Here is a 55554-nt window from a genome sequence, read left to right on the forward strand (position 1 = left end):
GTGCCGAGGCTGACGAGGCCGGGGTAGGGGGCGGCCGTGTCGACGTCCTCGTACCGCTCGGTGTCGCTCCTGGCCAGCAGCCAGAACGTCTGGTCCTGCCCGAGCTGCCAGGGCGCCGGCGGCTTGCCGGCCGGCTGCGCGAGCTGGAGGTGCAGGTCGCCGTTGCTCAGCCAGGCCGCGTACACGGTCGGCAGCGGCCTGGACTCGGCGGCCAGCGACGCGGCGAGCCCGCGCAGCGACAGGTCCAGCAGGCGTACGCCCTCGGGGTCGGCGCCCACGAGCAGCGCGTCCTGCACGTCCAGGGCGTCACCGGTCGGCGTGGGCGGTTCCATGCCGCGCCGGCCGCCGACGGCTCCGATCGCGGACTGCCACAGGGCCTGCCGGCGCCGGTGCCCGAGGGCGCCGAGGAGGCCGGCGGCGAGGAGGGGGGCGCCGAGGAGGGCCTCGGGCAGACCGAAGGGACGGCCGGACTCGGCGGCCGGGGCGGCGGCGTGCTGCTCGGGCCGCTCCTGGTGCGTCGCGGGCCGGTCGGCGGCGGGCGGCTGCTCGGGCACGGACACGTGGGAGGAACCGGCGTCCTGCTGTCCGCCGCCCTGCTGTCCGCCGCCCTGCGCCCGGTCCCCGGTCCCGGCGTACTCGTTGATCTGCTGCTGCACGTCGGGCGAGACGTCCGGCGCCTCGTCGGGCAGCTCGACCAGTTCGCCGCCGACCGCGTCGCCGGGCATCTCCATGATCCAGCCGGGCCGGATCAGGCTGGCCTCGGACAGCCGCGAACCGTCGGGCTGCACACGGTCCTTGTTGAGCTCGAAGATCTCCTTGTACCGGCGTCCGTCGCCCAGGTGCCGTTCGGCGACCTCCCAGAGGGAGTCGTGGTGGCGCCCCTCGGGCGGCTGGATCCGGTAGTACTTCGTGTCGCCCCGCTCGGCCGCGCTGCCGTCGTCGGCCTGCGCGGCGACGTTCGACGCCTGCTCGGCGAGGGCGGCGGCGGTGTGCGCCGCCTGCTCCTGCTGCTGGGCGAACAGCCCCGGCGTCTGCTGGGCGGCGGCGACGGTGCCCGACCGGTTCCCCTCCAGGCTCTGCCCGAGCTGGGACAGGCCCGGGGTGAAACTGGCCGCGGTGGCGCCGACGAGCAGCAGCGCGGCGACGAGTTGCCGGGCCAGCAGCTGGCTCGGCCCTGCGCCGGGCACCCGGCCCGGGACGCCGACGCCGGACAGCGCGGCCTTCACCTCGACGAGCACGCAGGCGGTGAACTGGGCCCAGGCCAGCCAGACGACGAAGGCGAGGATGTCGAGGAAGGTCCCGACGGTGATCTCCTGCTCCAGCCAGGCCAGGCTCGGCGCCTCGCTCGGCAGCGGCCACCCGACCTGTGACGCGAGCGCGAACGGCACACCGACGAGGAGTCCGACGAGGGCGACCAGGGCGAGGAACGCCTTCACGACGTCCCCGAACGTACGCCGCCGCACCCGCACGGGCTGCGGGGTCCGGTTCCTCGGACCCGGCGGGTTCGCCGATGAGCTTCCCGTCGAGCTTGGAGTACGGCGTCGCGGCATGGCGGGTGTCCTGAGGTCGTGTGAGCGGGGAGCCGGGTACGGAGTCCGGTGAGCCTACAGAGATCCGTAGAACCTCATCAGATCCCATGAGAGCCAATGAGATCTTATGGACAACGACTGACACCGCAGAAGGCCGAAATCCCCCAAGACCCCCACGCCCGCACCCGATTTCCCACCCTGTGCCCGCTAAGCCGGACCTGCCGCCCGACCCGCTACGACGCCGATGCGGGGCCTTCGCAGGATCTTCACGGCGTTCCCCCTGCGTGCGACGGCGTGATCAACGCGCTACGCCGCGGCCAGGTCGCACCACACGTACTTGCCGCGATTGCCCTCCCTGGCCGACGGCTGCCAGCCCCATAGGTCGGCGCAGGCGCGGACAAGGCCCAGACCGCGTCCCCCCTCGGCGTCGGTCAGCGCGTCCAGCGACGCCGGCGGGTCCGGCGGCGCGGGGTCCGCGTCCCACGCGCCGATCCGTAACACCCCCGCCGCCCAGCCCACCCGCAGGGCCGCGGGTCCTTTCGTATGGAGCACGGCATTGGCGACCAGTTCCGTGGCGAGCAACTCGGCGGTGTCGCAGAGCCGGATCAGGCCGTGCATGGTGAGGATCACCCGAAGGGTCCGGCGGCAGACGGTGACGGATCGGGGGTCGTGCGGGATGTGGAGGGTGTACTCCCAGGGGGCGGTGTCGATGTCGCACTCGGACATGGGTGAACTCCTCACGAGGCAGGGGGAATGGGCGGGCGGTGGCAGTGCCGCAGCCGTCGTGGCAGGACGGAGTGGTGCGCTTCCGGAATCCCGGCGTATCGCAGCGTGTGCGTCGCGTCACCGACGGTAGGGCACAAAATTGTGCCGCCGCAACGCATTGGAATAGTCTGCCGCCCGAACGAGTAGCTGCCGCAATGGCAGTTGGGGTGAGGAGGACGCGATGACGCGCAGGCAGCAGCCCACCGCTCGCCAAGTTCGTCTGGGCGCCGAACTGCGCAAACTGCGCGAGGCCGCCGGGCTCAAGGCACGGGAGGCAGCCACCCTGCTCGGTACGGACTCGGCCCAGATGAGTCAGATCGAGTCTGGTTTCGCGGGCGTGAGCGAGGCACGCGTGCGGCAACTCGCCGCCCACTATGCGTGCACCGATCCCGATTTGATCACCGCCCTGGCGGTCATGGCGACGGATCGAACCCGTGGATGGTGGGAGGAGTACCGAGGCCAACTGCCGACACCGTTCCTGGACATCGCCGAGCTGGAGCACCACGCCACGCACCGCCTCGACGTCGAGATGCTGAACATCCCCGGCCTGCTCCAGACCGAGCAGTACGCTCGCGGCGTCTTCTCGTACCGCGTGCCCGAACTCCCGCACCCGGACCTCGAACTACGCGTCCAGCATCGGCTGCGTCGGAAGTCCGCAATCCAGGGCCCCGCCCCGATCCCGTACGAAGCGGTGATCCACGAGGCCGCACTGCGTATCCGCGTCGGCGGCCGGGCCGCAGCACACGATCAGCTCACGCACATCCTGGAACTTTCCGAGGCCGACCACATCACCGTGCGCGTGATCCCCTTCCACCTCGACGACTTCGCCGGAGCCTGGTGCGCCCTGATGTACGCGGGCGGCGGAGTACCGAAGCTGGACACCGCCGTCCGGGACGCGCCCCACGGCACGGCCCTCATCGACTCCGAGGCGCAACTCGGTGCGTTTCGAACGCTTTTCCGTAAGGTGGAGGCTGCGTCACTCGATGCAAAGCCGTCGCGTGACTTCATCCACCGCTTGACCAGGGAGCTGTGAGGCGCACCATGACAACCACCCCCGCCATATGGCGAACGTCCTCCTATTCCGGTGGTGGAGACGGAAACAACTGCGTCGAAGTCGCCCAACTCCCCACCCGCACAGCCGTCCGCGACTCCAAACGCCCCACCCACGGCACCCTCACCTTCCCCACCGAAACCTTCACCGCGTTCCTCGGTAGCCTCAAGGCCGACGCTCGATAGGAACGTACGTACGGGGGTACCGCGTGTCCCACAGGCCGACGGACTGGCATGTGCTCGACCTGGACAGGGATCCGACCCCCGGTGATCCGCAGCGTGTCCGCAGACTCGCCGGGGTTCTGCACGACTTCGCCGACGACGTGGCCGACGCGCTGCGCGATCTCAAAGGGCTGGCGAAGGAGGACGAGATCCTCTCCTGGGCCGGCAAGACGGCCGCCGTGTTCGCCGAGGAGTTCGCGGACGCGCCCAAGAAGCTGCGGAAGCTGAAGAAGTCCTACGACCTCGCGGGCGACGCTCTCGCCTCGTTCTGGCCGGACCTCCAGGACGCACAGGAGAAGGCGGACCGGGCCCTGCGCGACGGCCGGAAAGCGCGTGAGGAACTGACCACCGCGCAGTCCGCGCTGTCGGCAGCCGCTGACGGGGTGCGGACGGCGACGGAGAAGGCCGACTCCTATGATCCGGCGAGGAACGGTGGCAAGGGCGTCCCCGTACCGGACGAGGCCGAGGTCCGCCGCGCCACCCGCAACGCCCAGCACGCCGAGGCCCGCCGGGCGGCGGCCCAGAGGAACGTCGAGAGCGCGCAGAACGCCTTGGAGGCGGCCAGGAAACTCGCCGCGCAGGCAAGGTCCGTGCGCGAGGAGGCGGCCCGCCGCACGGTCACGAAGCTCCAGGAGGCCTCCGACGCCGGCATCCCCAACCGGCACTGGTGGGAGGAGGTGGGCGACTGGGTCACCGACCACTGGGACGAGATCGTCATGGTCTGCAAATGGGTCGTGACCATCGTCGGCATCATCGTGCTGATCGTCGGCGGCCCGCTGGGCTGGCTCGTCTTCGCGGCGGCGCTGGTCGTCCTCGCCGACACGATACGAAAAGTGCTGAAGGGCCAGGCGGGTTGGGGAGATCTCCTCTGGGCGGCGCTCGACTGCATACCCGCGACCAAGGGGATCACGAGCCTCGCCAAACTGGGAATGCTGTGGAAAGCGGGCGGCCTCAAGGCCCTCGGCGCCGGATTCATGGGCGGGATCGGCGGCGGCCTGAAGAACATGGCGAACAGTGTCCGGTCCCTGCAGAACGTCCGTTTCTCCACTTTCAGCATGATGGGGAAGAGCGGCTGGTGGAAAGCCGACTCGCTGCGTGTCGGACCGCCCGGCAGAGCCTTCGATGACGCACTCCCCTCGGACATTCCGATCTATCACAAGGACGGCGCCACGGCGATCGGCTACGACCCTGCGACCCTCAGGAACTTCGATGTCGCGCAGCGGCTGCCCGGATATCAGGACGTCATCATTCACGGCACGAGAGACGGTCGAATGGTCGCCGGCGAGGCCAACCGTGCAGGCGCGAGGGCGGGTGGCCACGACATCAATCCCAACCATGTCCTTGATACAATAAACCGGATTCCGGGATACAACGGCGAGCCCATCAGAATGCTTACCTGTCATTCAGGGGCCGCTCAGCCTCACGTGATCCAGGAGATGGCCAACTCTCTGGGAGTACCGGTCAAGGCGCCGACCGACGCGGTGGGTGTCCCCAGCTTCGGAGAAGGCCCCTTCACGCCCCACATCAAGGACGGTGGCGTCTGGCTCACCTTCCTGCCCATGGTCTGAAACGGCCCACTGAAGGAGTGTCGATGATTCGTCCGGCGGGGTTCTTCTCCGAGCTTTCTCCGGGATGGGGGCTACCGGTCGACGGCTCGATCCGGGATGCCGTCGGCGCACCGCGCGAACCCGATGAGGACAGCATCGTGGCATATCTGAGAAAGGGCACGGGAATCTGGAGCGAGATGGGCGCCGAGCCCGATGTCCTGAATCCCGAGGGCCCCACTCTGACAGGTGCCGGTTCGCTGTACACGGACGGGGAATGGATCTGGCGAGAAGATCTCGCCCATTATGTCACCAAGTATCACGTGGCCCTGCCTGCCGATTTCCTCGCGCACGTCCGTGCGCTGAATCATGTGGCCCCTGAAGTACCCGAGCGCAGACTGATCGAAATCGCATCAGAGGACCTCGGCATCAAAATGAACTAGCCAGACGGAGTTTACGGCCTTGTTGCACAGTTTCTCACTGGCGGTACCGGAATCCTGGTGGGAGTTCGATATCCGCCCGGAAACCCGGGACTCCGCCGTCCGGGACATCGTCGACGGTCGCGTGCGGGACGTCCCCGAACTCGCCCCCTACCGCTCCGACCTGACCGCCATGCTCCGCAGGATGGCCAAGGAGGCCCACGACTCCGGCGCCGTCCACCTCGCCTGCATGGCCGAGAACTTCGACGGCGTACCCCTGTCCGCGACCGTCACCGTCTCCGTCCTCGGTACCCGCAACCGGCAGGGCGCCGCCCTCTCCACCGACCCCCGGGCCATCGCGGACAGCCTCCGGACGATCACACCCCGCCGGGAGGGCGACGCATGGCGGAAGGTCGACACGCTCGACCTCCCCGACGTCGGCCCGGCCGCCCGCACCTTCGGCGTCGAGGACATCCCCGTCGCGCGGGGCGACACACGCACCGTGCGCATGGTGCTGACCCAGACGTACATCCCCGTCCCCGGTGCCACCGACCAGGTCGTCCTCGTCTCCGGAGCCAGTCCCGTACTGGACCTGGCCGACGCGTTCCACGACATCTTCGACGCCGTGACGAGCACGTTCCGCTTCATCTGACTTCCAGGGGGACCCGGACATGGGCAAAGGCAAGAGCGACCTCGCGCTCCCGCTCAGCGAGCTGGAGGGCTACGGCGGCCGGCTGCGCTCCATCAAGACGCGGCTCGATCACACCAAGAGGCTCTTCGAGAGCTACCGCGACGACATCGCGCACGGCAGCGTCAACAACGCCCTCGACGACTTCGAGTCGAACTGGGAGGACGGGCGGGAGGACATCACGCAGCAGCTCGACGCCCTCGCCGAGATGTCCGACGCCGTCGTCCATGAGTTCCGCAAACTCGACGTGGACCTCGCCAAACAGGCCCGCGAGGGAGTGCGGACGGAGGAGAAGAAGGGCGGCGGCACCTGACACCGCCCGGCGGCCGGGTCAGCCGACCTGGTTCTCCGCCACCGCCTGTCCGCGGACGGTCACGTCACCGCCGTAGAACATCCCGGTGAACACCGGCGAGTACGTCAGCTGGATCTCGACCTCCACCTGATCGCCGTCGGCCGCCACACAGTGGCTCGCCGCGATGTCGGCGCCGGTCATGTCCATCTCGCGGGCGAAGTTCTTCACCCGGGCGTCGCAGTTCTCGTAGTTGATCGGCGCCGGGCCGCCCTCGTCGTCGTAGAGGGCTTCGAGGTCGATGTCCTGGGCCGCGTACCGGGCGGCCTGCTCCGCGATGTCGGCCGCCCGCTCCCGCTTGGAGATGGACAGGCCGCCGTCGATGACGAACGCGGACAGCGACAGGAAGACCAGGGCGAAGATGATGACCGCGCCGGCACCGGAGCCGCGGTCGCTCAGGGCCGCCCGGCGGCAGGCCCACCAGGCGCGTACGACGTCCTTCACGCCGACCTCCGGAACGGGTCCAGCGGCGAGCTGAAGCTGGCCGACAGCGTCGTGGGGATGTCCAGGCCCAGCATCGCCAGCCCGCGCACCTCGCAGCTCACCTCGACCGTGAAGATGGTGTCGGGCGCGAAACCGGCACTGGTCTGCCGGACCGACACGGGGCCCGCGCAGATGTCCGCCAGGTTCGCCTCCGCCGCCTTGCGGGCTTCGGCCATCGCCGTCGCGTGGTCCTTCTGGATGGAGCCCGCGCGGGCCGCGTCCCGGGCCGCGCCGTCGATCGCGCCCCGCCCGTCGACCAGCTGCCCGAAGGCGACCAGGACGAGGATGAACAGGATCATCACCGGGGCGAGGATCACCACCTCGACCGTCGACAGACCCCGGTCCTCGCGGTCGCGCATCCGGGACCGGGCACCGGAACGGAGACGTGCCAGGGCACGGGCCATGGTCAGTTGCCCTCCTCCGGCACGAACCTCTCCACCGGTCCCACCGACTGCGCGTGGACCGTCAGATCCAGCCCCGGGAACACCGCCGGAACCCGGGCCGTGATCTCCACACCCACCGTGTTCGCCTCCGGCTGGAGCATGGTCACATCGGGCGACAGGACCAGTTGCGGGCCGAGCTGTGCGATGTAGCTGTCGACGACGTCCCGTGCCTCACCGCGCCAGCCGCCGGGCTGTTCGTCCGCCGTGGCGCGTGCCGTGCGGGCCCCGGCCTGGGCCGCCGCCTGGGCGACATGGTCGGCGAAGAAGTACAGCGCGAACTGGACCGTCGCGAAGATCATGAAGAACAGGACCGGGGTGAGCAGCACGAACTCGATCGCGGTCATGCCGGAGTCGCCGCGGGCGGCCGCCGCCTCACGTGCGGTCCCCACCCTGCGGCGCACCCATCTGCCTACGCGCACCAGCAACCCCGTCCACCCCGTCGTACGTCAGGCTCAGCAGGTCTTGCCGGCGTCCGCGCCCTTGATGCAGTCGCCGACCTTGTTGGCGCCCTCGCTCAGCGCGGCGTTGATGATCGCGGCCACCACGCCGACGATCGCGACGACGACCGCGGAGATGATGACCCACTCGACCGCGGACGCGCCGCGGTCCAGCTCGCCGGAGCGGGCGCGCTCGACGCGGGCCCGCAGGAAGGTGACCAGGAAGTCCACGGCCGGGATCCCGGTGCTGACGTTCCGTCCGTTCATGGTGAGTTGTCCTCTCGCAATACGAAGTGGTGGCTGGTGTCCGGGCTTCGGACCTGTGACGTCAGACCTGGAACACGCGCATCGCCGCCGGGAAGATCAGGAACACCAGGAAGCCGGCACACAGCAGCAGCTGGGCCACGAGCATCGACTGCGACTTCTCGCCCGCGCTGCCCTCGATCTCGGCCAGTTCGCGGTGCCGCATCGTCTCGGCCCGGGAGGCCAGCGACTCGCGGACCTTGGCACCGTCGTCGGCGACCAGGGCCAGCGACGCCGACAGGTCCTTCAGCTCCTCGACGCCGATCTCCTCACCGAGCTGCCCGAGCGCCTGCCACTGGCTGATGCCGGTGATACGGGCGTCGGCGAGCGCGTTGCGGATCCGCTGCGACGCCCAGCCGTCCGACACCTCGGCCGCCGCCATCAGCGCCTCGGGCAGACCGCGGCCGCCGGCCAGGCTCATCGACACCAGGTCCAGATAGGCGCCGATCACCCGGCGCAGGTCCCGGCGCTTGTCCGCCGCGTCCCGCCGTACCTCCAGGTCGGGCAGGAAGAAGAAGACGATCGCGCAGAGCAGCGCCAGCCACACCGGGATGACCGGGCTGCTGCCGAAGCCCATCGTCCAGACCACCGCGAACAGGAACGGGCCGAAGAACAGCCCGGCGGCGGCCAGCAGCGCCTTGGTCGCCAGGAACTTCTCCCAGCTGCGGTCCAGCACGGCGAGGTCGGCGCGCAGCGAGCGCTGCTCCCAGCCCTGCTGCTGGTACAGCTCGGCGACCCGCGCGCCGACCTCGGCCCGCAGCGAACCGAACCGGCCGCCGGGCTCCCGGGCCGAGCGCGCCGACTCGTACGCCGTCCCGCGGGCCCGCATCGCGTCGATCCGCGCGACCTGCGAGACCGCGCTCCGCCGGGTCGGCATCAGCGCGCGGACCAGGGCGTAGACGCCCAGGCCCAGAACCGCGCCGACCACGATCGGGAATGTCAGGTTCACCGTCGTACCCCCTCGTCCGACGGAAGAGTCTGCGCCGGAGCGCCGGTCATGTCCGGCGTCCGGGGCCGTACGAACCGCACCGACGACTCGCCCCGCACCAGGAAGCGCTCGGGCGTCTCGATCGTCGACAGCTTGCGCAGCCACCAGAAGCCCAGCGCGAACAGCCCGCACACACAGGCGAGGACGAGCTGTCCCACCGCGGTCCCGTACGGCTCGACGAACTCCCGGTTGAAGACGGACAGGCCGAGCACGAAGGCGACGGAGACGCCGACGACGATCTGCACCGAGCGGCGGGTGGAGGCCCGCTGGGCCATCACGCGCTGCCGCATGTCGACCTCCTCGCGGGCCGACTTGGCGAGCGCGCCGAGCACCTGCCGCAGACCGGGGCCGCGGAGCCGGGCGTTCAGGATGAGTGCCGCGACGATGATGTCCGCCGAGGCGTCGTCGATCTCGTCCGCCAGGATCTGGAGCGCGTCCGGCAGCGGGGTGCGGGAGCGCAGCCGGTCCACCAGGGCGTCCAGGTGGGGGCGCAGCACCGGGGCGGCGGCGCGGGCGGAGGCCGGAATGGCCTGTTCCAGGCCGACGGCGCCCGCGATCGTGTCGCGCAGCGACTCCGTCCAGGAGGCGAGGGCCTCCACCCGCCGCATCGCGGCCCGCTCCTCCGCGGCACCACCGAACAGGCGGTCCCAGAAGAAGACGAGGACACCGGCGGCGATGCCGGCGACCGCCCAGCGGGTCAGCAGCAGGACGGCCAGTCCGACCAGGGCGGCCAGCGAGCCGCGCCGCCCGGCGAACCGGATCAGCTCGTCCGCCCGCTCGCTCGCCTTCTGCTTCTCGTGCTCCGGCTTCGCGGGCAGTCCGCGTACGGCGACGACGAACAGCGCGATACCGCCGCCGACGGCGACCCCACTGGCGATCGAGTAGAGGACGGTGGTGGAGAACAGCCCGCCCATCGAGCCGAGTTGGCCGAGCGCCGCGAGATGGTTCATGGTCACCCCGTCACCCCCACGTTCCGGTCGGCCGGTAGCCGTGCGCGATCAGGTCGTCCACACAGGCGATGGGCGCGTGCGCCGCCACCCGCCCGTCGGGCATCTCGGCGAACACCTCGCTGGACAGCACCCGGCCGTCGACGCCGTTGACCTCGCGGATGGAGGTGACCGTGCGCTGGAGGCGTCCGCCGCTCTGGAAGTCGTTGCGCCGCTGGATGAACACGACGAAGTTCACCGCGCCGGCGATCAGCATCTGGCTGGCCTCGATGGGCAGCCGCTCGGACGCCTGCAACGCGTAGGTGGAAATACGGTTGAAGACCTCGCTGGAGCTGTTGGCGTGGATCGTGGACAGCGAACCGTCGTTGCCCTGCGACATCGCGTTCAGCATCGTGACGATCTCGTCGCCGAGCACCTCACCGACGATGACCCGCGAGGGGTTCATTCGGAGCGAGCGGCGCACCAGCTCGGCCATGGAGATGGCGCCCTGCCCTTCGGAGTTGGGCAGCCGCTCCTCGAACGCGACGACGTTCGGGTGGAGCTCCGGGAAGGTGTCGAGGCCGAGCTCCAGCGCCCGCTCCACCGTGATGAGCCGCTCGTGCGGCGGGATCTCGTTCGCCAGGGCCCGCAGCAGCGTCGTCTTGCCGGCGTTCGTCGCCCCCGCGATCATGATGTTCTTGCGGGCGCGGACCGCGCAGGCCACGAAGTGCCCGATCTCGGGCGTCAGGGTGCCGTTGCCGACCAGGTCGGAGATGAACACCTTGCCCATCCGGGCACGACGGATGGACAGCGCCGGGCGCCGCGCCACGTCCATGACAGCCGACAGACGCGAACCGTCCGGCAGCCGGAGGTCGAGCTGCGGATTGGCGGAGTCGAAGGGCCGGGAGGACAGACCGCTGTACGCGCCGAGGACCTGGATCAGCTCGATGAGCTCCTCGTCCGTCTCGGCGACCGGGTCGCCCTTGACCTCACGGCCGTCGGCGTACCCGACGAAGACCTGGTCGCAGCCGTTGATGTCGATGTTCTCGACCTGCTGGTCGTCCAGCAGCGGCTGGAGGCGGCCGACCCCGAACAGGGCGGCGTGCACCGCGGCCGCGTACTGCTCCTCCGTCTCGGCGTCCAGCGGCGTACGGCCCGCGTTGATCTCGCTGCGGGCGTACTCCTCCAGGATCTGGGCTATGACCGCGCGGGCGTAGTGCCGCTCGTCCTCGCCGGACATCGGCGAGACGCCGTTGACCTGGTCGAGCCGGCGCTGCTCGGCGATACGGTCGCCGGCGTCCTGCCGGAACCGCTTGACCAGCTGGTGGTCGACAGCGGTCATCGGCCGGCTCCCTGCGGGGCCTGACCGGGCACCGACCAGGCGGCGCCGTACTGCTGGTACAGATCCGCGGTGACCTTGCGGGCCGAGCGGATGAGCAGCGACTTGTCCAGCCGCCCGCGCTTGCGCCCCGCCAGCTGCTCGGCGCCGGACGGGTCGTCGGCGATGGTGCCGACCACGCGTGCGCCGGTCTGCGCGTGCACCAGCATGTCGTTGACCTGCCCGGCGAGCTTGCCGCCGTTGTTCGGGTCGGCGATCAGTACGACGCCGATCATCGGCGTCGCGAGGCTCGCGGCACCGCGCGGGCCGCCGTGCAGCTTCGCGGACAGGGCCGCGGCACGGTCCCGGACGCGGGCGATGGCCTCCGGCTCGGTACGGGATATGAGCAGCACGAGGGCCGCGTGCGGGAACAGCTCGACGGCCGGGGTGTCCCCGCTGATCCGGCCGCAGTCCGCGATGACGTCGGCGGGGGCGTGCGGGGAGTCGGCGAGGGAGGCGAAGGCCCGGCCGAGCGTGGGCCACAATCCGGCGAGACCGGCCGCCTGCTCGGCGATGCCGAGGCCGACGAGGACTTCGAGCCCGCCGCTCAACGGCTGGACGTGGTCCCAGAGTTGGTCCGGGACGAGGCCCCTTCTGGCCGTCGCGGCGATGGACAGCATGCCGGCGTTGGGGTTGAGCGGTCCGCCGTGCGCGGCGGCGGAACGGTAGACCAGGTCGCCGCCCGCCGGGTCGGTCTCGGCGAGCAGCACGCGGCGGGGCCATACCGCCGCGAGGGCGACGGCCGTGGTGGTGACGCCGGGGGAACCCTTGTCGGCGGCGAGAGCGATGAGCGCCATGGGGTGTGGGGCCGCCTTCTAGTTGCCGGGGACGCGCACGATGGCGACTTCACCCGCGGACGCGGCCTGGGTGAGGGCGGCGGCGTCGGCCTGGTCGACGAGGAGCGTGAGCGAGAGCGTGCCGGTGCTCACGGCGGAGTCGCCGCTCTCCTCGTTCATCGTGTTCACGCGCGCGTCGTCGACGAGGACCGCGCCGGAGGAGGAACCGGCGCCGGTGCCGCTGTCCTCGCTGTCGGATCCCGAACCGGCCGTACCGACGCGGTAGGCGACGACGGTGTCACCGGCCTCGAGGTCCTTCGGGTACTGCCCCTCCTTGAGGGCGACACCGACGGACGCCTTGCCGGCGGGAAGGCCGGTGCCCTTGGTGAACATGTCACCGATGACGACGGTCCCCTCGTAGATGGTGGACTTCGCCTTGAACTCCTTGAGGGCGTCCCGCTGCTCCCACTTCACATAGTTGATGGAGTCGTCCTTGGCGACCAGCACGGAGGTGGTGTTGCCGCTGGATATCGACTCACCGGCCTGGATCTCCGCGGTCACCTTGATGACCTCGATCCGGTCGCCGGCCTGGAGCACCAGCATCGTCGCGCCGAGGGCTCCGACCAGGATGAGCAGTACCGCGAGGGCGGCCAGCGCGGGTTTGCGCTCGCGAGGAGGTGTGGGAAGCCGGTCACCGACCGACGGTTGAGCCGGAACCGCGGACCGCCCCGCGCCCGCCCCCGTACGCTCCTGGATCTTCACGCAACCGCTCCCCGTACACCCAAGAAAGTGCCTGTCAAATACTGTGCAGATTCGGACACTTCACCCGTCCCTCGCTGTACGGGGCGGGCCGGGACGAATAACCGGCACCGGGGTGAGCGTCAAGCGCTCGCACCGTATCAGCCGCACATAAGCCCCTCAAGGCGCACCCTGCACGCCGAACCCACTCCGACGCGCCGTTATCCACCTGCAACTGGAGCCACTTCCGGCCCCGTTGCCCTTGGGGCCCAAGGGGGACACCTCCCTGTGCGCGAGCGAATCGAAGCCACCGTCACAGGGCACCCATGGGGCCTGCACGAATCGCTCACGCGATATCGGGCAAGCCCTGTCGGTTGACGGCTTGAATCGGGTTGACCGTCGCATGGCAGACCACCCACGTGACGTCGAAGAGAGGGGACAAGACCTGCGCGTCCTGACTCGCCGCGCCGCGGGTTCAAGGCGATGTGCCGCTGATCGCTGCGCACGGCCATGGACACACCGGACCCACCTGTGCACGTTGCGCCTGGCAAGTTGCGGAACTCCGACCGGATGTCGTGTCGCCCTGGCGGAAAGCGTGCGGCGCCTCGGCCGCCTGCCGACGACGTGGCGGAACGTGCACGTCCATCGGCGACGCTCTTCCTGTGACGTGCCGCATAGCCCGACCCGGCACTGCCCGATCTTCAGCGAAACCCGCATCTTTGGCTCTTGGTTGAGACACGTTCGCCCTGGCGAACTCCCCGACCACACCGATACCTTCGGTGCTCTTGACTGTTTTTCTGTCTCACGGGGAGTTCACTGTGCAGCGCAGCTCTTTGCCCGTTGCTGTCGCGCTTGCCGCGTCCGCAGCGCTCTTGCTGACGGCATGCGGCGGCGACGCCAACGACAAGATCGCGGGTGCCGGTTCCGGCGCCTCGGAGTCGCCGTCGCCCAGCGGGAGCGCCTCGGGTCCGGCCGACCGGCCCGAGATCAGGTTCCCGGACGGCGTGGAGAACAAGTTCGAGAACTGGCAGACGGGCGATCCCACCGAGGACGCCGTCCTGGCCGACGTGGCCCAAACCGTCAACGCGGTCGACGACGCCATCCTCCGCGGCGACAGCGACTCGGCCGCCGTTGCCTACTACCGTCAGGGCAACGCGCTCGTCAGCGCGCAGAAGTGGATCCAGGCCTGGCTCGACGAGGACCTCAGCTTCACTGGTCAGACGCGCTACTTCAACCCGGACATCAAGGTCGCCGACAAGGACACGGCCGCCGTCGTGTACTGCGCGGACGAGAGCAAGGCCTACAACAAGGACCGCAAGACCGGCAAGGTGGACAAGTCACCGCCCGACGAGAGCCCGTACGTCACGTACAGCACGCAGTTGAGGAAAAACGGCAAGGGCGTGTGGCAGACCACCAACATGGCCTCGAAGCGAGGGGACAAGACATGCGCGTCCTGACCCGCCGCGCCGCCGGAATGAGTGCTCTCGTGCTCGCTTTCGGCACCTTCGCCGGGCCCGCGCACGCCAAGGGCCCGGGCCAGTCCGAGTCGGAGATCGACGTGGGCGGCAGCCGCTCCGGCACCGCCCTGGTCTCCAAGATCACGTACTCGGGGAGCACCAAGGGCAGCGGAGGCGGCTCCCGTGGGGTCACGCCGGTGGGTGACTGGACTCCGCCGGCGTGCTGGTACGAGCCGCGCTCCGCCGAGGAGTTCGCGAAGTACGTCGAGGACATGTTCACCGAGACGGTCAACACCCCGGGGCAGCACAGCTACGCGAAGACGTCCGTCGGGATGTTCCGGGACGAGTACAAGGACGGCACGTACAAGAACTACAACCTGGACGAGAAGGACGAGGGCAACTTCTGGGTCGCGGTCCAGGACGAGGACCGCTGGATGGAGCCCGAGGCGCAGCTCTGCGACGAGCCGCCCTTCTGGGTGGAGAACGGTGACGCGCCGCCCGTCCGGAACGCGGTGACGCCTCAGGTCCTGGCGGAGCTCGCCTACAACCAGATCCAGCTCCCGGCGACCGAGGTGACCCTCGCACCGGCCGAGACCACCAAGGTGAACCTCCCCACGTGGGCCTGGCTCGACCGGGCCACGTTCAAGGAGGTCTCGGTCACCGCCCAGCTGAACGCGGGTGGCTTCAACATCCAGGCGACCACGACCGCCAGGCCGGTCTCATTGAGGCTGGAGCCCGGCACGGCCGACGCCGAGACCTACCCCGCTTCCGGCGAGTGCGCCCTCAACGACGACGGATCGATCGGTGAGCCCTACGCCAAGGGCAAGGCCGACCGCACCCCGCCGTGCGGCCTCAAATACCTGCGTTCCTCCGGCAACGGCACCTTCGGCCTCCAGGCCACGGTCACCTGGGAGATCACCTGGACCGGCAGCGGCGGCACCGGCGGTGACCTCCCCGCCGGCACGTTCGGCGCCGACCAGGCCGTCACCGTCCAGGAAATCCAGTCCGTGAACAGGTGAGCATCGGGCGGACCGGCAACCTGGCAACCCGGCCGGGTGGTCGTACCGCCCGACTCCCTCACCCCGACGCGGCGCCCCGCGAGGCCCGACGACGCGCTCGGGCCACAGCCGCGACCGTGCACCGGGCCGTTCCCCCACTGCCGCCGGGTCCACCCATCCGGGAGGAAATCGAGCCGGCAAACGTAGTCGTCGACGTGGCGGCCGTCATCGGTCGTACTCATGACAGAGCCCTTCACAGTAGGTCGACCACTGCATCGATTGAGTTCCGAGCGCGCTTTGCGGCGTCATCGCGAATGCACCTGGCTTCCTGGATCTTTTCGCGGGCCGCCTGGATCCCGTCGGGCGCGGAGTCCCGTTGCGCCGCAATCTTCTTGTCCGAGCCGGAGGCTCAGAGCCAGCGCACCGAGTGAGCCATCGCCTCGCAGAGGTTCCCCATCGGGCCCTGTGTCCCGCTCAGGGGGGTGGAGAAGGCCAGGTGGAGGTAGCCCGCGCCGCCCGGCATGTGGAGGTGGAAGTCCAGGTTCGTCTCCGTGCGGACCCGGACCGTCCGGCCGGGCGGCAGGTCCACGACGTCCACCTCCGTCCCCGGTGCCGCGCGGCGGCCGAGCGTATCGGCCAGCTCGTCCGGTGTCGGGGCCAGTCCGCGGGGCACCGGCGGCCACGAGATCAGCAGTGAGGCCGGCGGCGTCGCGTCGTCCGGGGACTCCGTACGGAGGTAGAACTCCAGCGCACCGTGGGCGAGGCCGTTCTCCGCGGTGTTGCGGAGGGTGGCCCAGATGCCGCGAGCCACCTGCGGTGAGCTGCCGCTGCCGGCGAACTCCTTGTCCACGAAGGTCTTCAGCTGTCCCCGCCAGCGCTCCCGCGTCAGGTCGATGCGGAACCAGTCCCGGGGAACGAGCAGACGGTAGTCCGAGGGCGGCGAGCCGGTGGCGGTCATGCTCCGGCCTCGGTGGTGACGAGCGGTGTGCCGTCCGAGTGGAACAGCCGGACGCTGCTGACGATGTTGCCGAACATGGTGGAGAAGACGTCCCAGCCGGCCATCGTCGGGGTCCCCATCTCCATGACGACGCTGGTGCCGTTCGGCAGCGGGACGTAGACCCGTATGAAGGAGGTGGGGAACTGAAGCGCCTCCCCCGTCTCGGTGAGCTCGCCGGTGAGCTTCGCCTCCCGCGTGCCGATGCACGACACCGCCGGACCGCAGGGCAGGTCGATCCGGTCGACCTCGCCGGCCTCGACGCGGCGCAGACCGGACGCGATCGCCTTGACCGCGGCCGGGACCCCTTCGAGCTCGGTGTCCGGGCTGTCCACCAGGCTGACGAAGACCGTGGCCGTGCAGGGGGTGTCGTCGACCGCGGTCAGGCAGATGCCGGCGAACTCGGCACCGGCCGCCAGCAGGTCGTCCACGCCGAGCGCGCACATGACCGCGAACTTGGTCTTCTCCTCCTCCGGCGCTCCGGGCAGGACCTTGTCGGCGAGCTCCCCCAGCAGCGCCACCGCCTTGTCGTCGTCCTCCTCGTGGAGGGGGATGTCGTGGAAGATCTCCGGCATCACCCAGCGGACATGGATGTCCGCGGCGTGCAGGGCGGGCGGTGCGAGGTGGGTGGGGATGAACTCCGACAGTTCGAGCTCGGTCGTCACGGAGTCTGGTCCTTTGCGGGGATCGGGCGGTCGGGTGCCTCGGGGAAGAACTTCCGGGACGTGGCGTACATCCCGTAGTAGGGGTAGAGGCGCGGGATGTCGGCGCCGCCGCTGCGGGCGATGCCGACGATCTTCCGGTAGAGGCGGGCCCGGCAGCGCGTGTTGCGCAGGGACTCGTCCCGCAGGTCGCGCAGTCGCCACAGGAGGATCAAACCGCCGAGGACGAGGAGCAGCAGCGCGTCCACGACGACGAAGCCGATCTGGAACTCCCGGGACTTCTGCGAGGCGACCAGGTCCCAGAACGGCCAGGCACCGAAGCCGAGGACGAAGACCGGCACGGCCAGGAGGCACCCCTGGGCGCCGGCCTTCGAGGTCTCCTCGCGCCGCTGATACAGCATCCAGTGCACCGCGCGGTCGTCGAGGAAGTCGAAGCGGACCTCGCGCCCGTGGCGCTCGGCCGCGGCCCTGGCCGCGGGCACCGCGGCGATGGCCGCGGAGGGCACCATGGTGTGCGTCATCCCCTGGTCGTCGACGAACTTCCCGAATTCCAGGGCGTGGTAGTCACTCATCAGCCGCATTTCCTTCTGGTCCATGACCCGGCCGCGGCCTGTACCGCGACCTCATCCCGCAGGCGCCAGCGCACCGTGGAACGACGTCGACGACGGGCTCGGCTGCGGTGTCGGCGACGGGGTGCGTGTCTCGTTCGACGGGCTGGGTGTCGGGGCCGGCGTGGGCCGGGGCCTGGCCTCCCCGGGCGGCGGGCTCACCTGGTTGGGTTCACCGTCCGGGTTGATGTAGTTCCGCAGCCTGATCAGGCTGTGCACGTACGCGTTGCCCAGCGCGGCGCCCTTGATGTACCGGGTGACCAGCTCGGGGTCGAAGCCACCCGCGGGGAGCCGCACCTTGGTGATGCCCTTGCTGGTCAGGTACTTGGATGCCCAGACGACACCCTTGTTGAAGTTCTTCACGGCGAAACCGTTGGTGAAGCCGGCCCACACCGCCTGCCGGGCGACCAGCAGACGGGAGCCCTTGGCCGCGGCCGAGAGCCCCTTCAGGGCGCCGAGGCCCGGGATGATGCCCAGCACGTCGAACGTGATCTTCAGCCAGTCGAACTTGCCGCCCCGGGCGAAGACGTCGTACAGCCGGCCCGCCAGGGCGGTGGCGCTCAGCGCGGAGGCCAGGCCGACGAGCAGCACCGCGGCGAGACCGCCGGTCAGGACGACCGCGGCCACCAGCGCCAGGACCGCCACGACCGTGGCGGCGGTGGAGATCCAGTCGGCGTTGTCCGCGATCCAGTTCATGATTCCGCCGGGATCTCGCACGCCGTCGTGGTGGATCACGTACTTGATCTTCTTGGCGGCGCGGTCGGCGGCGTCGTCCCGGATGTCCTTGGCCCGCTCGATCTTGGTGCGTGCCTTCGCCATCAGGAGCGCGGCGTCGTCCCGGTTCTTGCCCTGCTTGGTCCGTTCGGTGTGGTCGTCCTTGGAGGGGACCGTCCCCTCGAACGGCTCCAGGGCCTTGAGAGCGGCCTTGTGATCGACCTCCGCCGCGCGGAACTCCTCCAGCCCCTTGTCCGCGAGCTTCTGAGCACGGTGCAGTTCGCTGGCGTACTCCGCGGACTCGCCGTCGCCCTCGACGACCTTGGTGCCGAGGGCGCTCGACGCCTCGTCGTACCGGTCGTAGGCCTTCTTCAGGCGTCCCGCGGTGTCGTCGGCTATCTCGTGGAAGGCTCGGCCCGCGTCGCTGTCCCATCCGTCGACCGACGCGAGAGCGCGGATGTTGCGCGCCTGCTTGTCGATCTCGTCGGCCATGCCGCGCAGCTTCTTGCCGAGTCGAGCCACCTCGTACGGGTCACCGGGCACCGGGTCGGAGTCGTACAACGGTGACCAGTCCTTCGGACGGGCAGTCACTTACTTCTCCTTCTTCCCGTTCTTCTTGGCGTCCCGGAGCGCGTTCGCGAGCTCGTGGTCGATGTCCTCGTACGCCTTGGCCGCGTTCCCGGTGTACTTGGCGAGGTTCTCGATGTCCTCCATCAGCTTCTTGCGGTTCTTCTTCCACGTCTGGGAGAAGTCGTCGAAGATGTCGCGGAGTTTCCCGCTGCCGAGTGCGTCACCGTACTCGTCCGCGGGATTGCCGTTGTCCTTGAACTCGCGGTGCATCCGGTAGAGCGAGTCCGAGCAGTCCTTGATCAGGTCGAGGTCGTACCGCGTTCTGTCTGCCACCCGTTCAGACTTTCTTCCTCAAGGGCCGCCGGTACGGGGGGCGGTGGGGCGCACGAGGCGCCCCACCGCTCACCCGGACAGCGCGACGGCCACCGGCGTCAGGAGCTCTTGGCGCTCTTGGCCAGCTGCTCGTCCAGCTGCTCGTAGGCCTCCTTGGCCTTCTTCAGGAACTCGGACATGCCCTCGAGTCCCTCCATGGCCTTCTTCGCGCCCTTGGTGAAGTCCTTGAAGGACTCCTCGAAGGCGGCCGAGCCCTTCTGGGTGGTGTAGCCGTTCTCGACGAGCGCGCGAATACGGTCGTCGATGCTGTCGAGTTCGCCGTGCAGCCGGTGCATGTCCTTCAGAAGCTTGCCGGCTTCCTTGTCCATCTCGGCATATGTGATATCTGCGTCTTTGCCCTTGGCCATGACGGCTCCCTCCCGTTATGTACGCCGCAGGGCCTACCCCCGTGGCTCTGTACCCGCGGAGCCCCGGCCGTCGGCTGTCGGCCCTCGGCCATCGATCACCGGCCGTCGGCCATCGGTCATCGGCCGTCGCATCCGCGTGAGCAAAGATCTTACGGGTGGGGCCGTTGTGATCCCAGGGGCGTTGTGCGAGCGGATCGTGAACTCCTGCACATCCCGGTACACGGGTGAAAGACGAGGCGGCTAAGGTCACTGCGTTGCCTGAAGCGTTCCGGGGGGCGGCCTCAGCCCAGCGAGGAGGACGAACGTGCGCCTGAGCCTGACCGTCGTCGATCCGATCGGCGGGGCCGCCGCCGATGTGGTGCTCGACGCCGATCCGGAGTCCAGCGTCGGCGACATCACACAGGAGTTGGCGCGTCAGATCGGTCTCGGGGACAGCGCCCGCGTCATCCCGATCGGCGGTCGGCGCGGCCCCGGTGGCGACGCTCCGCACGCCTACGTCGACGGATACGCGCTCGATCCGGCCGCCACCGTTGCCGGTTCGCCGCTGCGCGAGGGCGCCGTCGTCAGCCTGCACGATCCCGCCGGGTGTGTGATGGGCGAGCCGACCGGGGTCGTGGAGTTCCGTGTCGTCGGCGGTCCGGGGGCGGGTGCGGTGCACCGGCTCGGGGTCGGGCGGTACGACATCGGCAGCGGTACTGCCGCCCGGATCCGCGTCGACGACCCCGAACTCGCCCCGCGCGCCGCCACGTTGTCCATCGCCATGGACGGCACCTGCCGGATCACCGTCCACCCGCAGCACGGCGAGACCCCGGGCCAGAACACCACCACCGGCGACTCCGGCGCCCGGAACCCCGGTGCCCGGAACTCCGCCGCCCCCGGCTCCACGGCCCGGCCCTCCGGCGCCGACGACGAGAGCACGAGCGGCCGCGGCCGCAAGGGCAAGGGCAAGAAGAAGAGCCGGGACGAGGACCGCACCGAGGACCCCGACGACAGCGGTGTCCGTCTCGACGGTGAGCCGCTCGACGGCGACTCCTGGCCGCTCGGCGCCCAACTCGCCGTCGGCAACAGCCTGTTGGAGATCAAGGCGTACACGCCGCCCGACGCGGCCCTGAAGTGGTCCGAGGACGGCACGGGTCTGGACTACAACCGTCCGCCGCGCCTGCGGCCCGCCGAGCGGCAGACCCGGTTCCGGCTGCCGTCTCCGCCCGGCGACTTCGAGGCCCGCCCGCTGCCCTGGCTGATGGCGCTGTTCCCGCTGGTCGGCGCGGTCGTCATGGTGCTGATCTTCCAGCGCTGGTACTACCTGATCATGGCTGTGCTGAGCCCGATCATGCTGTTCGGCAACTACTTCATGGACAAGAAGCACGGCCGCAAGTCCCATGCCAAGCAGCTGAAGGAGTACAAGGAGACCAAGGAGCGGATCGAGAAGGACGCCCAGGACGCCCTGGTCGTGGAGCGGTCGGACCGTCGGCACGCGATACCCGACCCGTCCGCCGTCCTCGCGTTCGGCACCGGCCCGCGCACCCGGCTGTGGGAGCGCCGCCGTACCGACGCCGACCATCTGCTGCTGCGGGTCGGCACCGGCCGGGTCCCCTCCGAGGTGGTGCTCGACGACCCGGAGCAGGACGACCACAGGCGCGAGGTCACCTGGCACATCGAGGACGCGCCGGTCGCGCTGCCGCTCAAGGACCTCGGGGTCGTGGGCCTGGCGGGTCCCGGTGACTCCGCGCAGGCGCTGGGGCGTTGGGCGGTGGCCCAGACGGCGGTGCTGCACAGCCCGATGGACGTGCAGTTCTATGTGCTGACCGAGAACGAGGCCCACCCCCGCTGGGACTGGGTCCGCTGGCTGCCGCACTCCCGGCCCTCCGGCGGCCAGGACGTCAACGTGCTGATCGGCACGGACTCCGAGACCGTCGGCGCCCGCGTCGGCGAGCTGACCCAGCTGCTGGACGCCCGCCAGAAGGCGCTGAAGGAGGGTGGCGCCCGGGCCGACGGCGGTCCGGCCTTCTCCGACCCGGACATCGTCGTCGTCTGGGACGGCTCGCGGCGGCTGCGGTCCCTGCCGGGCGTCGTACGGCTGCTGCGCGAGGGCCCGGCGGTCTCCATCTACGCGCTGTGCCTGGACGAGGAGGAGCGGTTCCTGCCGGGCGAGTGCCAGGCCGTCGTCGTCGCCGAACCGCGCCGGCGCCCCGACCGGGCCGACGCGGCGGTGCCGCAGGCCGTCGCCGCGCCCGGCGGCTTCCCCTCCTTCCAGGCCTGGCACCCGGCCGCCGGACAGCCGGGCGAGGAGCACAGCCCGGCGCCCGAGCTGCGGCTGCGGGTCGAGCAGAGCGGGGCCCGGCGCATCACGGAGGTGCGGCCCGACTTCGTCTCGTCCGCCTGGTGCGTACGGCTGTCGCGGTCGCTGTCCCCGGTGCGCGACATCAGCGGTGAGACGGAGGACTCGGCGCTGCCCGCCGCCAGCCGTCTGCTGGACGTCCTCCAGCTGGAACCGCCGACGCCGGACGGGATCGGCGCGCGGTGGCGGATGGGCGGACAGTCGACGATGGCGGTGATCGGCGAGTCGTACGACGGGCCGTTCGGCATCGACCTGCGCAAGGACGGCCCGCACGGTCTGATCGCCGGTACGACCGGTTCCGGCAAGTCGGAGCTGCTGCAGACCATCGTGGCGGCGCTGGCGGTGGCGAACACACCGGAGAACATGACGTTCGTGCTCGTCGACTACAAGGGCGGCTCGGCGTTCAAGGACTGCGTCAAGCTGCCGCACACCGTCGGCATGGTCACCGACCTCGACGCCCACCTCGTCGAGCGCGCCCTGGAGTCGCTGGGCGCCGAGCTGAAGCGGCGCGAGCACATCCTGGCCGCCGCCGACGCCAAGGACATCGAGGACTACCAGGATCTGGTGCGCCGGGACCCCTCGCAGGCGCCCGTGCCCCGGCTGCTCATCGTGATCGACGAGTTCGCGTCGATGGTCCGCGACCTGCCGGACTTCGTCACGGGCCTGGTGAACATCGCGCAGCGGGGCCGTTCGCTCGGCATCCACCTGCTGCTGGCGACCCAGCGGCCCAGCGGTGTCGTCTCACCGGAGATCCGCGCCAACACCAACCTGCGGATCGCGCTGCGGGTGACCGACGCGGGCGAGTCCAGCGACGTCATCGACGCGCCGGACGCCGGTCACATCTCCAAGAGCACGCCGGGCCGGGCGTACGTACGGCTCGGGCACGCCTCGCTGATCCCGTTCCAGTCCGGGCGGGTCGGCGGGCGCCGTCCGGGCGCGGCGGATCCGGCGGCACTCGCGCCGTGGGCCGGTGAGCTGTCCTGGCAGGACCTCGGGCGGGCCGCGCTGCGCAAGCCGAAGTCCGAGGCCCGTGAGGAGGAGGAGATCACGGACCTGAAAGTGCTGGTGGACGCGGTGCGCGAGGCGAACACGGCGCTGGGCATCCCGGCGCAGCACTCCCCGTGGCTGCCCGCGCTGGAGGAGTCGCTGCTGCTGGACGACATCCCGGCGGTGGCCGCCCGGGGCGCGTTGCCGGCGGCGCCGTACGGTGTCGAGGACCTGCCCGGCGACCAGGCCCGCCGCCCGGTCGCCGTCGACTTCGCCACCTTCGGGCACCTGCTGGTCGGCGGCGCCCCGCGCACCGGCCGTTCGCAGCTGCTGCGGACCGTCGCCGGTTCCCTGGCGCGTACGAACTCCTGCGCCGACGTGCACCTGTACGGCGTCGACTGCGGCAACGGCGCGCTGAACGCGCTGACCCGGCTGCCGCACTGCGGGGCGGTCGTCGGACGCAACCAGACCGAGCGTGTCGTCCGCCTGTTCACGCGGCTGTCCGGTGAACTCACCCGGCGCCAGGACCTGTTGGCGGAGAAGGGCTTCGCCGACATCGGCGAGCAGCGGGCGGCGGCCGGGTCCGGGGACGAGCGGCTGCCGCACATCGTGCTGCTGCTGGACCGCTGGGAGGGCTGGCTGCCGACGCTGGGCGAGTACGACCACGGCGATCTCACCGACCGGCTGATGGCGATGATGCGCGAGGGCGCGAGTGTCGGCATCCATGTGGTCATCACCGGTGACCGCCAGGTGCTCGCGGGCCGGATCTCCTCGCTGACCGAGGACAAGTACGGTCTGCGGCTCGCCGACCGGGGCGATTTCTCGATGCTGGACATCAACTCCCGCAAGGTGCCCGAGGAGATCCCGCCGGGCCGCGCGTTCCGCAACGAGACGGCGACGGAGACGCAGTTCGCGCTGCTCGACACGGACACGTCCGGTCAGGGCCAGGCCGCAGCGCTGGTCGCGATCGGCGAGTCGGCCGCGGCCCGGGACTCGGACGTGCCGCGCTCGCGCCGCCCGTTCCGCGTGGACGTGCTCCCCAACCGGATCTCCTTCGCGGACGCGTACGCGATGCGCGACCCGGAGACGAGCGGCTCGCCGCTGTGGGCGCTGGTCGGTGTCGGCGGCGACGAGCTCACCGCGTTCGGCCCGGACCTGGCCGAGGGGGTGCCGGCGTTCGTGGTCGGCGGTCCGGCCAAGTCGGGCCGCAGCACGGTGCTGCTGAACTTCGCCCGCTCCTACCTGGCGCGGGGCGTGCGGCTGGTGATCGCGGCGCCGCGCCCGTCGCCGCTGCGGGAGCTGGAGGGTCAGGAGGGCGTGCTGCGGGTGTTCACCGGCCGCGACATCGACGAGGACGAGCTGGAGGAGGCGATCAAGCCGGCGTCGCCGGAGCAGCCGGTGGTGGTGCTCGTCGACGACGCCGAGGTCCTGGACGACTGCGACGCGGAGGACGTCTTCAAACGCATCCTGCAGAGCGGTACCGAGGACGGCGTCGCGTTCGTCATCGCCGGTGACGAGGAGGAGATCTGCGACGGCTTCTCCGGCTGGCAGGTCGACGCGAAGAAGGCCCGCCGCGGCGTGCTGCTGTCCCCGCAGGAGACGTCGTCCGGCGAACTGATCGGCATCCGTACGACCCGCAGCATGGTGGGCGGTCCCATCGCCCCCGGCAAGGGCATGCTGCACCTCGGCAGCGGCGAGCACAGCACGGTCACGACACCGATGTGACGGCCCGGCCGGTGAGCGGGGCGACGGGTGAGCGGGGCGCCTGCGGGCGCCCCGCTCACCCGTCCGGCGCCGGCTGCTCGACCTTGGACATCCGGGCCTGCGGCTTCCCCGACTCCTCGCTGTCCGACTCGTAGCGCAGGTCGTCCCCGACCGGCACGAGGCGCACCGTGGTCTCCGCCGGATTGCACCCGCCGTGGTTGTCCTCGGCGCCGACGGAGGTCGCGACGAGCTGTTCGTCCGTGACCTGCTTCAGGGTCAGTACGTCGACGCAGACACCGCCGATCTGGTCGGTCTGGCGCAGCCGGCCCAGTTCCCGGCCGACCTGTGCGTCCCGGACGGTGATGCGGAACGTGCCGAGGGGCAGGTTGCCGTCGAGGGCGGTGCCCTGGCCCTCCCAGGTGCCGAGGTAGCGCCGGGGGACGGCGGAGGCGGCGCTCGACGGGGACGCCTCGCCCGGCGACGTGTAGCGGGACGAGGGTGTGGTGTCGCCGGCGGCGTCCTTGCCCTCGCCGGGCAGCAGGTCGAACACGAACACCGACCCGACGGTCACCGCCGCGAGCGCCCCGGCGACCGCCAGCGCGACCGTGCAGCTCAGTCGCCGCCCCCGCCCGTCGGACTCCGGAGCCGCGGACGCGGCGACCGTCACGGACACCTTGCCGGGGCGGTCGGCCGGTGCGGGGGGCGCGTCTTGCGGTGGGGCCGCGGGCGCCCCGGACGCGCCCGGCGGCATGGTCGGCGGCGGCCCGAACTCCCCGGCGGCCGCGTGCGGACTGACCGCGGGACTGCTGAACCCCACGGGCCCCGACGGGGCGTCCCCGGCGGCCTCCAGATTCAGCAGCCGTACGGCGCTCCGGCTGACCTGTTCCACCAGTGCCCCCGGCAGCCAGCCGCCGGCGACCAGCCGCGCCGCCCCCTCGGGCGCGAGCCGCCGGGCCACCTCCTGCGGGGCCGGGCGCCCGGCCGGGTCCTTCGTCAGGCACGCCGCGACGATCTCCCGCAGCCCGCCCTCCAGGGTGCCCAGGCGCGGCTCCTCGTGGACGACCTTGTAGAGGAGTGCGGCCGAGGAGTCCCCGGGGAAGGGCGGCTCGCCGGTCGCGGCGTAGGCGAGGACCGCGCCGAGGGAGAAGACGTCGGCGCTCCCCGCCACCCCTGACCCGAGGATCTGCTCGGGTGCCATGTATCCGGGGGAGCCGACCGAGACGCCGGTGGAGGTCAGCGAGGCCGTGCCGGCCGTGGCGCGGGCGATGCCGAAGTCGATCAGCAGGGGTCCGTCCAGGGTCAGCAGCACGTTGGACGGTTTCACGTCCCGGTGCACCAGCCCCAGTTCGTACACCGCGGCAAGTGCCTCGGCGAGGCCCGCGCCGAGCGCTCGTACGGAATGCGCGGGCAGCGGGCCGCCGTCCGCGACCGCCGCGGCGAGCGAGGGTCCGGCGACGTAGGCGGTCGCGACCCACGGCACGGCCGCGTCCGGGTCGGCGTCCAGCACGGGCGCGGTCCAGGCGCCGCCCACCCGCCGCGCGGCCTCCACCTCGCGGCGGAACCGGGCGCGGAACTCCTCGTCGAGCGCGAAGTGCGGGTGCACGGCTTTCACCGCGACGGTGCGGCCCCCGGCACTGCGGCCGAGGTACACCCGGCCCATCCCGCCGGAGCCGAGCCGGCCGAGCAGCCGGTACGGCCCGATGGTCGCGGGCTCGTCGGCCCCGAGCGGCTGCATGGCGCCCCCCTGTCCCCCCCTACGCCTCCACTTGCCCGCAGCGTATAGGCCCCGCGCCCGTCACGGCTGGAGGAGATCCACCTTCACGTCCCCGGGGAAGCCGGCCTCCGGCCCGACCCGGCGCGCGAACTCGGCGACGGCGGCGAGCTGGGGGTGCCCGAAGCGGAAGTCGAGCGTGGTGAAGTACCGCTCCAGGATCCGCTCGTCGAAGGCCTCCCAGCGGGCCGCCTGTTCGGCGACCTTGCCGACCTCCTCCAGGGAGAGGTTGCGGGAGGCGAGGAAGGCCTCGTGCACCTGGCGGGTGATGGCCGGCTCGCGTTCCAGATAGTCCCGGCGGGCCGCCCACACCGCGAAGACGAACGGCAGCCCCGTCCACTCCTTCCACAGCGTGCCGAGGTCGTGCACGGTCAGCCCGAAGCGCGGCCCGTCGTGCAGGTTGGCCCGCAGCGCCGCGTCCCCGATCAGTACGGCCGCCTCCGCCTCCTGCATCATCAGGCTGAGGTCGGGCGGGCAGGTGTAGTAGTCCGGCCGTACGCCGAAACGCTCCGCGAGCAGCAGCTGCGCCAGCCGTACGGAGGTGCGTGAGGTGGAGCCGAGGGCGACCCGGGCGCCGTCCAGCTCCTCCAGCGGGACCTGCGAGACGATCACGCAGGACATCACGGGCCCGTCGCAGCCGACCGCGATGTCCGGGAAGGCCACCAGCTCGTCCGCGTGCTTGAGGAACTCGACGAGCGTGATCGGCCCGATGTCGAGGTCGCCCCGCACCAGCTGCTCGCTGAGCTTCTCCGGGGTGTCCTTCGTCAGCTCGAAGTCGAGGAGCGTGCCCGTCCGCGCGAGCCCCCAGTAGAGGGGGAGGCAGTTCAGGAACTGGATGTGGCCGACGCGCGGCCGGGTGCGAGAAATGTCCACATCGGGAGGCTAGACCCTGGAGGAGGGGGACCGGCCGGGGCCCCTCGGTCATCCGGCGGTATCCCTGTCAAACGTTCGGGTGACGTGATCTTGACCTCTATTGCTTTCGGCAGGCTGCGTGCTAGGCTCGCCCGCAAGTTGCAGTTTGGTTTCCCTTGCAGTACAGAGCCTGCGGAGCATGTGACCGCGGGCTCTCGTCGTTCTCAGACGGGTGCAGTTGTGCAGAATCTCGATCTTCACACTTGCTGGTTCTGGAGCAGGGCAACCCTTTGAGCCCAAGGAGGGCTTATGGCTACCGGAACCGTGAAGTGGTTCAACGCCGAAAAGGGCTTTGGTTTCATCGCCCAGGAAGGCGGCGGCCCCGACGTCTTCGTCCACTACTCCGCGATCAACGCGAGCGGCTTCCGCTCCCTCGAGGAGAACCAGCAGGTGTCCTTCGACGTCACCCAGGGTCCGAAGGGCCCGCAGGCGGAGAACGTCACCCCGGTGTGATCTGATCCTCTGATCCGGATCGAGTGCAGTACCCAAGGAGCCCCGCGCCATTCGGCGACGGGGCTCCTGCCTTTTCCGCGCTGCGAATTCCTCGGGAATTCCTCCGTCCGCTTTCTTCGGACATGCCGCACGAGCAGCACGAACTTTGTCCCGAATTCCTGCGCCTCGTACGTATGCGGGACATCTACGCGATAGGACATCCAGTCCCCGGGTCCCAGTTCGACCTGCGCGTCGCGCGGTCCCGCTTTCACTCGCCCCGCACTGACCACGATGTGTTCCACGGTTCCCGGAATGTGCGGATCGGATGCGCGATCCGCACCGGGCTCCGGCGGAACGGCGTGGATGTCACGCGGCACGCCGACCCTCACTCGAACGACCGTTCGCCGCGACGAGGGCGCCGATGCCTCCATCGCGGGGAACGCGCGTTCGAAACAACGCCGTCAGTCCCGCCCGGCGCGAAGCGGCACCGCCCGGAGCTGAGTCGCTGAGGCGGCCGTTCCTTTCGAAGCGTGATCGTGAGTCTCAGGCGCGATCCCCGGCCCGAAAGTCCGCCGGCCGGACGCGCCCGCGGTCGATCACTGCGATCCCGCTGCCCAACCCGATGCCGCACATGCCGCACACGCTGCCCGGCGCCCCGCACCCCCGGGCAACCGGCTCTTCGCGGGCTCCGCGCCGTGCCGCGGTCCGGCTCACCCCCGGGCGTCGGCGTAGAGCGCCTCCACCTCCCCGGCGAAGTCCCGCAGGATCGCCTCCCGGCGCAGCTTCATCGACGGGGTGAGATGCCCGGCCGACTCCGTGAAGTCCGTGGGCAGGACGGCGAACCGGCGGATGGACTCGGGGCGGGAGACGAGCTTGTTGGCCTCGTCGACGGCCCGCCGGAGGACGGCGAGCAGATCCGCGTCGTCGACGAGGAGCTCGGGCGGCACGGGGTGCTTGCCGTTCATCTGGCGCCAGTGGGTGATGCCGTCGACGTCCAGGGTGATCAGCGCGGTGATGTAGGGGCGGCGGTCGCCGAGGACCATGCACTGGGAGATCAGGGGATGCGAGCGCAGCCAGTTCTCCAGCGGGGCCGGCGCCACGTTCTTTCCGCCCGCGGTGATCAGGATCTCCTTCTTGCGGCCGGTGATGGTGAGGTAGCCGTCGTCGTCCAGCCGGCCGATGTCGCCGGTCGGCAGCCAGCCGTCCGGGGTGGCCGGGACGACCCCGCCGGCGTACGGGTCCCAGTAGCCGCGCAGGACCTGTCCGCCGGCCAGCAGCACCTCGCCGTCCGCGGCGATGCGGACGCGGGTACCGGGCATCGGCCAGCCCACCGTGCCGATCCGGGGCTTGAGCGGCGGGGTCAGGGTCGCGGCGCCGGTCGTCTCGGTCAGGCCGTACCCCTCGTAGACGTCGATGCCCGCGCCCGCGTAGAACGCGGCCAGGTCGCGGCCGAGCGGGGAGCCGCCGCAGACGACGTAACGGACCCGGCCGCCCAGCGCGCTGCGGATGCGGCGGTAGACCAGCGGGTCGTACAGGGCGCGGGCGGCTCTGAGGGAGGTGGGGGGACCGTGCCCGGTGCCGTCCGTGCGGGCCTGGACGGCGTCGCCGTAGCGGCGTGCCACCTTCGCCGCCCGGTCGAAGGCGCCGGCCTTGCCGCCCCGTTCGGCCCTGGCGCGCGCGTTGTTGAAGACCTTCTCCAGCATGTACGGGATGGCGACGAGGAAGGTCGGCCGGAAGGCCGCGAGGTCGGCCAGCAGGTCCTCGGCCTTCAGGCTGGGCGCGTGGCCCAGCCTGACCCGGGCGCGGACGCAGGCCACGGACACCATGCGGCCGAAGACGTGCGAGAGCGGGAGGAACAGGAGCGTGGCGGGCTCCTCGTCGGTCCGCGCCTTGAAGACGGGGTAGAGGAGTTCGATCGCGTTGTCGACCTCGGTCAGGAAGTTGCCGTGGGTGAGCGCGCAGCCCTTGGGCCGGCCGGTGGTGCCCGAGGTGTAGACGAGGGTGGCCAGGGTGTCGGGGCCGAGCACCCCGCGGCGCACGTCCACCTCGGTGTCCGGCACGGACCGGCCGGCTTCCGCCAGGGCGTCCGCGTGGCCCTTCTCGATGACCCATACGTGCCGCAGGTCGGTGAGGTGCTCCCGTTCGGGGCCGAGTGCGGCGGCCTGGCCGACGGTCTCCGTGACCAGGGCCACCGCGCCGGAGTCCTGGAGGATCCAGCGGGCCTGGAAGACGGAGGAGGTCGGGTACACCGGCACGGTCACCAGTCCGGCCGCCCAGGCGGCGAAGTCGAGCAGGGTCCACTCGTACGACGTGCGGGCCATGATCGCGATCCGGTCGCCCGGCACCAGACCCTCGGCGATCATCCCCTTCGCCACGGCCAGCACCTGCGCGGCGAACTCCGCGGCGGTCACCTGCGACCAGTGCCCGTCCGCGTCCCGGCGGCTGAGCACGGGATGCGCGGGCGCCGCGGCGGCGTTCTCGAACGGCAGGTCGGCCAGCGAACCGTGCGACACCGGGGGCAGCAGCGGCGGTACGGCCACCTCCCGCACCTCACCGTCCAGCCGGCGTATCTCGGGCTCGACGAGCACCGGGCCGCCGTCGGGGTCGTACTCGAGCGACGCGTCCGTGGACGGTCCGGGCGACCCCGGCGGTACCGGCGCGGACGAGTACGAGATGGGCATGGCAGCTCCTGGGGCCTGCGGCGGCACGTCGGCGTGCTCGCTGCATGAAGTACGCACGGCGCGTACCGAGGCGTTCAGCGGCGGCGGGCGGCTCGCCGTGTCGTCGCCGGTGGGCGGAGATCCTACGGGGCCGACGTGGGGAGATGGTGCGGGTTCGGGGACGGTCCGGGGACGGGGCTGTGCAGCTCGGGTACGGACGGAGACAGCATTACCTGCGGTAACTTTACTTCGGAGTAAACAACGAGGAGAGGGACTGGCCATGGCCGACCGCCGACCGAGCCCCACCGCCGCCGCGTCCGGCCAGGTCCTGCACCTCGCCCTGGGCGCCGCGCTCTCCCCCTTCAAGCGCCCCCGCCCGGACGCCGGTTGCCCCGGCACCCGGCTCGTCCGGTCCGGCGTCCGCGCCGACCCGGACCGGCTGGCCGCCTACGAGCGGGTCTGCGGCTTCCCGCCCGGGGACGGCGCCCTGCCCCTGACCTATCCGCACGTCCTCGGCTTCCCGCTCGCCGTCCGCCTGATGAGCGACCGCCGCTTCCCGCTGCCGCTGCTCGGCCTGGTCCACACCTCCGTCGAGATCACCCGCCGCACGGTCCTCCCGGCCGCGGCGGAGTACGAACTCGCCGTGCACGTCGGGGCGGTCGCCGCTCACCGGCGCGGAACGGAGGCGACCCTCGTGACCGAGGTACGGGCCGGCGGGCAGCTCGTGTGGGAATCGCGGAGCACCTATCTGTCCCGGCACCGCACCGACGCCCCGCCCGCCGAACGGGCCGCGCCCGATCCGCTGCCCGTCCTCGCCGAGTGGCGGCTCGGCGCCGACACCGGACGGCGGTACGGCGCCGTCTCCGGCGACCGCAACCCGATCCACCTGCATCCGCTCACCGCCCGCCCGTTCGGCTTCCGGCGGGCCGTCGCGCACGGCATGTGGACGGTCGCCCGCTGCCTCGCCGAGCACCCGGCGCCCGAGGCGGTGCGGATGCGGGCGGCGTTCCGGGCGCCGGTGCTGCTGCCGGGGACGGTGCAGTACGCGGCGGACGGCGGGCGGTTCGAACTCCGCCGCGGTGAGCGCCGGTTCGTGACCGGCGAGGTCGCGCCGCTCGGGTCAGACGGGCGGCGGTGACCAGGCCCGGCCCGCCATGAGGTCGCCCAGGCCCGCCCACGCGAAGTTCATCAGGGTCGCCGCCGCCTGCCGGGCCGTCACCCCGGGGGTGGCGTTGGCCCAGGTGGCGAGCGACTCGGCGGCACCGACCAGCGCCTCGGCCAGTCCCGCGACGTCGTGGTCGGGGAGGTCGGGGTCATGGTGGGCGGCGCGGGCCGCGTCGCCGATCAGATGCGTCACGAAGGCCACGATCTCCGCGCGCATCGCGGTGACCTCGGCGGCGAAGACCTCGCCGTGGGTGCGGGCGTGCAGGTGCAGCACGGACCAGCCGTCGGGGTGTTCGGCGGTGTGCGTGAAGAACGCCAGCAGACCGTCCCAGAGTTGGCGGTCGGCCGGCGGTCCGGTGCGCACGCCGGCCCGCACCGCGGCGACGAGCGCCGTGGCCTCGCGCCGGACGCAGGTCGCGAACAGATCGTCCTTGGAGTTGAGGTAGAGGTACACCAACGGCTTGGAGACACCGGCGAGTTCGGCGATGTCGTCCATCGACGCGGCCGTGTACCCCCGCTGCCCGAAAGTCCGCACGGCCGCGTCCAGCATCTGCTGCTCACGGACCGCACGCGGCATCCTCTTGGTCTTCACGGCACCCATGAGGATCAGCGTACGGTCCGCGCCGCCCAGGTCAGCAGCCTGCCGGTCAGACGGCGACGGCCACCTGCCGCGGCTCGTCCACCGGTGAACCGCCGGCCCGGTCGCACGCGTCGCGGTTCGAGCAGGCCCTCGCGGGCGGGAACCAGCACGGGCACCGGCGCCTGCCCGGCGACGTTCGTCGCGGTCCTGATCATGTCCAGGACCGGGTCCACGGCCGGCGGCAGACCGACGCCCTCCATGGGCGGGCCGAGGATGGAGTGGGTGAGCGTCAGCACGGCGGTGGCGCCGGTGAGCCGGCCGTGGCGGCGGAGCCGACCACCGAGACGAACGCGATCGGCAGGTAGTCGCCGACGCCCAGGAGCCGTGGGGACATTACGACCCCAAGAACGCGAAGCGCCCCGGTTTCCGGGGGTCCGGAAACCGGGGCGCCGTGCACGAGGTGACGGACCCTACGACGTCTGCCCCTGCGCGCGGGCGGTGTCGTCGGCGGCGTCCTCCTGGCTGCGGTTGGCCTCCAGGTCGGCCTTCACCCGGTCGACCTTCTGCACGATCTGGATGGACGCCCGGTCGCGCTCCTTGCGCAGCACGACGAAGCTGATCGGCGCGGACAGCACCAGCGCCAGCAGCAGCACCCAGACACCGTTGGACGCGCCGAGGCCGCGCGGTACGGCACCGGCGTAGACGAGGCCCCAGACGACCACGAAGCAGCCCGCGAAGATCCCGAGGCGCATCAGCGTGTAACGGAGCATCTCAATCCACTCTTCCGTTCCCGAACGATGCCAAAAAGCGTCCTCCAGTGAAGCACGCCGGACTTCCGGCACCGGAGGGGGGTGCCGGGTCAGGTCAGCGGCAGCAGCATCGTGATGTCGTCCCGTTCGTCGCCCGGCGCCACCCGGATCGCCCCGGGCACCCGGCCGACCTCCTTGTAGCCGCAGGAGCCGTAGAACCGCTCCAGGCCGAGCCCGCCGCGGCAGGTGAGCCGTATCGCCTCTATCCCGTCGAAGGCGCGGGCCGCGTCCGCGGCGGCGGCCAGCAGGTCGCGGCCGTACCCCTTGCCCTGGTCGCGGGGATGCACCATCACCGTGTACAGCCACAGCCAGTGCGTCATCAGCCGGTGGGTGTTGAAGCCGAGGAACGCGCTCGCGGCCACCCGCCCGTCCTCGTCGCGGCCGACCAGCAGCCGGTTGCGGCCCTCGGCGAGGGCGGCGAGCGCCCTCACCAGCTCCGGCCGGATCGTCTCCCGTGTCACCGGCGGCACGAAGCCGACGGCTCCGCCCGCGTTGGACACGTCGGTCCACAGATCGAGGATGCCGTCGCGCAGGGACGCGTCGACCGCGGGGTCGAGCGTGAAAGCGAGCGGCACGCTCACACCCGCATCGGCTGCGGGGACTCCCGGCGGTCCGGGTCGGCGCCCTCGTACTCGCGGATGATCTCGTAGCGCGTGTTGCGCTCCACCGGGCGGAAGCCCGCGTCGCGGATCAGGTCCAGCAGGTCGTCGCGGGTCAGCTTGTTCGGCGTGCCGTAGTTGTCGGCGTCGTGCGTGATCTTGTACTCGACGACCGAGCCGTCCATGTCGTCGGCGCCGTGCTGGAGCGCGAGCTGGGCCGTCTGGACACCGTGCATCACCCAGAAGACCTTGACGTGCGGGACGTTGTCGAACAGCAGCCGGGAGACCGCGAACGTCTTCAGGGCCTCCGCGGGCGTCGCCATGGCGGTGCGGGCCTGGAGCCGGTTGCGGACCTTGCCGTCCTTCACGTCGACGAAGTCGTGCTGGTAGCGCAGCGGGATGAAGACCTGGAAGCCGCCGGTCTCGTCCTGGAGTTCACGCAGCCGCAGGACGTGGTCGACGCGGTGGCGGGGCTCCTCGATGTGGCCGTACAGCATGGTGCAGGGCGTCTTGAGCCCCTTCTGGTGGGCCAGCCGGTGGATGCGCGACCAGTCCTCCCAGTGCGTCCGGTGGTCCACGATGTGCTGCCGGACCTCCCAGTCGAAGATCTCCGCGCCGCCGCCGGTCAGGGACTCCAGGCCCGCGTCGATCAGCTCGTCGAGGATCTCCGAGGCGGACAGCCCGGAGATGGTCTCGAAGTGGTGGATCTCGGTGGCGGTGAAGGCCTTCAGGGAGACGTTCGGCAGGGCGGCCTTCAGCTCCCGCAGCGAACGCGGGTAGTAGCGCCACGGCAGGTTGGGGTGCAGCCCGTTGACGATGTGCAGCTCGGTGAGGCTCTCGCCCTCCATCGCCTTGGCGAGCTTGACCGCCTCCTCGATGCGCATCGTGTACGCGTCCTTCTCGCCCGGCTTGCGCTGGAACGAGCAGTAGGCGCACGACGCGGTGCACACGTTCGTCATGTTGAGGTGACGGTTGACGTTGAAGTGGACGACGTCGCCGTTCTTGCGGGTGCGCACCTCGTGGGCGAGTCCGCCGAGCCAGGCGAGGTCGTTCGACGCGTACAACGCGAGGCCGTCCTCACGGGTCAGCCGCTCACCGGAACGGACCTTCTCCTCCAGCTCGCGCTTGAGCCCGACGTCCATGCGTTTCGCCTTTCTACGACAGCTTGCCCAACCGTACCCGCCGCCGTCCGGACGGCGGCCGGCCCCCGTGCGCCGCGCTGCGCCTAGACCTCTTCCGGCAGCTCGCCGACCCGGTTCTCCCACTTCGTGGACAGCACGATGGTGGTACGGGTCCGGGAGACGCCCTTGGTGCCGCTCAGCCGCCGGATGATCTTCTCCAGGCCGTCGACGTCCGCCGCGCGCACCTTGAGCATGTAGGAGTCGTCACCCGCGATGAACCAGCAGTCCTCGATCTCGGGCAGGTCCTTCAGCCGCCGCGCCACGTCCTCGTGGTCGACGGCGTCGGACAGGGAGATGCCGATCAGGGCGGTGACACCCAGACCGAGCGAGGCCGAGTCCACGGTGGCGCGGTAACCGGTGATGACCCCGGCGGCCTCCAGCCGGTTGATGCGGTCGGTGACGCTCGGGCCCGACAGGCCGACGAGGCGCCCCAGCTCCGCGTAGGAGGCCCGGCCGTTCTCCCTGAGGGCCTGGATGAGCTGCCTGTCCACGGCGTCCATAACGATCGAAGCCTTCCGCTGAAGAGTCTGACGAGGTGCTGAAGGATGAGGTGGTGCGCTGCTCAGGTGGTGGTGCGTGAACCGCCGCCCAGTTCGCCCTTCCAGCGTCGGTAGAGCGTGTGGGGGACACCCGCCGCGTCGAGGACGCGCCCGGCGACGAAGTCGACGAGGTCCTGGATGTGCGTGGCGCCCGCGTAGAAGCCGGGGGAGGCGGGCACGACGATCGCTCCCGCGTCGTCCAGGGTGACCAGATGCCGCAGGGTCTGCCCGTTCAGCGGCGCCTCCCGCACGGCGACGACCAGCGCGCGCCCTTCCTTCAGGGTGACGCTCGCCGCGCGTTGCAGCAGATCCTTCGACAGGCCGAGCGCGACACCGGCGACGGACGCGGTCGAGGCGGGCACGATCAGCATGCCCTTGGCCGGATACGACCCGGAGGACGGCCCCGCCGCCAGGTCCCCGGCGCTCCAGTGCCGCACTCCCGAGATGTCCACCTCGAACGTCCCGGGCTTGCCGTCCGCGCCGCGGGCCAGCCATTCGCGCAGGTCGTCCTGCCAGTGCGCGTCCCGGAAGGGCAGCCCGGTCTCGTCGAGCAGCGTCAGCCGCGAGGCCCTGCTGACCACCAGGTCGACGCTCTCCCCCGCCTGGAGCAGCGCGCGCAGCACCGCGGCCGCATACGGCGTACCGGATGCTCCGGAGACCCCCACGATCCAAGGCGTGCGCTGCGATTCCCCTGCGTTCACATCTTGAGCGTACCGGCGGAGGAGGCCATGCTCCGGCCGGGTCCGCACCGCGGCCGTCGCCGTCCGGGCTTCGGGCCCCGGCCGGCGGGCCGCGACGTGGTCAGACGGTCAGGCCGCGGACCAGGAGATCGAGCAGCGCGCACCCGAACAGGGCGATGCCGATGAAGCCGTTGACGCTGAAGAAGGCGCGGTTCACCCGGGACAGGTCGTGGGGGCGGACGATGCTGTGCTCGTAGACGAACGCGCCCGCGACGACCAGCAGGCCCAGCCAGAAGAACGCGCCCGCGTCCGTGGCCAGCGCGTACCAGACGAACAGGGCCGTGGTGACGGTGTGGCAGACCCGCGCCCCCCAGATCGCCGCCGGGACGCCGAACCGGGCCGGCACCGACATGACGCCGATCTCGCGGTCGGTCTCGACGTCCTGGCAGGCGTAGATCAGGTCGAAGCCGCCGATCCAGATGCCCACCGCGAGGCCGAGGATCACCGCGTCCCAGGACCATGTCCCGGTGACCGCCAGCCAGCCGCCGACCGGACCCATCGCCTGGGCGAGGCCCAGGATGGCCTGCGGGAAGTTCGTGAACCGCTTGCCGTAGGGGTAGACCACCATCGGGATCACCGCGACGGGGGCGAGGGCCAGGCACAGCGGGTTGAGCAGGGCCGCCGAGCCGAGGAAGACCACCAGGGCGATCAGCGCGCCGGTCCAGGCGTGCCGCACCGTCATCGCGCCGGTGACCAGCTCGCGGTGGGCGGTGCGCGGGTTCCGGGCGTCGATCTCGCGGTCGATGATCCGGTTGACGGCCATCGCGAAGGTGCGCAGGCCCACCATGCACACCGTGACCAGCAGCAGCCGGCCCCAGTGGATGTTCCGGTCCACCTGGAACATCGCCGTCAGCGCCGCGATGTACGCGAAGGGCAGCGCGAAGACGGAGTGCTCGATCATCACCAGCCGCAGGAACGCCTTGGTGCGCCCCGGCTGGGGGATCGCGGCGGAAGCCGAGCTCACAGGCCGTACTCCTTCCAGCGCCGGTCGACCGTCGCCGCCGTCTCGGGGTCGGACTCCACCATCTCGGGCCAGCCGCCGTCGCGCGTGTACCCCTCCTCGGGCCACTTCCGCGTCGCGTCGATACCCGCCTTGCCGCCCCAGAACTGCTGGTAGGAGGCGTGGTCGAGATGGTCCACGGGGCCTTCGACGACGGTGAGGTCACGGGCGTAGTCCGTGTTGCCGAGGGCCCGCCAGGCGACCTCGTGCAGATCATGGACGTCGCAGTCGGCGTCGACCACCACGATCAGCTTGGTCAGCGACATCATGTGCGCGCCCCAGACGGCGTGCATCACCTTCTGGGCGTGCTTGGGGTAGCGCTTGTCGATGGAGAGGATCGCGCAGTTGTGGAAGCCGCCGGCCTCGGGCAGGTGGTAGTCCACGATGTCCGGCACGATGATCTTCAGCAGCGGCAGGAAGAAGCGCTCGGTCGCCCGGCCGAGGGGGCCGTCCTCCGTCGGGGGCCGGCCGACGACGATCGACTGGAGCAGCGGGCGCTTCCGCATCGTCACACAGTCGATCTTCAGGGCCGGGAACGGCTCCTGGGGGGTGTAGAAACCGGTGTGGTCGCCGAAGGGGCCCTCGGGGAGCATCTCGCCGGGCTCCAGCCAGCCCTCGATGACGACCTCCGCCTGCGCCGGCACCTGGAGCGGCACGGTCTTGCAGTCGACCATCTCGATCCGCTTGCCGGCGATGAACCCGGCGAACAGGTACTCGTCGATGTCGCCGGGGAGCGGGGCGGTGGAGGCGTACGTCACGGCGGGCGGGCAGCCGAAGGCGATCGCGACGGGCAGCCGCTCACCGCGCCGGGCCGCGACCTGGTAGTGGTTGCGGCTGTCCTTGTGGATCTGCCAGTGCATGCCGATGGTGCGCTTGTCGTGGCGCTGGAGGCGGTACAGACCGAGGTTGCGGACCCCGGTCTCCGGGTGCTTGGTGTGGGTGAGCCCCAGATTGAAGAAGGAACCGCCGTCACCGGGCCAGGTGAACAGGGCCGGCAGGGCGTCCAGGTCGACGTCGTCGCCGTGCAGGACCACCTCCTGCACCGGCGCGTCCTTGACCTTCTTCGGCGGTACGTGCGCCATCGCGCCGAGCTTGCCGAAGGCCTCGCGCACCCCGACGAAACCGTGCGGCAGTTCGGGCTTGAGCAGACCGCCGATCCGGTCGCTGATCTCGCCGTACGACTTCAGGCCCAGGGCCTTCAGCAGCCTGCGGTCGGTCCCGAAGACGTTCATGGCGAGGGGCATCGACGAGCCCTTCACGTTCTCGAACAGCAACGCGGGTCCACCCGACTTCTGGACCCGGTCGACGATCTCCCCGACCTCCAGATACGGGTCGACCTCCACCTTGACGCGCTTCAGGTCTCCCTCGCGCTCCAGTGCCCTCAGCAGGGAGCGAAGATCGTCGTATGCCATGCGGTCCAGTATCCCCGAGCGGCTACCCTGGCCCCGTCACGGGGGCCGCGTGCGGCCTTCGACCTTTGTCCGGCAAGAGGGAGTGCTGATGCTCCGGATCCTGATGTTCGTGGTGCCGCTGGCCCTGAGCGTGTACGCGTTCATCGACTGCATCAGCACGGACGAGAAGGACATCCGTCACATTCCCAAGCCGCTGTGGGCGATTCTCGTGCTGCTGTTCCCGCTCGTCGGGTCCATCTCCTGGCTCATCGCCGGCAAGAAGCGGCACCCGGCGGGGGGTGCGGGCTGGGGCGGCGGCCTGGGCGGCGGACGGCAGCGGTGGGTGGCGCCGGACGACAACCCCGAGTTCCTGAAGTCCCTCTCCGAGGAGCCCGGGTCCCCGCAGGGCGACCGGGGACGGGAGACCGGGGACGCCGACGGGTCCGGGGAGTCGGGCACGTCCGGTGAGGACGAGGCCCGGAAGAAGGACGAGCGGGAAGAGAAGAAGGAGCGCGACGAGGAGGCCTGAGCCTCGGCGTCGCCGGAGCACCGGGGCACCGGTGCCGACGACTGCGACACCGGCGCCCCTCGGTCTGCTGACCTCGTTGTGCTGCGCCTCGCTCTACTGCCCCTCGGCCGCGCCGCCGAACAGGCCGCCCGAGCCCGACCCTCCGCCGTCCGAGCCGGACCCGCCGCCGACCTCGCCGGCCTCGCCCACCTCGCCGGTGCCGCCGTCCTGGCCGCCCACCGTGCCCTCGCCCGTTCCGACCCCGTCGGTCGGCTCGCCGGACACGGGCGGCGCCCCGGTCTGCGAGCCGCCGGGCACGGCCACGGTGACCGTCACCAGTGAGGCGCTCGCGGCCTGCGTCGCCGGTTCGGGGCTCTGCCCGAGGACCGTGCCGGGCAGGGCCGTGTCGGAGGCCTCCTCCGCGGTGGCGACCTCGAACCCCGCGGCCTCCAGTCGGACTTGTGCCTCCTCCAGGGACAGACCCCGTACCTCGGGCACCTCGACCGGCGGACCGGTCTCCTCCGACGGCTCGCCGGACGGCCCTTCGGACGGCCCGCCCGGCGCTTCGGGCAGCACCTCGTCGTCCGTACCGTCCGAACCGGTCTCGCGGGCCAGGCCGGAGTCCGGCTCCTCGACGTCGACGAGCTCGTAGACCTCGACCGGCTCCTCCTTCGGCGCCGGCTTGACCTTGGTCACCTTCTTCGAGTCGTACGACGACCACTCCTTGTTCCGGTCGTCGAACTTCACGTCGGCGTCGCCGATGCCGTGGTCGAAGGACTTCAGCGGGTTGCCGCAGGTGCACTGCACGGCCGGTTTCCCGAACTGGTCGACCAGCACCGCGATGCCCGCCTCCAGCAGCGCGTCGAACGCCTTGGCCCGGCCCTTGACGAAGTCGTGGTTCCTGACCAGGGTGTCCGCGCGCAGCACGACGGGCGTCAGCCGCTTCACGAAGCCCTCGATCTCGCCCACGCCGTCGAGACCCTGCGTCTTGGCCCACTCCTGGGCCTTGCCCCGGTTCTCCGGCTTCTCCAGGAACTCCACGAGCTTGGCCTTGTCGCAGCGGCCGGCGTCCCGGGTCCCCCCGTACAGACCCGGGTCGCCGCCGTCCCTCTCCCCGCTGAAGTCGGCCAGCGCCTTGCCGACGGCGATGTCCGCGCCGAGGGCCATCGCCTGCTTGAAGAAGGGCGCCGCGGTCGGCACGCCCCGAGCGACGGCCCGTACGGCGACCTTGCCGCCCATGCCGATGCACCCTGTCGTCAGCAAGCCGAAGACGGCCAGGACGACGGTGAGCGCGACCAGAGCGCGCCCCCTCCCCCGAATGCGTTTCATGATCTTCCTTCCGGCTCCTTCCGGATGCGTCCGGGCCTGCGCGGACACCGCCGCCGGCGCCGTTCGCCGTGGCGCGGTCGCCGTGTTGCGAGCGCGGTCCGGCCAGTGTGGGGGCGTCGTACGGGCCGGCACATCGGGGCCGGCACGGGATCCCGGGGGGCGAAGACCCGTGCCCGCACGGATGACGGGGCCGGCCGCCGCCGGTGAGCATGGGCGCATGCCCCGCACCGTGCTGATCGTCGACGACGACCCGGGATTCAGGGCCGCCGCCCGCGCGTTGCTGGAGGCCGACGGCGAGTTCACGGCGGCGGAGGCGGGCTCGGGGGCGGAGGCGGTCGCCGCCGTGGCGCGGCGGCGGCCGGACGCCGTGCTGCTGGACGTCGGCCTGTCCCCGGACGACGGCTTCGAGGACGGGTTCGCCGTCTGCCGGGCACTGCACGCGCTGGCCCCGGCGACGGCGGTGGTGCTCTGCTCGGCGCGCGAGGCCGAGTTGTACGGGGAGCGGATCGCCCGGTCCCCGGCGCGGGGGTTCCTCGCCAAGGAGCGGTTGTCGTCGGCGGCGCTGGCCCTGCTGGTCGCGCGGGAGAGCCCCGGTCCGTGACGGGCGCGGGTTCAGTCGTCGGAGGCGAGGTACGTCAGCACCGCCCGCACCCGGCGGTCGTACATCCCCCTGGCCTCCGGGCCCAGTTCCAGCCGGTCGAAGACGACGTTGACGTGGTCCTCCACCGTTCTCTTGCTGATCGACAGCTCCGCCGCGACGGCCGAGTTGGACAGCCCCCGCGCCATCAGTTCGAGCACCCTCAGCTGCTGGGCCGTCAGGTTGGCGAGGCGTTCGCGGCGGCGGGGGGTGCGGTAGAGGGCGCGCTGGATCTCCCCGTCGATGGCGTACCGGCCGGCCCCGACCTGCTGCACGACGCCGGTGACGAAGTCCGGTCCGGTCACCCGCCACTTGAGCTGGTAGCCGACCCCGCCCGTGTCGGCCCCCTGCCCGGCCTCCAGCAACTGCCGCAGATGGGTCAGTTCGACGTCCTTGGACAGCAGCAGGATGCCCACCTCGGGATGGGCGCGGCGGATGTCCACGGCGGCCCGGAGCCCTTCGAGGGTGTGCGTGGGCGGCATTCTGATGTCGACCACGGCGAGGTCGGGCCGGGTGCCGGCGACCGCCGCCCGCAGCCCTCGCGCCTCCGAGGCCCGCGCGGTCACCTCGTGGCCCTCGTCCTCCAGGATGGCCGCCAGTCCCAGCAGGTACACCGGGTCGTCGTCGGCCAGCACGATACGCAGGGCCCGCCGCCCGGCCCCGCCGGAATCCACGTCCGCCGTCATACCGGCTCCCCCTCGCTCTTCGCCGTTCCGCGCCGCCACGAGCGGCGTCACCGTTCCCCGTCGCCGTTCCGCGCCGCCGTGGGCAGCGTCACCGAGACGACCGTGCCCTGACCGGGAGCGCTGCGCACGGTCAGTTCGCCGTCGTACGCCGAGACCCGGTGGCGCAGTCCGAGCAGGCCCGTGCCGCCGCCGGCCGGGTCCGCGCCGCCGACGCCGTCGTCGGTGACGGTCAGCCGCAGCAGCGCGGCCTCGTGGTGCAGGCCGACGCGGATCGTGCGGGCGTCGGCGTGCTTGAGCACATTGCTGATCGCCTCCTTCACGACGTAGTACGCCGTGAGTTCGACCGGCTCGGGCAGCTCGGGCAGCCCGTCGGCGCGCAGGTCGACCGGCAGCGGCAGATCGGCGGTCAGCGACCGCAGCGCCTGCACCAGCCCCGCCTCGCTGAGGACCACCGGGTGGATCCCCCGGGCCGCCACGCGCAGTTCGGCGTGGCCCCGCTCCAGCGTGGCGAGCGCGTCGTCCAGCAGCGCGGCGGGATCCGGTCCCGCGGTCGACCGGCCGTCGAGGCGCCGCCGCGCGAGCCGGAGTTGGAGGCCCAGGTTGATGAACTTCTGCTGGGCGCCGTCGTGCAGGGCCCGTTCCACCTCGCGCCGCTGCTCGTCCCCGGCCTCGATGACACGGCGGCGGGACGCGCGCAGTTCGGCGACCAGGGCCTGGTTGTCGAGTTCCAGGGCCGCGGCGGAGACGACCGCCTCCAGCACGTAGCGGTCCTCGCGCAGTGCCGGATCGTGGACGAGGATGCCGACCCGCCGCCCGCCGCGCTCCAGGACGCTCGTCCACTGTCCCGGCCGGGCGGTCACGGGCCGGCCCTCGGTGTCCACGTAGCCCTCGCCCTCGGGGGCGGGGAAGCCCAGTTGGAGCGAGGTGTCGTCGAGGGTCCTGGCCAGTTCGTCGCGCAGTTCGTCGCGGGAGGCCAGCGGCAGCCGGCGCAGCAGTTCCGCGACGGCGGTCCGGCCGAGGCGGATCCGCCACACCCCGGCGAGGAAGGCGAGCGGCAGCAGCAGGACGCACACGTGCGTGACGGTCAGCAGCGGGGTGTGCGACCACGTGCGCTGCGCGCCGAGCGCCGCGTCGAGCCCGGAGGCGAGACCGCCGGCCAGGCCGACGGTGAGCAGCGGGGCCAGTTCCCGGCGGTAGGGCCGCGACGCGTCCGCCCAGCGCCAGAGCAGCACCGCGACCACGGCCACGCTGACGGCGAGCTGCACCGCGTCGGTGAGTTGCCTCAGCCACAGCACCGGGTGCGCCAGGAGCAGGTTGGGTGTCACGGAGTGGTGGAAGAACACGCTGACCGGCTGGAGGACGAACGCCACCGCGCAGCCCGCGACGAGCAGCACCCGGTCGGCGAGGGCCTCGACGGGGCCGTCGTCGGCGCGGGAGCGCAGCCGGCCGTAGGGGAACACCAGCAGCAGCGGGACGAGGAATCCGCTGGAGGCGGAGCGCAGGAACAGTCCGACGGTGTGCACCAGCGGGTCGGTGGAGATCTGGAGGTCCTCGGCGAACCAGCCGATGCCGACGCCCAGCATGAGCAGCCCGACCGCGTTGCCGGGTCGGCGCAGCCGCGCCAGCAGGCCCGCCCCCAGGTAGAGGCCGCCGACCGCGCCGGAGAACAGCGTCGAGGTCGAGTCGGCGTGCCGGTCGGGCGCCGTGAGGGCCAGGACGTACCCGCCGAACGCCGCGCCTGCCAGGGCCAGTGCGACGGCGGTGAACCGGGGGGACGGGCGCGGCGGGGCGGCGGTCTCGGTGGCCGGCAGCGGGGGCCGGGCCCGCGTACGGCCGCGGCTCCGGGCGATCAGGGTGGAGGTGAAGGTGCGGGCCGTACGCCCGGGGGTACTCCCCATGCACCGCCTCCCCCCATGACGGCCGTCCACGGGCGCGGTGCGTTCACCGGCGGTGACGCCCGGTCCCGCCGTGCGCCGCCGCGCGCCCGCGGACTCACGGTACGCGAACGCCCGACTCCCGTGCGTGGTACCGGAGAAACTCCCCCGCGGGAGAAATCCCTGCCCGCGCAGCCGACTCGGGCGTCCCCCCGGCCACGAACCGGCCGCCGCTCGCGCCCCCTGCGGGCCCAGGTCGATCGGCCGGCCGAAGGCAGGGGCGGGGGCGGCGGTGACGACGGAGCGGCCCGCGAGGACCGGCCGGCCCCGGGGCTCGTCCTCCCGCCGCTAGCGCAGCCGGGACGACGACAGGATCGACAGCAGGTGGGCCGGGACCATCACCCAGGTGATCACGGCGAGGGCGGCCAGCGCCCAGCGCGTCGGTTCGATGCCGCCGGTGACGGCGTCCGCGACGGCGGCCGCGAGCAGCACCAGCGACGCCTCGATGCCGTTCGTCACACGGTGGATCTTGAAGGCGGCGGCCAGCCGCCGCACCGTGGCCACCCCTTGGGAACGGGGCCGGGCCGCCTCGTCGTCGGCGACCGCGAGCCCGCGCCGCGCCCGCGCCACGTCCACCAGGTCCGTCGACGCCTTCAGCAGGACGACACCGAGGGCGGTCGCGATGCCGACCGACAGCCAGCCGCCGAATCCCGACTCGGCGGCCCGGAACCCGGCGCCCGCCAGCAGCGCCGCGTCGGCCAGGTAGGCGCCGAGCCGGTCGACGTAGATCCCGGTCGCGCTGTTCTGGCCCTTCCAGCGGGCGACCTCGCCGTCCACGCAGTCGAAGAGGAGGAACAGCTGCATCAGCACGACCGCCAGGACGGCGCCGGTCAGACCCGGGATCATCAGCGCCGCGCCGGCGGCGACCCCGCACGCCACCATGGTCCAGGTCAGCTGGTCCGGAGTGACGGGGGTGCGCACCAGCTGCCGGGTCAGCCGCAGGGAGACCTTCCGCATGTACAGGCGGCCGGCCCAGTGCTCGCCGTTCCGGCTGGCCAGCTTCGCCTGCGGCTGACACACCTCCCGCAGCTCCTCCAGTACCGGAGCAGCAACCATGAGCTTTCCTCCCACCCGGGCCCAACTGCCGCGCACGCGGCGATGATCGGGCCAGGTTACAGAGGCCTGAACGGGGGATGGACCCGGGCACCCCCGCGGGCCGGTCCGCGTTGCCCGGGGCCTTCGGCGTGGGAAGAGTGACGGCATGGATCACACACAGGCACGGCGTTGGCTCGGCACCGCCGTCGCGGAGGCCCGCGCCGGGCTCGCCGAGGGCGGCATCCCGATCGGCGCCGCGCTGTACGACGCGCACGGCACCGTTCTCGGCCGCGGCCGCAACCGCCGTGTCCAGGACGGCGACCCCTCGACGCACGCGGAGACGGCCGCGTTCCGTGCCGCGGGACGGCAGCGCTCCTACCGCGGCACGACGATGGTCACCACGCTCTCGCCGTGCTGGTACTGCTCGGGCCTGGTCCGGCAGTTCGGCATCTCCCGGGTGGTGATCGGCGAGGCGGTCACGTTCCGGGGCGGGCACGACTGGCTGGCGGAACACGGCGTGGAGATCGTGCTCGTCGACGATCCCGAGTGCGTCGCGATGATGCGCGACTTCATCGAGGACAACCCGGCCCTGTGGCACGAGGACATCGGCGAGTGAGCCCGCCCCATCGGGCCGCCGGCCTCCTCACATCCCCCGCGCCAGCTGCTCGATCAATCGTTCGAATCTGGCTCTCCAGCCCTGTTCCGACTCCCCCTCGCCGCGGAACTCGTGCGTGAAGCGCAGCACGGTGCCGGCGGATCCGTCGCGCTCCAGATGGAACCGGATCCGGCCGCCGCCCTCCACCGTGTACTCGGCGACCCGGTCCACGTCCCACGCGGTGATCCGCCCGGCCCCCAGATCACGCAGGGTGACCGCGCCGCCCAGCCGGGGTTCGAGCTCATCGGCGGGGGTGAACCAGGCCGCGAGCCCCTCCTGGGTGGACAGCGCCGGCCAGACCTTCCCCATGGGGTCGGGGAGCCTCACCACGAAGTGCAGGATGTGCGTGTTCCCGTGGGTCTGGCTGGTGCCCTGTTCGATGGAACCGGTCATGACACCAGCCTGACCCCGTACGGGGGCTCACGCATGCGTTGCGCCGCTCAGAACCCGGCGGCCCGGAGGACACCCATGCCGACGTCGGCGTAGGAGTGCTTGCCGGAGACGAAGATGTTGACGCCGTAGTAGTTGAACAGCCAGCAGCCGAACGCGAGCAGCGCCAGATAGGCGGCCTTGCGGCCCTTCCAGCCGGCCGTGGCGCGGGCGTGCAGGTAGCCGGCGTAGGCGACCCAGGTGATGAAGGACCAGGTTTCCTTGGGGTCCCAGCCCCAGTAGCGGCCCCAGGCGTCACCGGCCCAGATCGCGCCCGCGATGATCGTGAACGTCCACAGCGGGAAGACGGCGGCGTTGACGCGGTAGGAGAACTTGTCCAGCGAGGCCGCGGCGGGCAGCCGTTCCAGCACCGAGGTCGCGAAGCGGCCCGGGGTGCCGCCGGAGGCGAGCTTGTTCTCGTAGGAGTCGCGGAAGAGGTAGAGGATCGTGCTGACGGCACCCACGTAGAAGACGGCACCGCAGAGGATGGCGGTCGAGACGTGGATGTACAGCCAGTACGAGTGGAGGGCGGGGACCAGCTGGTCGCTCTCGGTGTACAGGACCGTGACGGCGAGACCGAGGTCGAGCAGCACCGAGGTGGTCAGGAACAGGCCGAGCCAGCGGACGTTCTTCCGCGCCGCGAGCAGTGTGAGGTACACGCCGACGGCGACGGTGGAGAAGGTGATGTTGAACTCGTACATGTTGCCCCACGGCGCCCGCTGCACCGACAGGGCCCGGGTGAGCACACCGCCGGCCGCGATCAGGAACGCGAGCGCGGTGAGGGACACGGCGATACGGCCGTAGAGGTCGCCCTGCTCCGAGCCGCCGTGCGCTCCCGGCCCGTCGGGCACGTCACGCGAGCCGGCGGCGGCCCGCACGACCACCTGGGGCCGCTCCAGGACGGTGGTCCCGCCGCCCTTCTTCACGGTGACCGCCGGGCCTGCCTCGGCCGGCGCGGTGGCGGTGAGCGCGGCCGCGGTACGGCCGACCTTGCTGCGGCTGCCGAGGAGCCATTCGGCGATGTAGGCGAAGAAGGCCAGGGTGTAGACGGCCATCGCGGAGTAGATCAGCGTGTTGCTGAGGTTCGCCAGGTTCTCGTTGGTCGCGGCGGCGAGAGTCACTTCTCAGCCCCTTCGGCAGGTACAGCGGGGTCGGTTGGGTCGGGATCGTCATCGGGGTCGGGAGCGCCCGGGGCCTTGTCGTACAGGAGGCCGGCGAGCTCGCCCAGTTCCTCGGGCACCTTGGCGGACTCGCTGCGGCCGAGGCCGGCCATCTCGACGACGGTGACACCGTCGTCGCCCCGCACCGCGCGCACCCATACCCGGCGGCGCTGGATGAACAGGGAGGCGGCGAGGCCGAGGATCGCGGCGACGGATCCGGCGAGCGCCCAGCCGCTGGCGGGCTGCCGGGCGATGGAGAAGCTGGCCCACTCCTTGACGCCCTCGAAGGTCACCGAGCCGGCGCCGTTCGGGAGCGTCATGGTCTCGCCGATCTTCAGCCGCTGCTTGAACAGGTCGCCCTTGGAGTCCTTGAACTCCTTCAGGCTCTTCTTGTTCAGCTGGTACACGCTCTGCGGGATGCCGGAGTCGACGCCCAGGTCGCCGTGGTACGCCGACAGCGCGAGCCGCGGGTTGAGCAGCGCGGGGAACTGGGAGGTCATCGTGCCCCGGCCCTCACCGGCGAAGGTCGGCACGAAGAAGGCGTTGAAGCCGAGCTGTTCCCGCTCGCCGTCGGCGTTGCGGTAGCCGTCCATGACCTTGATCGCGCCGGTGGAGGTGACGAAGCCGTCGAGCGGCAGCAGCGGCACGGCCTCCTTGTCCATCACGACCTTGCCCCGGGCGTCGCGCACGGTGACGACGGGCGCGTAGCCGTGGCTGCCGAGGTAGACGGAGGTGCCGCCGACGTCCAGCGGCTCGTTGACCTTGATGGCCGCGTCGCGCTCCTTGCCGTAGGCGCCGACGCTGTAGGTGACGCGGGCCTCGTAGGTGCGCGGGGTGCCCTGGTTGGGGCCGGCGGTCTCGTACGTGCCGCGGAAGTCGTCGAGGTTGAAGCTGAAGGCGTCCAGCGCGTCCTGGGAGAAGAGGTTCCCGGAGCGGAAGTCGTCGTACTGCGTGAGGGTGTTGGCGAAGCCGTCGCCCTCCACGATCAGCTTGGTGCCCTCCGACTTGAACAGCTGGCCCCAGGCGAACGCGATCAGCATCACGATCAGCGCGATGTGGAAGACGAGGTTGCCGGCCTCGCGCAGATAACCCTTCTCGGCGGCGACCGCGTCACCGGCGACATGGGCGCGGAAGCGGCGCTTCCTGAGGACCGCGAGCGCCGCCTCGCGCACCTGCTCGGGTGCGGCCTCGGTGCGCCAGGTCGTGTGCGCGGGGAGCCGGGTGAGCCGCTTGGGCGCGGCCGGCGGACGGCCGCGCAGCTGGCCGACGAACTGCCAGGTGCGCGGGACGATGCAGCCGATGAGGGAGACGAACAGCAGGATGTAGATCGCGGAGAACCACACCGAGCTGTAGACGTCGAAAAGGCCGACCTTCTCGTAGATCGGCGAGAGCGTCTCGTGCCGCGCGCGGAAGTCGGCGACCTGGGTGGGGTCGACGCCGTTCTGCGGAATCAGCGAGCCGGGGATGGCGGCCAGCGACAGCAGCAGGAGCAGCAGCAGCGCGACCCGCATGGAGGTGAGCTGCCGCCAGAACCAGCGGGCCCAGCCGACGACGCCCAGGGCGGGCAGGTTGGGCGCGTCCTCGCGGGGCGCGGTGGACAGCTGGGAGCCGGCCGCGCCGAGGTCCTGGTCCTGCTCCTCGGAGGTGTCCGGAGCCTTGTCGGTCGTCGTCTTGCTCATCGGTCAGATCCCCACAGTGAAGCCGTTGGACCAGGTCTGCATGTCCTGCACGAGGCGGTCCCACGCGCCCGTCAGCAGCAGCAGCCCGGTCACGATCATCATGATGCCGCCGATGCGCATGACCCAGACGTAGTGCCGCTTGATGAACGCGAAGGCGCCGAGCGCCTTGCGGAAGGCGATGGCCGCGAGCACGAAGGGCGCACCGAGTCCGAGGCAGTACGCGACGGTCAGTATGGCCCCGCGGCCCGCGCTTCCCTGGTTGGACGACAGGATCAGCACGGAGGACAGGGTCGGGCCGAGGCAGGGCGTCCAGCCGATGCCGAACAGCGCGCCCAGCACGGGGGCGCCGACGAACCCGGACACCGGCCGCTTGTGGAAGCGGAACTCGCGCTGGGTGAGCCAGGGCATCAGCCCCATGAAGAAGACGCCCATGAGGATCATGAAGACGCCGAGGATCTTGGAGAGGACGCCCTTCTGCTCCTGGAGCGTCTGGCCGAAGTACCCGAACAGCGCACCGGAGGAGACGAACACGACGGTGAAGCCGAGGACGAACAGCGAGGCGCCGGTGACCATCCGGCCGCGCCGGGCCTCGGCCAGGTCGCTGCCGGTGACCCCGGTCACATAGGAGAGGTAGCCGGGGACGAGCGGCAGGACGCAGGGCGAGAAGAAGGAGACGAGGCCGCCGAGCAGGGCGAGCGGCAGGGCCACCAGCAGGGCGCCGTCGAGCACCGTGCCGTTGTAGCCCGTGGCCGCGAGCGTGGACAGCGCGCTCACGTCACTTCTCCGCGAGGACCGGGGCGAGCATCTCGCGCAGCTTGTCCTCGCTGAGCGGCTGGAGCGCGCGGGCGGCGATGCGTCCGTCCCGGTCGACGACCAGGGTGGAGGGGATGGCCTGCGGGTTGAGGGTGCCCTTCTCGAAGCGGAGCATCAGCTTGCCGGTCGGGTCGAACAGGCTCGGGTAGCTGACCCCGTACTCCTCCTCGAAGGCGCGGGCCGGACCGACGCTGGCGTCGCGGGTGTTGATGCCGAGGAACTCGACGCCCTGGTCCTTGGTGTCCTGGTAGACCTTCTCGAAGTTCTTGGCCTCGGCGCGGCAGGGCGGGCACCACGAGCCCCAGACGTTGAGGACGACGACCTTGCCCTTGTGGTCGGCGATGTCGGCCTGCCCGCCGTCGACCGTCTTCCCGGACAGATCGGGCACGGGCGCCCGGCCGTCCGCGGCGACGGTGTCGATGCCGTCGGTGCCCGCGACGAAGTTGGTGTCACCGCCGCCGCCGGCGGTTCCTCCGGAGCTGCAGGCGGTGAGCGCGAGTGCCGCGGCGGCGGCCCCGGCCGTCAGGACGGCGGCGCGACGACGGGTGCGGCGTACGGGGTTCGAGCGCAGGGGGGCGCGGTTGGCGGCACTCATGTGAAAAGTTTCGCATGTCCGTTCCGGGGATCTTGCGCACCCCCCTTCAGGACAAGAACCCGCATTTCAGAGCTGCTTCCACCCCTCTGCGGGCGCCTGCCCGACCGTGAGGGTGCGGAACGTCTCCAGCACCTCCGGCCGCTGTACGTCCAGCCAGTCCGCGAACTGCCGGAACGACACCATCCGTATGTCTCCGCCCTTGTCCCTCTCGCGGGCGATGTGCTTCAGCGCCTCCTCCACGGCGTCCATGTAGATGCCGCCGTTCCACTGCTCGAAGTGGTTGCCGACGAAGAAGGGTGCGCGATTTGTCTCGTATGCCCGCTTGAACCCGGATATCAGGGCCTGCGTCGACTGCTCGCGCCAGCCCGGGTAGTTGTGGGCGGGCGCGTTGGTGGAGTTCACGGACTGGTTGGCGAGCATGTTGTAGTCCATGGAGAGGACCTCGAACGAGCGGCCGGGGAAAGGTATCTGCTGGAGCGGAAGGTCCCATATGCCCTGCTTCTTCTGCGGCCAGACCTGAAGGCCGCCCGGCGACGAGGCGTCATAGCGCCAGCCGAGCTCCCGGGCGGTGGGCAGCAGGTTCTCCTGCCCGAGCAGACAGGGCGTACGGGCGCCGACGAGTTCCTTGTCGTAGTCGAAGGGCAGCGACGGCACGTCCGTCCAGCCGGTGTTGGTCCGCCACTCCTTGACGAAGGACTTGGCCTGGTCGATCTCGCTGCGCCACTGCTGCGGCGTCCAGTTCCCCACCGAGCCGGAGCCGGCGCAGAAGTGGCCGTTGAAGTGGGTGCCCACCTCGTGCCCCTCCAGCCAGGCGCGGCGCAGGTTGACGAGGGTGTCCTTGATGTGCGCGTCGGTGAGGAAGGAGATGTCGGAGGCGCCGCGCTGATTGTTCGGCGGGTCGTAGAGCCGCCGCTTCGACTCGGGCAGCAGATACAGCCCCGAGAGGAAGAACGTCATGTGCGCCTCGTGCTCCTCGGCGAGGTCGAGGAAGCGCGGGAAGAGTCCGTTGCCGACCTCGGCGGCTCCGTCCCAGGAGAAGATCACGAACTGCGGCGGGGTCTGCCCCGGCTCCAACGGCACCGGCGGCGCGGGCTGGCGGGGCTGCTTGCCGGTGAAGGAGGTGGAGCCGTCGCCGATCGGCCGGGCGGAGGGCGACGGGGTACCGCTGGGCCGGCGGCTGGGCCGGCCGTCACCGGAACCGCCGGCACCCGTCGGCCCGTCCGAGGATGCGAGAGTCCCGCAGCCCGCGAGTCCGACGGAGGCCCCGGCCCCGGCCGCCAGTCCGATCGCTCGCCTTCGACTGATGTGACGCATGCCGTCCCCGTCCGTTGGGCTCTCTGAATGTCACTCGTTCAGAGGGCACTTCACAGGACGAGGTTCCACCCGATCGTGCAGATTTGGTGACAAACGTAACGAAGCTCTCACCGAGTTTACATAAGGGGCATTACGCCCCGAACGCCTTGTCCTTGCCCTTCACCGGCTTGGCGCCGGCCAGCAGATGGGCGGGGACGAGATCCCGGGCCGGCTCGCTGTATCCGACGGAGACGATCCGGTCGCCCTCGTAGGTGAACGACGTCAGGGAGGCCAGCGTGCACTGCCTGCGGCGCGGGTCGTGCCACAGCCGCCGCCGCTCGACGTACGACCGCACGATCCAGATCGGCAGCTGATGGCTCACCAGCACCGCCTCGTGCCCGCGCGCCGCGTCCTTCGCCGTGTCCAGCGCGCCCATCATCCGGACGACCTGATCGAGGTACGGCTCACCCCACGACGGCCGGAACGGATTGACGAGGTGCTTCCAGTTGCCGGGCCGCCGCAGCGCCCCGTCCCCGACCCCGAACGACTTGCCCTGGAAGACGTTGCCGGCCTCGATGAGCCGCGCGTCGGTCGCCAGGTCCAGTCCGTGCGCCTTGGCGATCGGTGTCGCCGTCTCCTGCGCCCGCTCCAGCGGCGACGCGCCGACATGGGTGATGTCGCGCGAGGCGAGGTGCTCCGAGACCCGGTCGGCCATCTGCCGGCCCAGCTCGGACAGGTGGTAGCCGGGCAGCCGCCCGTACAGGATCCCGTCCGGGTTGGCGACCTCGCCGTGCCGCATCAGATGGACGACGGTGATGTCCTTGGCCGTCATGCGGTGGCCTCCGCCGCCGCGCGGGCCGCCGCAGGAAGGGCGTCGGCGATCCGCTGGACGGCGCGCTCGTCGTGCGCCGTGGAGACGAACCACGACTCGAAGGACGACGGCGGCAGATAGACCCCGTTCGCCAGCATCGAGTGGAAGAACGCGTTGAAGCGGAACGACTCCTGCGCCCTGGCGTCCTCGTAGTCGCGCACCGGGCGGTCGGTGAAGAAGACCGAGAACATGTTGGACGCGTTCTGCACGGTGTGCGCCACGCCCTCCTTGGTCAGCGCCTCGGAGACCAGCGCCTGGATCTGCCGCGACACCTCGTCGATCCTGGTGTACGCGGCGTCGTCGAGCAGCCTCAGCTGGGCGAGCCCGGCGGCGGTGGCGACCGGATTCCCGGAGAGCGTGCCGGCCTGGTACACGGGCCCGGCGGGCGCGAGGTGCGTCATCACGTCCGCGCGTCCCCCGAAGGCCGCGGCCGGGAACCCGCCGCCCATCACCTTGCCGAAGGTCATCAGGTCGGGCACCACGCCGTCGACCCCGAACCAGCCGGCGCGGCTCGTGCGGAAGCCCGTCATGACCTCGTCGGAGATGAACAGCGCGCCGTTCTGCGCGCAGGCGTCCTTCAGTCCCTGGTTGAAACCGGGCAGCGGCGGTACGACGCCCATGTTGCCGGGCGACGCCTCGGTGATCACGCAGGCGATCTCACCGGGGTGCGCATGGAAGGCGGCGTGCACCGCTTCGAGGTCGTTGTACGGCAGGACGATGGTGTCGCCGGCCTGGGCGCCGGTGACACCGGGGGTGTCCGGCAGCGCGAAAGTGGCGACACCGGAGCCGGCCGCGGCGAGCAGCGCGTCCACGTGGCCGTGGTAGCAGCCCGCGAACTTGATCACCTTGGCCCGTCCGGTGAATCCGCGGGCCAGCCGGATCGCCGACATGGTCGCCTCGGTGCCGCTGGACACCAGCCGCACCTGCTCGACCGGCGCGACGCGCGCGACGATCTCCTCGGCGAGCGCGACCTCGCCCTCACCGGGCGTGCCGAAGGACGTACCGCGCGCCACCGCCTCCTGTACGGCGCCGATCACCTGGGGGTGGGCGTGGCCGAGGATCATCGGACCCCAGGAGCACACGAGGTCGACGTACTCCCGGCCGTCCGCGTCCGTCAGATACGGCCCGCTGCCGGACACCATGAACCGTGGCGTACCGCCCACCGCGCGGAAGGCCCGTACGGGCGAGTTGACGCCGCCGGGCGTCACGGCGGCCGCACGGTCGAACAGAGCCTGCGACGCGGGCGCTTCGTATGAATAAGGCAGTTCGCTCATGACCTGCGACTTCTCCGACCTCTCGGACTCCGTTTGCCAGTGACCCCCTCAGGGTAGGCCAGCCCGGCCCGGCGGCATCGGCTCGGCAAACCGGCGATCGGCGCGGCTGCATCTGCGAAACTGTGAGCCGATACCGAGACCTGTACGTACAGGTCAAGCGGAGCATGGCATTCAGAGGCTGTCGAAGATCCTGCGGACAGGTGTTTCCACGCACGTTTCGGCGCGCGACCGTGGGGGAGGTCACTGACACGATGATCGGGTTGCGCGGCGGGGGCCACGCGTCCTAGAAAAGCAGTCGGGTGGAGATATGCATCGCGGTGGCGGACTGGGCGAGGGGACCGACGACCTGGGTCCTCGACGTGCCCGGCGGGGAAGGCACCGGCGCGACGCGGAGGAATCGACCGAGAGACTTCAGGCACACGGTGGAACGAGTGAGTCCGAGCACATCGACCGGAGGGTCGAGCAGCTGCGGGCGGGAAGCAGGAACGGTGGTCGGGTGGGGGTGACGTACAAGTACTTCGGCGCGCCCGACGGTGCGACCGCTGCCCGTGTCCCGATCTCGATGCGCCCGGAGGAACTCGGCGGCGACGAACTCGGCATGAACGGCATGTTCACCAAGATCAAGCCGGAGACGATGGCCGCGATGGTCCTCACCGGCATCGAGGGTGTTCCCCTCCACAAGGTGCCGCCACTGGAGCTGGTCGTCCTGCACCCCGACTACGCGGTGGTGAAGCTCCCCATGACGGTGGTGGACCCCCTGCGCGGCATCGGCGAGGAGGCGGTGGGCGCGGCGGCGTTCATCTGGTCGACGGTGCCGGACCGCGGCGGACCGCGGGACGCGTTCAACGTGTACCAGCTGCTCCACGAATGGCAGGACTTCTCCCACCGGTTGCATGAGGCGGGGCATCAGCCGTACTGCCTGGTGTGGCCCTGAGCCGGGGCGTCACGCATCACGGGCGGAGCTTTCGGGCTCCGCCCTCGTCGTCTGCGGGGTGAGGCGGCGGAGCCCCCTCACCCCCCTCCCACCGTGAACCCGATCACCGACCCACCGCCCTCTCTGCGGTGGGCGAACGGGGCTCCGCCGTGGGCCAGGGCCACTTCCCGGACGATGGACAGGCCCAGCCCGGAGCCCGGTAGGGACCGGGCGTCGGCGGCGCGGTAGAAGCGGTCGAAGACGCGGGTGAGGTCGGGCGCGGCGACACCGGGGCCGCGGTCCAGGACCTCGACGCGGACCGTGCCCGGCCGGGCCGGCCCGGCAACGACGATCTCGATCGGCGCGAGGCCCTCGCTGTCGAACTTCGCCGCGTTCTCGACCAGGTTGGAGATCGCCCGGGTGAGCATCCCCGGCCGGACCTCGGCCGTCGTGTGACCGCTGGCCCGGACCTCGATCCGGCGGCCGGAACGGCGGCGGCTCAGGCCCGCGACCTCCTCGGCGAGGTCGGCGAGGTCGATCCGCTGCACCGGTTCGGTGTCCGACTGCCCCGCCGCCAGGTCCACCAACTCGTTGACCAGATCGGTCAGTTCGCGGGCCTCCTGAGTGAGGTCGGCGACCAGTTCGTCACGGCTCTCGGGCGGGAGCTCGTCGATCCGGCGGAGCAGGGAGATGTTCGTGCGCAGCGAGGTCAGCGGCGTGCGCAGCTCGTGCCCCGCGTCCTGGACGAGCCGGCGCTGGTCCTCCTCGGACTGGGCGAGCCGGCCGAGCATCCGGTCGAAGGCCCGGCCGAGGCGGCCCACCTCGTCCCGGCCGGTGACGGGCACGTCGATACCGAGCCGCCGGGTGCGGGCGACGGCCTCGGCGGCCGAGGTGAGGATCACCAGCCGCCGGGTGATGTGCCGGGCCAGCCACCAGCCGAACAGGCCGGCCCCGACGACCACCGCCGCCATCAGCAGCAGCGTCCGCTGCTGGAGCGCCCGCAGCAGGTCCTCGGTGTCGCTGAACTCCTGCGCCACCTGGACCGCGCCCCGGCCGCCGCCGAGCCCGACGGTGGCGACCCGGTACACGTCGTCGCCGACGTCGACGTCCCGGTGCTCGACCAGCCGCCCGGCGGTGGCGGCGCCCGCGACGTCG

The 55554-nt window shown here is 71.2% G+C and carries 56 protein-coding genes and 1 pseudogene (2 of these 57 cut by a window edge); 15 read left to right on the plus strand and 42 right to left on the minus strand.

The window, feature by feature from the left end; translation table 11 throughout:
- Both DN051_RS17400 and DN051_RS17405 read right to left on the minus strand, forming a co-directional pair.
- Positions 1-1550 carry the 5' portion of a BTAD domain-containing putative transcriptional regulator gene (locus tag DN051_RS17400; protein WP_112439033.1) on the minus strand. It extends 1426 nt beyond the left edge of the window, so only the first 1550 of its 2976 coding nucleotides appear in the window; its start codon is at positions 1548-1550; its stop codon lies off the left edge, out of view.
- Positions 1551-1835: 285 nt separating this feature from the next.
- Positions 1836-2255, minus strand: a complete 420-nt coding sequence (locus DN051_RS17405; RefSeq protein WP_112439034.1) for an ATP-binding protein — start codon at positions 2253-2255, stop codon at positions 1836-1838.
- A 220-nt stretch (positions 2256-2475) separates the two neighbouring features.
- Here DN051_RS17405 and DN051_RS17410 point away from each other — a divergent pair, with 220 nt between their 5' ends.
- From DN051_RS17410 to DN051_RS17435, 6 genes are read left to right on the plus strand one after another with little or no spacing between them, the layout of a single operon-like run.
- Entirely contained in the window at positions 2476-3327 is an 852-nt protein-coding gene (locus DN051_RS17410) for a helix-turn-helix domain-containing protein (protein ID WP_112439035.1), read from the plus strand.
- A gap of 8 nt (positions 3328-3335) precedes the next feature.
- Positions 3336-3530: a DUF397 domain-containing protein gene (locus tag DN051_RS17415; protein ID WP_079001211.1), complete on the plus strand. Its 195-nt coding sequence runs from the start codon at positions 3336-3338 to the stop codon at positions 3528-3530.
- 23 nt (positions 3531-3553) lie between these two features.
- A complete protein-coding gene (locus tag DN051_RS17420) occupies positions 3554-5134 on the plus strand; it encodes a putative T7SS-secreted protein (RefSeq protein ID WP_112439036.1) in 1581 nt (526 codons plus the stop codon).
- Positions 5135-5157: 23 nt separating this feature from the next.
- Positions 5158-5553, plus strand: coding sequence for a hypothetical protein (locus DN051_RS46525; protein ID WP_246041054.1), 396 nt, complete (start codon positions 5158-5160; stop codon positions 5551-5553).
- A 22-nt stretch (positions 5554-5575) separates the two neighbouring features.
- Positions 5576-6181 carry a hypothetical protein gene (locus DN051_RS17430; RefSeq protein WP_112442320.1) on the plus strand — a complete coding sequence of 202 codons (606 nt, stop codon included), beginning with the start codon at positions 5576-5578 and terminating at the stop codon, positions 6179-6181.
- A 19-nt stretch (positions 6182-6200) separates the two neighbouring features.
- Entirely contained in the window at positions 6201-6530 is a 330-nt protein-coding gene (locus DN051_RS17435; protein ID WP_112439037.1) for a hypothetical protein, read from the plus strand.
- Between the two features lie 18 nt (positions 6531-6548).
- On the opposite strand, the gene DN051_RS17440 is transcribed toward DN051_RS17435, so the two are convergent.
- The 9 genes from DN051_RS17440 to DN051_RS17480 all read right to left on the minus strand — a co-directional run bounded on the left by DN051_RS17440 (position 6549) and on the right by DN051_RS17480 (position 13062).
- Positions 6549-7010 (minus strand): pilus assembly protein TadG-related protein, encoded by a 462-nt coding sequence (locus tag DN051_RS17440; protein ID WP_053760514.1) that lies wholly within the window; start codon positions 7008-7010, stop codon positions 6549-6551.
- Positions 7007-7453, minus strand: coding sequence for a TadE/TadG family type IV pilus assembly protein (locus DN051_RS17445; RefSeq protein ID WP_053760513.1), 447 nt, complete (start codon positions 7451-7453; stop codon positions 7007-7009). Before DN051_RS17445 ends, DN051_RS17440 begins: the two co-directional genes overlap by 4 nt.
- 2 nt (positions 7454-7455) lie before the next feature.
- A complete protein-coding gene (locus tag DN051_RS17450; RefSeq protein ID WP_053760512.1) occupies positions 7456-7917 on the minus strand; it encodes a TadE family protein in 462 nt (153 codons plus the stop codon).
- Between the two features lie 27 nt (positions 7918-7944).
- Positions 7945-8196: a hypothetical protein gene (locus tag DN051_RS17455; protein WP_053760511.1), complete on the minus strand. Its 252-nt coding sequence runs from the start codon at positions 8194-8196 to the stop codon at positions 7945-7947.
- Between the two features lie 61 nt (positions 8197-8257).
- Complete coding sequence (locus DN051_RS17460) at positions 8258-9181, minus strand: type II secretion system F family protein (RefSeq protein ID WP_053760510.1); 924 nt, start codon at positions 9179-9181, stop codon at positions 8258-8260.
- The gene (locus DN051_RS17465) at positions 9178-10134 is read right to left on the minus strand and encodes a type II secretion system F family protein (RefSeq protein WP_053760552.1); all 957 of its coding nucleotides are present in this window, start codon (positions 10132-10134) and stop codon (positions 9178-9180) included. Before DN051_RS17465 ends, DN051_RS17460 begins: the two co-directional genes overlap by 4 nt.
- 46 nt (positions 10135-10180) lie before the next feature.
- Complete coding sequence (locus DN051_RS17470; protein ID WP_053760509.1) at positions 10181-11488, minus strand: TadA family conjugal transfer-associated ATPase; 1308 nt, start codon at positions 11486-11488, stop codon at positions 10181-10183.
- Positions 11485-12321: a hypothetical protein gene (locus DN051_RS17475; protein ID WP_053760508.1), complete on the minus strand. Its 837-nt coding sequence runs from the start codon at positions 12319-12321 to the stop codon at positions 11485-11487. The genes DN051_RS17470 and DN051_RS17475 overlap by 4 nt, the downstream gene beginning before the upstream one ends.
- An 18-nt stretch (positions 12322-12339) precedes the next feature.
- Positions 12340-13062, minus strand: coding sequence for a hypothetical protein (locus tag DN051_RS17480; protein WP_112439038.1), 723 nt, complete (start codon positions 13060-13062; stop codon positions 12340-12342).
- Between the two features lie 848 nt (positions 13063-13910).
- Between DN051_RS17480 and DN051_RS17485 the strand changes: the two genes are divergently transcribed.
- Both DN051_RS17485 and DN051_RS17490 read left to right on the plus strand, forming a co-directional pair.
- Positions 13911-14495, plus strand: coding sequence for a hypothetical protein (locus DN051_RS17485; protein WP_246041055.1), 585 nt, complete (start codon positions 13911-13913; stop codon positions 14493-14495).
- Positions 14483-15514 carry a hypothetical protein gene (locus DN051_RS17490; RefSeq protein ID WP_162624948.1) on the plus strand — a complete coding sequence of 344 codons (1032 nt, stop codon included), beginning with the start codon at positions 14483-14485 and terminating at the stop codon, positions 15512-15514. The genes DN051_RS17485 and DN051_RS17490 overlap by 13 nt, the downstream gene beginning before the upstream one ends.
- 388 nt (positions 15515-15902) lie before the next feature.
- Here the strand turns inward: DN051_RS17490 and DN051_RS17495 are convergent, their stop codons facing one another.
- From DN051_RS17495 to DN051_RS17520, 6 genes are all read right to left on the minus strand, one after another.
- Positions 15903-16451, minus strand: coding sequence for a hypothetical protein (locus tag DN051_RS17495; protein ID WP_053760498.1), 549 nt, complete (start codon positions 16449-16451; stop codon positions 15903-15905).
- Positions 16448-17152: a hypothetical protein gene (locus DN051_RS17500; RefSeq protein WP_053760497.1), complete on the minus strand. Its 705-nt coding sequence runs from the start codon at positions 17150-17152 to the stop codon at positions 16448-16450. The genes DN051_RS17495 and DN051_RS17500 overlap by 4 nt, the downstream gene beginning before the upstream one ends.
- Entirely contained in the window at positions 17149-17721 is a 573-nt protein-coding gene (locus DN051_RS17505; RefSeq protein ID WP_159054146.1) for a hypothetical protein, read from the minus strand. The genes DN051_RS17500 and DN051_RS17505 overlap by 4 nt, the downstream gene beginning before the upstream one ends.
- 51 nt (positions 17722-17772) lie before the next feature.
- Positions 17773-19062, minus strand: coding sequence for a putative T7SS-secreted protein (locus DN051_RS17510; RefSeq protein WP_053760495.1), 1290 nt, complete (start codon positions 19060-19062; stop codon positions 17773-17775).
- Positions 19063-19374, minus strand: a complete 312-nt coding sequence (locus DN051_RS17515; protein ID WP_053760494.1) for a hypothetical protein — start codon at positions 19372-19374, stop codon at positions 19063-19065. It abuts the gene before it with no gap.
- A gap of 98 nt (positions 19375-19472) precedes the next feature.
- Complete coding sequence (locus DN051_RS17520) at positions 19473-19781, minus strand: WXG100 family type VII secretion target (protein ID WP_063797336.1); 309 nt, start codon at positions 19779-19781, stop codon at positions 19473-19475.
- A gap of 304 nt (positions 19782-20085) precedes the next feature.
- Here DN051_RS17520 and DN051_RS17525 point away from each other — a divergent pair, with 304 nt between their 5' ends.
- Entirely contained in the window at positions 20086-24831 is a 4746-nt protein-coding gene (locus DN051_RS17525) for an FtsK/SpoIIIE domain-containing protein (RefSeq protein WP_112439040.1), read from the plus strand.
- 55 nt (positions 24832-24886) lie between these two features.
- Here the strand turns inward: DN051_RS17525 and DN051_RS17530 are convergent, their stop codons facing one another.
- Complete coding sequence (locus DN051_RS17530) at positions 24887-26545, minus strand: serine/threonine-protein kinase (protein ID WP_112439041.1); 1659 nt, start codon at positions 26543-26545, stop codon at positions 24887-24889.
- A 60-nt stretch (positions 26546-26605) separates the two neighbouring features.
- Positions 26606-27454 carry a menaquinone biosynthetic enzyme MqnA/MqnD family protein gene (locus tag DN051_RS17535; RefSeq protein WP_053760491.1) on the minus strand — a complete coding sequence of 283 codons (849 nt, stop codon included), beginning with the start codon at positions 27452-27454 and terminating at the stop codon, positions 26606-26608.
- A 288-nt stretch (positions 27455-27742) separates the two neighbouring features.
- On the opposite strand from DN051_RS17535, the gene DN051_RS17540 reads away from it, so the two are divergent.
- Positions 27743-27946, plus strand: a complete 204-nt coding sequence (locus DN051_RS17540; RefSeq protein WP_003992177.1) for a cold-shock protein — start codon at positions 27743-27745, stop codon at positions 27944-27946.
- Between the two features lie 689 nt (positions 27947-28635).
- On the opposite strand, the gene DN051_RS17550 is transcribed toward DN051_RS17540, so the two are convergent.
- Positions 28636-30606 (minus strand): AMP-dependent synthetase/ligase, encoded by a 1971-nt coding sequence (locus tag DN051_RS17550; RefSeq protein ID WP_112439042.1) that lies wholly within the window; start codon positions 30604-30606, stop codon positions 28636-28638.
- A 259-nt stretch (positions 30607-30865) separates the two neighbouring features.
- Between DN051_RS17550 and DN051_RS17555 the strand changes: the two genes are divergently transcribed.
- Entirely contained in the window at positions 30866-31723 is an 858-nt protein-coding gene (locus DN051_RS17555) for a MaoC/PaaZ C-terminal domain-containing protein (protein ID WP_112439043.1), read from the plus strand.
- On the opposite strand, the gene DN051_RS17560 is transcribed toward DN051_RS17555, so the two are convergent.
- The 9 genes and pseudogenes from DN051_RS17560 to DN051_RS17600 all read right to left on the minus strand — a co-directional run bounded on the left by DN051_RS17560 (position 31706) and on the right by DN051_RS17600 (position 38609).
- Positions 31706-32350 (minus strand): TetR/AcrR family transcriptional regulator, encoded by a 645-nt coding sequence (locus DN051_RS17560; RefSeq protein ID WP_053760489.1) that lies wholly within the window; start codon positions 32348-32350, stop codon positions 31706-31708. The genes DN051_RS17555 and DN051_RS17560 overlap by 18 nt on opposite strands.
- A gap of 46 nt (positions 32351-32396) precedes the next feature.
- Positions 32397-32708: pseudogene (locus DN051_RS17565) on the minus strand (cation:dicarboxylate symporter family transporter); the annotation flags it as partial.
- Between the two features lie 91 nt (positions 32709-32799).
- Positions 32800-33099 (minus strand): DUF4229 domain-containing protein, encoded by a 300-nt coding sequence (locus tag DN051_RS17570; protein WP_053760487.1) that lies wholly within the window; start codon positions 33097-33099, stop codon positions 32800-32802.
- A gap of 89 nt (positions 33100-33188) precedes the next feature.
- Positions 33189-33713, minus strand: coding sequence for a GNAT family N-acetyltransferase (locus DN051_RS17575; protein WP_053760486.1), 525 nt, complete (start codon positions 33711-33713; stop codon positions 33189-33191).
- 2 nt (positions 33714-33715) lie between these two features.
- Positions 33716-34879 (minus strand): aminofutalosine synthase MqnE, encoded by a 1164-nt coding sequence (mqnE, locus tag DN051_RS17580; RefSeq protein WP_053760485.1) that lies wholly within the window; start codon positions 34877-34879, stop codon positions 33716-33718.
- Positions 34880-34962: 83 nt separating this feature from the next.
- Complete coding sequence (locus tag DN051_RS17585) at positions 34963-35418, minus strand: Lrp/AsnC family transcriptional regulator (protein WP_053760484.1); 456 nt, start codon at positions 35416-35418, stop codon at positions 34963-34965.
- A gap of 62 nt (positions 35419-35480) precedes the next feature.
- Positions 35481-36158: a UbiX family flavin prenyltransferase gene (locus DN051_RS17590; RefSeq protein WP_053760483.1), complete on the minus strand. Its 678-nt coding sequence runs from the start codon at positions 36156-36158 to the stop codon at positions 35481-35483.
- A gap of 100 nt (positions 36159-36258) precedes the next feature.
- Positions 36259-37161 (minus strand): menaquinone biosynthesis prenyltransferase MqnP, encoded by a 903-nt coding sequence (mqnP, locus tag DN051_RS17595; RefSeq protein WP_053760482.1) that lies wholly within the window; start codon positions 37159-37161, stop codon positions 36259-36261.
- The gene (locus DN051_RS17600) at positions 37158-38609 is read right to left on the minus strand and encodes a menaquinone biosynthesis decarboxylase (protein WP_053760481.1); all 1452 of its coding nucleotides are present in this window, start codon (positions 38607-38609) and stop codon (positions 37158-37160) included. Before DN051_RS17600 ends, mqnP begins: the two co-directional genes overlap by 4 nt.
- 88 nt (positions 38610-38697) lie before the next feature.
- Here DN051_RS17600 and DN051_RS17605 point away from each other — a divergent pair, with 88 nt between their 5' ends.
- Positions 38698-39117: a PLD nuclease N-terminal domain-containing protein gene (locus DN051_RS17605; protein WP_112439044.1), complete on the plus strand. Its 420-nt coding sequence runs from the start codon at positions 38698-38700 to the stop codon at positions 39115-39117.
- Between the two features lie 93 nt (positions 39118-39210).
- Here DN051_RS17605 and DN051_RS17610 read toward each other — a convergent pair whose 3' ends face one another.
- Complete coding sequence (locus DN051_RS17610; protein ID WP_112439045.1) at positions 39211-40425, minus strand: PASTA domain-containing protein; 1215 nt, start codon at positions 40423-40425, stop codon at positions 39211-39213.
- 217 nt (positions 40426-40642) lie between these two features.
- Here DN051_RS17610 and DN051_RS17615 point away from each other — a divergent pair, with 217 nt between their 5' ends.
- Complete coding sequence (locus DN051_RS17615; RefSeq protein ID WP_053760478.1) at positions 40643-41026, plus strand: response regulator; 384 nt, start codon at positions 40643-40645, stop codon at positions 41024-41026.
- 11 nt (positions 41027-41037) lie between these two features.
- Here DN051_RS17615 and DN051_RS17620 read toward each other — a convergent pair whose 3' ends face one another.
- From DN051_RS17620 to DN051_RS17630, 3 genes are all read right to left on the minus strand, one after another.
- Entirely contained in the window at positions 41038-41748 is a 711-nt protein-coding gene (locus tag DN051_RS17620; RefSeq protein ID WP_246041057.1) for a response regulator transcription factor, read from the minus strand.
- 47 nt (positions 41749-41795) lie between these two features.
- Positions 41796-43646 carry a sensor histidine kinase gene (locus DN051_RS17625; protein WP_112439046.1) on the minus strand — a complete coding sequence of 617 codons (1851 nt, stop codon included), beginning with the start codon at positions 43644-43646 and terminating at the stop codon, positions 41796-41798.
- A gap of 324 nt (positions 43647-43970) precedes the next feature.
- Complete coding sequence (locus DN051_RS17630) at positions 43971-44738, minus strand: CDP-alcohol phosphatidyltransferase family protein (protein ID WP_053760476.1); 768 nt, start codon at positions 44736-44738, stop codon at positions 43971-43973.
- A 145-nt stretch (positions 44739-44883) separates the two neighbouring features.
- On the opposite strand from DN051_RS17630, the gene DN051_RS17635 reads away from it, so the two are divergent.
- Positions 44884-45333 carry a nucleoside deaminase gene (locus DN051_RS17635; RefSeq protein WP_053760475.1) on the plus strand — a complete coding sequence of 150 codons (450 nt, stop codon included), beginning with the start codon at positions 44884-44886 and terminating at the stop codon, positions 45331-45333.
- Between the two features lie 27 nt (positions 45334-45360).
- On the opposite strand, the gene DN051_RS17640 is transcribed toward DN051_RS17635, so the two are convergent.
- The 8 genes from DN051_RS17640 to hemL all read right to left on the minus strand — a co-directional run bounded on the left by DN051_RS17640 (position 45361) and on the right by hemL (position 53486).
- Entirely contained in the window at positions 45361-45765 is a 405-nt protein-coding gene (locus DN051_RS17640; RefSeq protein WP_053760474.1) for an SRPBCC domain-containing protein, read from the minus strand.
- A 47-nt stretch (positions 45766-45812) separates the two neighbouring features.
- Complete coding sequence (gene ccsB, locus DN051_RS17645; protein WP_053760473.1) at positions 45813-46922, minus strand: c-type cytochrome biogenesis protein CcsB; 1110 nt, start codon at positions 46920-46922, stop codon at positions 45813-45815.
- Positions 46919-48640, minus strand: coding sequence for a cytochrome c biogenesis protein ResB (gene resB, locus DN051_RS17650; RefSeq protein ID WP_112439047.1), 1722 nt, complete (start codon positions 48638-48640; stop codon positions 46919-46921). The genes ccsB and resB overlap by 4 nt, the downstream gene beginning before the upstream one ends.
- Before the next feature lie 3 nt (positions 48641-48643).
- Complete coding sequence (locus DN051_RS17655; RefSeq protein ID WP_053760471.1) at positions 48644-49414, minus strand: cytochrome c biogenesis CcdA family protein; 771 nt, start codon at positions 49412-49414, stop codon at positions 48644-48646.
- A 1-nt stretch (position 49415) separates the two neighbouring features.
- Complete coding sequence (locus DN051_RS17660; protein ID WP_053760470.1) at positions 49416-50048, minus strand: TlpA family protein disulfide reductase; 633 nt, start codon at positions 50046-50048, stop codon at positions 49416-49418.
- Between the two features lie 66 nt (positions 50049-50114).
- Complete coding sequence (locus DN051_RS17665; RefSeq protein ID WP_112439048.1) at positions 50115-51362, minus strand: polysaccharide deacetylase family protein; 1248 nt, start codon at positions 51360-51362, stop codon at positions 50115-50117.
- Between the two features lie 130 nt (positions 51363-51492).
- Positions 51493-52173 carry a histidine phosphatase family protein gene (locus tag DN051_RS17670; RefSeq protein WP_053760468.1) on the minus strand — a complete coding sequence of 227 codons (681 nt, stop codon included), beginning with the start codon at positions 52171-52173 and terminating at the stop codon, positions 51493-51495.
- A complete protein-coding gene (gene hemL, locus DN051_RS17675) occupies positions 52170-53486 on the minus strand; it encodes a glutamate-1-semialdehyde 2,1-aminomutase (RefSeq protein ID WP_112439049.1) in 1317 nt (438 codons plus the stop codon). The genes DN051_RS17670 and hemL overlap by 4 nt, the downstream gene beginning before the upstream one ends.
- 307 nt (positions 53487-53793) lie before the next feature.
- Here hemL and DN051_RS17685 point away from each other — a divergent pair, with 307 nt between their 5' ends.
- Positions 53794-54420, plus strand: coding sequence for a hypothetical protein (locus tag DN051_RS17685; RefSeq protein WP_199314948.1), 627 nt, complete (start codon positions 53794-53796; stop codon positions 54418-54420).
- Between the two features lie 77 nt (positions 54421-54497).
- Here the strand turns inward: DN051_RS17685 and DN051_RS17690 are convergent, their stop codons facing one another.
- A protein-coding gene (locus tag DN051_RS17690; protein WP_053760466.1) for a sensor histidine kinase crosses the window boundary here: on the minus strand, positions 54498-55554 show its 3' portion. 356 nt of this gene lie beyond the right edge of the window; 1057 of the gene's 1413 nt are visible here — the last part of the coding sequence; its start codon lies beyond the right edge, outside the window; the stop codon is at positions 54498-54500.

It is taken from the genome of Streptomyces cadmiisoli, assembly GCF_003261055.1.
Taxonomy (GTDB): domain Bacteria; phylum Actinomycetota; class Actinomycetes; order Streptomycetales; family Streptomycetaceae; genus Streptomyces; species Streptomyces cadmiisoli.

Excerpts from the sequence above, each read along its gene's own strand:
- DN051_RS17405 (WP_112439034.1), bottom strand. The coding sequence starts at position 2,255 with ATGTCCGAGTGCGACATCGACACCGCCCCCTGGGAGTACACCCTCCAC.
- DN051_RS17410 (WP_112439035.1), top strand. The coding sequence starts at position 2,476 with ATGACGCGCAGGCAGCAGCCCACCGCTCGCCAAGTTCGTCTGGGCGCC.
- DN051_RS17415 (WP_079001211.1), top strand. The coding sequence starts at position 3,336 with ATGACAACCACCCCCGCCATATGGCGAACGTCCTCCTATTCCGGTGGT.
- DN051_RS46525 (WP_246041054.1), top strand. The coding sequence starts at position 5,158 with ATGATTCGTCCGGCGGGGTTCTTCTCCGAGCTTTCTCCGGGATGGGGG.
- DN051_RS17435 (WP_112439037.1), top strand. The coding sequence starts at position 6,201 with ATGGGCAAAGGCAAGAGCGACCTCGCGCTCCCGCTCAGCGAGCTGGAG.
- DN051_RS17445 (WP_053760513.1), bottom strand. The coding sequence starts at position 7,453 with ATGGCCCGTGCCCTGGCACGTCTCCGTTCCGGTGCCCGGTCCCGGATG.
- DN051_RS17455 (WP_053760511.1), bottom strand. The coding sequence starts at position 8,196 with ATGAACGGACGGAACGTCAGCACCGGGATCCCGGCCGTGGACTTCCTG.
- DN051_RS17465 (WP_053760552.1), bottom strand. The coding sequence starts at position 10,134 with ATGGGCGGGCTGTTCTCCACCACCGTCCTCTACTCGATCGCCAGTGGG.
- DN051_RS17470 (WP_053760509.1), bottom strand. The coding sequence starts at position 11,488 with ATGACCGCTGTCGACCACCAGCTGGTCAAGCGGTTCCGGCAGGACGCC.
- DN051_RS17475 (WP_053760508.1), bottom strand. The coding sequence starts at position 12,321 with ATGGCGCTCATCGCTCTCGCCGCCGACAAGGGTTCCCCCGGCGTCACC.
- DN051_RS17490 (WP_162624948.1), top strand. The coding sequence starts at position 14,483 with ATGCGCGTCCTGACCCGCCGCGCCGCCGGAATGAGTGCTCTCGTGCTC.
- DN051_RS17495 (WP_053760498.1), bottom strand. The coding sequence starts at position 16,451 with ATGACCGCCACCGGCTCGCCGCCCTCGGACTACCGTCTGCTCGTTCCC.
- DN051_RS17505 (WP_159054146.1), bottom strand. The coding sequence starts at position 17,721 with ATGAGTGACTACCACGCCCTGGAATTCGGGAAGTTCGTCGACGACCAG.
- DN051_RS17520 (WP_063797336.1), bottom strand. The coding sequence starts at position 19,781 with ATGGCCAAGGGCAAAGACGCAGATATCACATATGCCGAGATGGACAAG.
- DN051_RS17530 (WP_112439041.1), bottom strand. The coding sequence starts at position 26,545 with ATGCAGCCGCTCGGGGCCGACGAGCCCGCGACCATCGGGCCGTACCGG.
- DN051_RS17540 (WP_003992177.1), top strand. The coding sequence starts at position 27,743 with ATGGCTACCGGAACCGTGAAGTGGTTCAACGCCGAAAAGGGCTTTGGT.
- DN051_RS17550 (WP_112439042.1), bottom strand. The coding sequence starts at position 30,606 with ATGCCCATCTCGTACTCGTCCGCGCCGGTACCGCCGGGGTCGCCCGGA.
- DN051_RS17555 (WP_112439043.1), top strand. The coding sequence starts at position 30,866 with ATGGCCGACCGCCGACCGAGCCCCACCGCCGCCGCGTCCGGCCAGGTC.
- DN051_RS17560 (WP_053760489.1), bottom strand. The coding sequence starts at position 32,350 with ATGGGTGCCGTGAAGACCAAGAGGATGCCGCGTGCGGTCCGTGAGCAG.
- DN051_RS17570 (WP_053760487.1), bottom strand. The coding sequence starts at position 33,099 with ATGCTCCGTTACACGCTGATGCGCCTCGGGATCTTCGCGGGCTGCTTC.
- mqnE (WP_053760485.1), bottom strand. The coding sequence starts at position 34,879 with ATGGACGTCGGGCTCAAGCGCGAGCTGGAGGAGAAGGTCCGTTCCGGT.
- DN051_RS17585 (WP_053760484.1), bottom strand. The coding sequence starts at position 35,418 with ATGGACGCCGTGGACAGGCAGCTCATCCAGGCCCTCAGGGAGAACGGC.
- DN051_RS17600 (WP_053760481.1), bottom strand. The coding sequence starts at position 38,609 with ATGGCATACGACGATCTTCGCTCCCTGCTGAGGGCACTGGAGCGCGAG.
- DN051_RS17605 (WP_112439044.1), top strand. The coding sequence starts at position 38,698 with ATGCTCCGGATCCTGATGTTCGTGGTGCCGCTGGCCCTGAGCGTGTAC.
- DN051_RS17610 (WP_112439045.1), bottom strand. The coding sequence starts at position 40,425 with ATGAAACGCATTCGGGGGAGGGGGCGCGCTCTGGTCGCGCTCACCGTC.
- DN051_RS17615 (WP_053760478.1), top strand. The coding sequence starts at position 40,643 with ATGCCCCGCACCGTGCTGATCGTCGACGACGACCCGGGATTCAGGGCC.
- DN051_RS17620 (WP_246041057.1), bottom strand. The coding sequence starts at position 41,748 with ATGACGGCGGACGTGGATTCCGGCGGGGCCGGGCGGCGGGCCCTGCGT.
- DN051_RS17625 (WP_112439046.1), bottom strand. The coding sequence starts at position 43,646 with ATGGGGAGTACCCCCGGGCGTACGGCCCGCACCTTCACCTCCACCCTG.
- DN051_RS17630 (WP_053760476.1), bottom strand. The coding sequence starts at position 44,738 with ATGGTTGCTGCTCCGGTACTGGAGGAGCTGCGGGAGGTGTGTCAGCCG.
- DN051_RS17635 (WP_053760475.1), top strand. The coding sequence starts at position 44,884 with ATGGATCACACACAGGCACGGCGTTGGCTCGGCACCGCCGTCGCGGAG.
- DN051_RS17640 (WP_053760474.1), bottom strand. The coding sequence starts at position 45,765 with ATGACCGGTTCCATCGAACAGGGCACCAGCCAGACCCACGGGAACACG.
- resB (WP_112439047.1), bottom strand. The coding sequence starts at position 48,640 with ATGAGCAAGACGACGACCGACAAGGCTCCGGACACCTCCGAGGAGCAG.
- DN051_RS17660 (WP_053760470.1), bottom strand. The coding sequence starts at position 50,048 with ATGAGTGCCGCCAACCGCGCCCCCCTGCGCTCGAACCCCGTACGCCGC.
- DN051_RS17665 (WP_112439048.1), bottom strand. The coding sequence starts at position 51,362 with ATGCGTCACATCAGTCGAAGGCGAGCGATCGGACTGGCGGCCGGGGCC.
- DN051_RS17670 (WP_053760468.1), bottom strand. The coding sequence starts at position 52,173 with ATGACGGCCAAGGACATCACCGTCGTCCATCTGATGCGGCACGGCGAG.
- hemL (WP_112439049.1), bottom strand. The coding sequence starts at position 53,486 with ATGAGCGAACTGCCTTATTCATACGAAGCGCCCGCGTCGCAGGCTCTG.
- DN051_RS17685 (WP_199314948.1), top strand. The coding sequence starts at position 53,794 with ATGCATCGCGGTGGCGGACTGGGCGAGGGGACCGACGACCTGGGTCCT.